Annotated in this window: 41 protein-coding genes and 1 pseudogene (2 of these 42 cut by a window edge); 30 read left to right on the plus strand and 12 right to left on the minus strand. The window is 37.0% G+C overall.

What is annotated here, in order from left to right; all coding sequences use genetic code 11:
• From H5079_RS10585 to glmM, 23 genes are all read left to right on the plus strand, one after another.
• Window positions 1-672, plus strand: the 3' portion of a protein-coding gene (locus H5079_RS10585) for a phosphorylcholine transferase LicD (protein ID WP_182684043.1). It extends 75 nt beyond the left edge of the window; only the last 672 of its 747 coding nucleotides appear in the window; its start codon lies beyond the left edge, outside the window; its stop codon occupies window positions 670-672.
• Window positions 669-1937 carry an ATP-grasp domain-containing protein gene (locus tag H5079_RS10590; RefSeq protein ID WP_182684044.1) on the plus strand — a complete coding sequence of 423 codons (1269 nt, stop codon included), beginning with the start codon at window positions 669-671 and terminating at the stop codon, window positions 1935-1937. The genes H5079_RS10585 and H5079_RS10590 overlap by 4 nt, the downstream gene beginning before the upstream one ends.
• Complete coding sequence (locus H5079_RS10595) at window positions 1922-2944, plus strand: glycosyltransferase family A protein (protein WP_182684045.1); 1023 nt, start codon at window positions 1922-1924, stop codon at window positions 2942-2944. Before H5079_RS10590 ends, H5079_RS10595 begins: the two co-directional genes overlap by 16 nt.
• A 26-nt stretch (window positions 2945-2970) precedes the next feature.
• Complete coding sequence (locus H5079_RS10600) at window positions 2971-4173, plus strand: hypothetical protein (RefSeq protein ID WP_182684046.1); 1203 nt, start codon at window positions 2971-2973, stop codon at window positions 4171-4173.
• A 59-nt stretch (window positions 4174-4232) separates the two neighbouring features.
• Window positions 4233-5027 carry a hypothetical protein gene (locus tag H5079_RS10605; protein ID WP_182684047.1) on the plus strand — a complete coding sequence of 265 codons (795 nt, stop codon included), beginning with the start codon at window positions 4233-4235 and terminating at the stop codon, window positions 5025-5027.
• Window positions 5028-5045: 18 nt separating this feature from the next.
• Window positions 5046-5813, plus strand: coding sequence for a glycosyltransferase family 2 protein (locus H5079_RS10610; RefSeq protein ID WP_182684048.1), 768 nt, complete (start codon window positions 5046-5048; stop codon window positions 5811-5813).
• A gap of 65 nt (window positions 5814-5878) precedes the next feature.
• Window positions 5879-6943, plus strand: a complete 1065-nt coding sequence (wecA, locus tag H5079_RS10615) for a UDP-N-acetylglucosamine--undecaprenyl-phosphate N-acetylglucosaminephosphotransferase (protein ID WP_182684049.1) — start codon at window positions 5879-5881, stop codon at window positions 6941-6943.
• A 24-nt stretch (window positions 6944-6967) separates the two neighbouring features.
• A complete protein-coding gene (locus H5079_RS10620) occupies window positions 6968-8134 on the plus strand; it encodes a nucleotide sugar dehydrogenase (protein ID WP_182684050.1) in 1167 nt (388 codons plus the stop codon).
• A gap of 838 nt (window positions 8135-8972) precedes the next feature.
• Window positions 8973-10088, plus strand: a complete 1116-nt coding sequence (locus H5079_RS10625; protein ID WP_182684051.1) for a polysaccharide export protein — start codon at window positions 8973-8975, stop codon at window positions 10086-10088.
• Window positions 10089-10100: 12 nt separating this feature from the next.
• Window positions 10101-10535: a low molecular weight protein-tyrosine-phosphatase gene (locus H5079_RS10630; RefSeq protein WP_182684052.1), complete on the plus strand. Its 435-nt coding sequence runs from the start codon at window positions 10101-10103 to the stop codon at window positions 10533-10535.
• 15 nt (window positions 10536-10550) lie between these two features.
• On the plus strand, window positions 10551-12791 hold the full coding sequence (locus H5079_RS10635; RefSeq protein WP_182684053.1) for a polysaccharide biosynthesis tyrosine autokinase: 2241 nt from the start codon (window positions 10551-10553) through the stop codon (window positions 12789-12791).
• A gap of 391 nt (window positions 12792-13182) precedes the next feature.
• Window positions 13183-14463, plus strand: a complete 1281-nt coding sequence (gene tviB, locus H5079_RS10640) for a Vi polysaccharide biosynthesis UDP-N-acetylglucosamine C-6 dehydrogenase TviB (protein ID WP_182684054.1) — start codon at window positions 13183-13185, stop codon at window positions 14461-14463.
• 100 nt (window positions 14464-14563) lie between these two features.
• A complete protein-coding gene (locus H5079_RS10645) occupies window positions 14564-15598 on the plus strand; it encodes an NAD-dependent epimerase/dehydratase family protein (protein WP_182684055.1) in 1035 nt (344 codons plus the stop codon).
• Window positions 15589-16737, plus strand: coding sequence for a hypothetical protein (locus tag H5079_RS10650; protein WP_182684056.1), 1149 nt, complete (start codon window positions 15589-15591; stop codon window positions 16735-16737). The genes H5079_RS10645 and H5079_RS10650 overlap by 10 nt, the downstream gene beginning before the upstream one ends.
• Window positions 16730-18076 (plus strand): phenylacetate--CoA ligase family protein, encoded by a 1347-nt coding sequence (locus tag H5079_RS10655; RefSeq protein WP_182684057.1) that lies wholly within the window; start codon window positions 16730-16732, stop codon window positions 18074-18076. The genes H5079_RS10650 and H5079_RS10655 overlap by 8 nt, the downstream gene beginning before the upstream one ends.
• A 6-nt stretch (window positions 18077-18082) precedes the next feature.
• A complete protein-coding gene (locus H5079_RS10660; protein ID WP_182684058.1) occupies window positions 18083-19255 on the plus strand; it encodes a hypothetical protein in 1173 nt (390 codons plus the stop codon).
• On the plus strand, window positions 19252-20376 hold the full coding sequence (locus tag H5079_RS10665) for a glycosyltransferase family 4 protein (RefSeq protein ID WP_182684059.1): 1125 nt from the start codon (window positions 19252-19254) through the stop codon (window positions 20374-20376). Before H5079_RS10660 ends, H5079_RS10665 begins: the two co-directional genes overlap by 4 nt.
• A complete protein-coding gene (locus H5079_RS10670; protein WP_182684060.1) occupies window positions 20376-20993 on the plus strand; it encodes a sugar transferase in 618 nt (205 codons plus the stop codon). The genes H5079_RS10665 and H5079_RS10670 overlap by 1 nt, the downstream gene beginning before the upstream one ends.
• Window positions 20986-21519, plus strand: coding sequence for a GNAT family N-acetyltransferase (locus tag H5079_RS10675; RefSeq protein WP_182684061.1), 534 nt, complete (start codon window positions 20986-20988; stop codon window positions 21517-21519). The genes H5079_RS10670 and H5079_RS10675 overlap by 8 nt, the downstream gene beginning before the upstream one ends.
• An 8-nt stretch (window positions 21520-21527) precedes the next feature.
• Entirely contained in the window at window positions 21528-22529 is a 1002-nt protein-coding gene (locus H5079_RS10680; RefSeq protein ID WP_182684062.1) for an ATP-grasp domain-containing protein, read from the plus strand.
• A 24-nt stretch (window positions 22530-22553) separates the two neighbouring features.
• On the plus strand, window positions 22554-23738 hold the full coding sequence (locus tag H5079_RS10685; protein ID WP_182684063.1) for a DegT/DnrJ/EryC1/StrS aminotransferase family protein: 1185 nt from the start codon (window positions 22554-22556) through the stop codon (window positions 23736-23738).
• A gap of 494 nt (window positions 23739-24232) precedes the next feature.
• The gene (locus H5079_RS10690; RefSeq protein ID WP_182684064.1) at window positions 24233-26194 is read left to right on the plus strand and encodes a nucleoside-diphosphate sugar epimerase/dehydratase; all 1962 of its coding nucleotides are present in this window, start codon (window positions 24233-24235) and stop codon (window positions 26192-26194) included.
• Between the two features lie 127 nt (window positions 26195-26321).
• Window positions 26322-27677, plus strand: a complete 1356-nt coding sequence (gene glmM / locus H5079_RS10695; protein ID WP_182684065.1) for a phosphoglucosamine mutase — start codon at window positions 26322-26324, stop codon at window positions 27675-27677.
• 89 nt (window positions 27678-27766) lie between these two features.
• Here glmM and H5079_RS10700 read toward each other — a convergent pair whose 3' ends face one another.
• The 6 genes from H5079_RS10700 to H5079_RS10725 all read right to left on the minus strand — a co-directional run bounded on the left by H5079_RS10700 (window position 27767) and on the right by H5079_RS10725 (window position 36974).
• Window positions 27767-28801: a hypothetical protein gene (locus H5079_RS10700; RefSeq protein WP_182684066.1), complete on the minus strand. Its 1035-nt coding sequence runs from the start codon at window positions 28799-28801 to the stop codon at window positions 27767-27769.
• A gap of 446 nt (window positions 28802-29247) precedes the next feature.
• Entirely contained in the window at window positions 29248-30402 is a 1155-nt protein-coding gene (locus tag H5079_RS10705; RefSeq protein ID WP_182684067.1) for a site-specific integrase, read from the minus strand.
• A gap of 433 nt (window positions 30403-30835) precedes the next feature.
• Complete coding sequence (locus tag H5079_RS10710) at window positions 30836-32122, minus strand: hypothetical protein (RefSeq protein WP_182684068.1); 1287 nt, start codon at window positions 32120-32122, stop codon at window positions 30836-30838.
• Window positions 32119-34917, minus strand: coding sequence for a site-specific integrase (locus H5079_RS10715; protein WP_182684069.1), 2799 nt, complete (start codon window positions 34915-34917; stop codon window positions 32119-32121). The genes H5079_RS10710 and H5079_RS10715 overlap by 4 nt, the downstream gene beginning before the upstream one ends.
• Window positions 34910-36487 (minus strand): hypothetical protein, encoded by a 1578-nt coding sequence (locus tag H5079_RS10720; RefSeq protein WP_182684070.1) that lies wholly within the window; start codon window positions 36485-36487, stop codon window positions 34910-34912. The genes H5079_RS10715 and H5079_RS10720 overlap by 8 nt, the downstream gene beginning before the upstream one ends.
• A gap of 13 nt (window positions 36488-36500) precedes the next feature.
• Window positions 36501-36974 (minus strand): hypothetical protein, encoded by a 474-nt coding sequence (locus H5079_RS10725; protein ID WP_182684071.1) that lies wholly within the window; start codon window positions 36972-36974, stop codon window positions 36501-36503.
• 1230 nt (window positions 36975-38204) lie between these two features.
• On the opposite strand from H5079_RS10725, the gene H5079_RS10730 reads away from it, so the two are divergent.
• Window positions 38205-38861 carry a hypothetical protein gene (locus H5079_RS10730; protein ID WP_182684072.1) on the plus strand — a complete coding sequence of 219 codons (657 nt, stop codon included), beginning with the start codon at window positions 38205-38207 and terminating at the stop codon, window positions 38859-38861.
• Between the two features lie 363 nt (window positions 38862-39224).
• On the opposite strand, the gene H5079_RS10735 is transcribed toward H5079_RS10730, so the two are convergent.
• Window positions 39225-40157, minus strand: coding sequence for a LysR family transcriptional regulator (locus H5079_RS10735; protein WP_011327138.1), 933 nt, complete (start codon window positions 40155-40157; stop codon window positions 39225-39227).
• A 130-nt stretch (window positions 40158-40287) separates the two neighbouring features.
• On the opposite strand from H5079_RS10735, the gene H5079_RS10740 reads away from it, so the two are divergent.
• The 3 genes from H5079_RS10740 to H5079_RS10750 are packed head-to-tail and all read left to right on the plus strand — an operon-like array spanning window position 40288 to window position 45289.
• Entirely contained in the window at window positions 40288-42987 is a 2700-nt protein-coding gene (locus H5079_RS10740) for a TonB-dependent receptor domain-containing protein (protein WP_259398061.1), read from the plus strand.
• A 59-nt stretch (window positions 42988-43046) separates the two neighbouring features.
• On the plus strand, window positions 43047-43895 hold the full coding sequence (locus H5079_RS10745; RefSeq protein WP_011327140.1) for an N-formylglutamate amidohydrolase: 849 nt from the start codon (window positions 43047-43049) through the stop codon (window positions 43893-43895).
• 2 nt (window positions 43896-43897) lie between these two features.
• On the plus strand, window positions 43898-45289 hold the full coding sequence (locus H5079_RS10750) for a YfcC family protein (protein WP_182684074.1): 1392 nt from the start codon (window positions 43898-43900) through the stop codon (window positions 45287-45289).
• Window positions 45290-45476: 187 nt separating this feature from the next.
• Here the strand turns inward: H5079_RS10750 and H5079_RS10755 are convergent, their stop codons facing one another.
• Window positions 45477-45692, minus strand: a complete 216-nt coding sequence (locus H5079_RS10755; protein ID WP_182684075.1) for a hypothetical protein — start codon at window positions 45690-45692, stop codon at window positions 45477-45479.
• A 514-nt stretch (window positions 45693-46206) separates the two neighbouring features.
• Here H5079_RS10755 and H5079_RS10760 point away from each other — a divergent pair.
• Window positions 46207-49782, plus strand: a complete 3576-nt coding sequence (locus tag H5079_RS10760) for a putative Ig domain-containing protein (RefSeq protein WP_182684076.1) — start codon at window positions 46207-46209, stop codon at window positions 49780-49782.
• Between the two features lie 341 nt (window positions 49783-50123).
• Window positions 50124-50888: pseudogene (locus tag H5079_RS10765) on the plus strand (IS5 family transposase).
• A 455-nt stretch (window positions 50889-51343) separates the two neighbouring features.
• Here H5079_RS10765 and tnpB read toward each other — a convergent pair.
• Both tnpB and tnpA read right to left on the minus strand, forming a co-directional pair.
• The gene (gene tnpB / locus H5079_RS10770) at window positions 51344-51610 is read right to left on the minus strand and encodes an IS66 family insertion sequence element accessory protein TnpB (RefSeq protein WP_179808183.1); all 267 of its coding nucleotides are present in this window, start codon (window positions 51608-51610) and stop codon (window positions 51344-51346) included.
• A 44-nt stretch (window positions 51611-51654) separates the two neighbouring features.
• Entirely contained in the window at window positions 51655-52002 is a 348-nt protein-coding gene (gene tnpA, locus H5079_RS10775; protein WP_182684077.1) for an IS66 family insertion sequence element accessory protein TnpA, read from the minus strand.
• A gap of 226 nt (window positions 52003-52228) precedes the next feature.
• On the opposite strand from tnpA, the gene H5079_RS10780 reads away from it, so the two are divergent.
• Window positions 52229-54439 (plus strand): TonB-dependent siderophore receptor, encoded by a 2211-nt coding sequence (locus H5079_RS10780; protein WP_182684078.1) that lies wholly within the window; start codon window positions 52229-52231, stop codon window positions 54437-54439.
• A gap of 1085 nt (window positions 54440-55524) precedes the next feature.
• Here the strand turns inward: H5079_RS10780 and H5079_RS10785 are convergent.
• Both H5079_RS10785 and H5079_RS10790 read right to left on the minus strand, forming a co-directional pair.
• A complete protein-coding gene (locus H5079_RS10785; RefSeq protein ID WP_182684079.1) occupies window positions 55525-57285 on the minus strand; it encodes a hypothetical protein in 1761 nt (586 codons plus the stop codon).
• A gap of 16 nt (window positions 57286-57301) precedes the next feature.
• A protein-coding gene (locus H5079_RS10790; protein WP_182684080.1) for a DNA repair protein crosses the window boundary here: on the minus strand, window positions 57302-57671 show its 3' portion. 557 nt of this gene lie beyond the right edge of the window; only the last 370 of its 927 coding nucleotides appear in the window; its start codon lies off the right edge, out of view; the stop codon is at window positions 57302-57304.

A 57671-nucleotide genomic window follows, 5' to 3' on the forward strand; every position in this document is an offset into this window, starting at 1 on the left:
GATGAAAACAATATTCCGTACACCTTAACATACGGTACTTTACTTGGTGCAGTGAGGCATGCTGGTTTTATCCCTTGGGATGATGATTTCGATATAGGAATACCTGCTACATATCAAAAAAAAGCGATTAAAGTATTAAAAAATAGTTGTCAGTATCATTTTCTTTCATTAGATAAAGATAACTATTATGACTGGGTGTTGAGGGTTTCTGATAAGTCGACAAAAATAGTTTCAAAAGAAACAGAGTGGGATGTATACAATCATACAATGCAACGTGACGATATTGGTTTATGTCTAGATATTTACCCTTTTTATTGCCTTCCTGACAATATAATTAAGCGTAAACTCCATGTTTTTTTTAGTAAACTAACTAGTAAGTTGTTCAGGAAGTCATTTGCCAATAAATCTAATATTGTAAAAAAAATAGCATTTACTTTATTAAGCCTTCGCGCTAACTCAAATACAGGTAAGTACTACACAGATGCTGGAGATATTTTTTATTCTCGCTCTTTATTTAGTCGAACTCAAATGATTGCTTTTGAAGAGCATCAATTCAAAGCGCCTGCAGAGGCGGAAAAGTTTTTAGAGAGTCGTTATGGTGATTGGAAGACTCTGCCTTCAACTGAAGAAATCAATAAAGCAATCCATTATGAGGACACATACTGGCGATGAATAAAGTTTTAGTTGTACCTAGTGGTACAGAAGTAGCACAAGAGATTGTGCGCTCTCTATCAGTTGTCAAAAATGTTGAGCTTTTTGGTGCTAATGGAATAGAGTGCTTTTCTGAAATTCCTAAAGCAAATAATACGATTGGTATCCCCTTTGTTGAAGAGGGTAACTTTATTGATGAGTTGCAAAAGGTTATCAACGATAAAGGGATAACACATATTTTCCCGGCACATGATTCAGCATCGCTAAAGCTAACTCAATTTAGCGATAAATTAGGGGTTAAAGTAATATCCTCTAGCTACGATACTAATAAAATTTGTCGTTCAAAAAGTTTAATGTACGAGGCACTTAAGCACTCCGTGCGTGTTCCTACTGTTTTTACTTTGCCTAGCGAAATTTGCAGCTACCCTGTTTTTGTTAAGCCAAATATAGGCCAAGGGAGTGTCGGCGCCAAAGTAATTCACAATGAGCAGCAGTTAGATGATGTCACTTCAGACGATATTATTTGCGAGTATTTACCAGGTGCAGAATATACAGTTGATTGCGTGAGTGATGCCAATAATAAATTATTGTACGCAAGGGCACGTCAGCGTAATGCAATGAGAAATGGTATCGCAACTGAAACAGAGTTAGTATCAAATAATACAAAGTTCTACAATTTTGCAAAAAAAATAAATAGTACTATTAAGCTTCAAGGCGCATGGTTTTTCCAAGTGAAGGAAGATATAAATGGTCAACTGTGCTTGTTAGAAGTCGCGACGCGAATTGCAGGCTCCATGATCACTAGCCGTATTAACGGAATAAATTTTGCGGAACTTTCTTTGTTAATAGCAGATAATATAGCTGTTCAAGCATTACCAAATGATCTAGATATTAAACTGTATAGAAATTTATCATTTCAATTTGAGTCAAATTTAGATTTCAACACAGTCTATGTCGACTTTGACGACTGCTTAATATTTAAAGACAAAGTGAATGACAAATTAGTCCAGTTTATTTATCAATGTCATAATAAAAATATAAAAGTAATTTTAATTACTCGTCATGCCAAAAATATTTTTAACACATTAAAAACGATGAGATTAACTCAGTTATTCGATGAGGTAATACACATTACAGATGGTACTCCAAAATCTAAGTACATCACTGAGCCTAACTCTATTTTTATAGATGACTCATTCAAAGAACGCGAAGATGTAAAGCGCCAATGTAATATCCCCTGTTTTTCTGTTGATATGGTGCAAGGTTTAGTATGTTTAAAAAGCTAACTCCACTTTCAACTGAAGAAGAAATAAAGTCTTTATGGAAACATACAGATAGAATTTATACGAGCATTGTATGTACTTGCTATAACCAAGAGCTTTACATTAAAGATGCATTAAATTCTTTTTTAGCACAAAAGACAGAATATGCTTTTGAAATTGTTATACACGACGACGCATCCACTGATGCTACATGTGCAATTTTACGAGAGTATGAAAATAATTATCCCAATCTTATAAAAGTGATTTACCAAACTGAAAACCAATACTCAAAAGGAAATGTTAAAGTTGAGTCTATTGCTATAGAGCAAAGTAAAGGCGAGTATATCGCCTTGTGCGAAGGAGATGACTTTTGGGTTGATGAATATAAGCTAGAAAAGCAACTTAATTTACTTTTACAGCATCCTACAATTAAGTTGTGCTTTACCGCTGCTTTTGGCTTATTTAGCGATAAAAAGGTTAAACGTATTGCTCAGTATAGCGATGCAACTGAATTAATTTCTGTACATAAAGTTATTCGTGGTGGTGGAGATTTTATTCCAACAGCATCAATAATGGTTGCTAAAAGTGTTATGACAAACCTTCCTAAGTGGTTTTGCAGTGCTCCAGTGGGGGATATATTTATACAAATCGCAGGTGCTCAGCAATATGGCGTTTTATTTATTCCAGATTGCACTACAGTATATAGGATCGAATCAATTGGATCTTGGTCTTCATCTCAAAAACTAATTTGCGAAAACAAAGTTAAAAACAGTATCAGCAAACAGGTTGATTGCTTTAAGTTACTTGCTGATAAAAGCCCGTTTAAAAAAGATTTTCAGCATGCCATTCTTAACCTCTATATTTCAAACGCATTAAAAGCCATATCCCAAAAAAGATATCATCTTGCAAAGCACTTTATTAAATTATCAAACACAGTTCATGTCTATAATAAGAGAAAAATTATATTGCTTAGCATGTACTATTTACTGCCTGTGTTTAGGTTCATGCAAAATAATATATTAAAGAAGTGATTAATGCTTTTTAGAGGTTGGTGATTTTGGGTAAGAATATAAGAATAGTATTTTTTTTATTATTAGTATCTTTATCAATGTATACCGTACGAATTGCAGGGCCGATCAGTGTTGCTGATTGTGGTGGTTTACTATTTGTTATTTATTCTTTGTTAAAGTTTAAAAAAGTAGTGTTAAGTGATTTCAATATGACCTTTTTTTTATGGGTATTTGTATCATTTATATCTTCAATGAGTTTAATGTTTGAAGATTACTTTACTCTTACCGGTTTTTTTGGAACTTCAGTAAGAATACTAGTCTCAGTACTTCTAATTTTATGTATACCGTTGTGGTTAAAAACTAAATCTCAAAAGCTTAGTGTTACACTTAGTCTTTTAGCTGTCGTGATTTTTCATAGTTTAATTCAGCTGGCCTTTTTCGTTTTATACTACCTAAATAAAGCACCTTTTTTGAATTTAATTCCTCATGGCGATCAATCTAACCGTCAACATTGGCTTAATGTTTACGACTATACTTTTTACACTCGATTTGGCGGAATATTTGAGGAACCCTCTTGGTATTCATGGTTTATGGTGGCGTGTTTAGGCTTAATAATATCTTTTGAGATACAAAATAAAGTAACACTAATTAATAAAAAGAAATGGTTAATTATTTTATCTGCACTATTTTTAACTTATTCAATAGCGGGAATAACATCTGTTTGCATATTAATTGGCTATAAAGCACTGCATAAAAGCTCGGCAGCTAAGCTTAAAGTACTTCTAATTAGCTCTATTACTATCCCTAGCGTAATATTAATGAATCCAGATTCTGCTTTACTTTCTAGGGTAACGGGAATATTGACTGGGAATGATGGCTCTTCAAATACTCGAATTTTTGATTCGTTTAATAAATTGATTTTAGTCATATCGAACAATACCAGTGGAACTGGTGTTGGGAATAGCTTGGAAGGAGTTATTTATTATGATTTTGCTAATACTTTTAGCATACCATCTACTCAAAATGGTTTCGTCGAGGCTTTTGTTTCTACGGGGCTGATCGGTGGTGCAATATTTATGATTCCCTTTATATATTTTACTATGGTTAAAAAATATAGACTTTCCTTTATAACAATGGCACTTGTTTTTTTTACTACAAATGCTTTATTCATAATAGTAATGTGGTTTTTCATAAGCTTGTCTTACTATTTATTTAAAAACCCAGAAAAACAAATAGTAACAATCAATTGATACATCATTTGATTTAGCTTACCTACTTTATCTAAATAATACGTACGACATCGAGTAAAATGAAAAAAGAATTAATTATTTCAACTGTTTTTAGTGGTCTCACTAAAACAAAATTCCTTGCTGAAAACTGCTATTTAACAACAGGTATCCGCTCTACTATAGTTTGCCAGCTATTCGAAGTTGATATAAAAAACTATCAGAATGAATATACACCAGCATATGACATTATTTACTCTTTGGATAAAGGGCTAGCAAGGAGTCGTATGCTTGGAATACTCTCTTCAAGTGCTGATTTAGTATGGATAACTGACGATGACATAGAAGTTATACCACAGGGAGCTATAGCAGCTTTTAAAGAAATAGAACTCAGTAATGACGATTTCATAACGACTAAATATGCAGTTTCAGAAAATACAGAACGCAAAAAGTATTCTACTTCAGAGTTTATTCATAGCCGCGTCAGTATTATGAAAGTAAGCTCAATTGAAATTATTATTAATCGAAATAAAATACTTAATAAAGGGATTGCATTCGATACACGGTTTGGCTTAGGAGCTATTTATAAATCAGGTGAAGAAAATATATTTCTCGCAGATATTTTACGTAAAGGTGGCAAAGGCCGGTTTTTACCAATTATTACATCAATTCACCGAGATTTAACCTCCGGTGGTGACTTTACTAGTAATACAGCTAATTTCGCTAAAGGAGCAATCTTCCGTAGAGTTTTTAGCTTTAGTGGGATCCCTCTTTTAATTGCATTTTATATAAAAAGACTATTGAAAAAGGAGGTTGAATTAGCCAGATTTTTTACAAGCTTAACATCCTCATTCAAAGGTTTTTTTAAACTAAAATAATTACTTATGGTAATAAAAATGAATACAAACACTCCAAAGGTTTCAATAATTACCGCATCATATAATTCATCTTTGTATATAGAAAGTGTTTACGAATCAATAAAAGCACAAAACTATCTGTCTTGGGAGTGGTTAATAACAGATGATTGTTCTACCGATTCGTCTTTAGATATGTTGAATGAAATAGCAGAGAATGATGATCGGGTACATGTTTTTAAAAACACAGTAAATAGTGGAGCAGCAGTGAGCCGAAATGTGTCACTCTCACATGTTAGTGGTGATTATATAGCTTTTATCGATAGTGATGACTTATGGTTACCTAACAAGCTAAAGCAACAAATTACTTTTATGGAAAGCGCTGAAAATATAAACTTTTCTTTTACTGCCTATGAACTCATTAATGGTTCTGGAGATAAGCTTAATAAAACGGTGGACTCAACTAAATCAGGCTCATTTTCGTATTTAGATCAGCTACAAAAAAAAGCTACATTAGGGTGTTCTACAGTTATGCTTAGACGTAATGCTTTCAGTGATATTTCCATGCCATTAATACGAACAGGACAAGATTACGCTTTGTGGCTCAAGTTATTAAAAACAGGAAATAATGCATTTTTGGTACCGGAAATCTTGGCGCAATATCGAATTTTACCAAATTCAATTTCTAGAAATAAATTCAAAAAAGCTGTACGGCAATGGTCAATATATCGAGAAATAGAGAGTTTAAGTTTACCACGAGCAATAAAGTGCTTTTGTTTTTATGCTTGGAGGGCTGTATTTCGAAAATAAACTTATAAACTGCTTTAAATTTACTTTTAACAATTAATTTTACATTCTTCCCAAATCAGGTTTTTATGTTTTTAGATCTTCTTTTCACCTTTTTTATCGCTGCGGCAATATTATTTTTTATGCGTAAAGTTGCACGTAAAATTGGACTTGTGGATAAACCATCAGGCCGAAAAATGCATACAGGAAATATCCCCTTAATTGGTGGTGTAGCAATATGCATTACTATTGTGCATTATATTTACTCTCACCCTGGTTTGATCAACCATGGTGATTTATTTATGTTATGTATTAGTTGCTTAACATTAATTGGTGTTTTGGATGATCGATTTGATTTAAGTGTTAAGTTTAGAATGGCTGTGCAAACGGCTGTATCTCTTGTGATGATTTACTTTGCTGGAGCCAAAATGCTAACTTTAGGTGATATGTTTGGCTTTGGTGAAATAGAGCTTGGTATAGCGAGTGTATCTGTAACCGTTTTGGCAGTAATAGGCTGTATCAACGCATTTAATATGGTTGATGGTATAGATGGTTTACTCGGAGGGTTATCAATTGTTACTTTTGGTAGCTTAGCGATTTTACTATCCTTAACTGGAGATCAAAAATTAAGTTACTTATGTATATTACTCGTCGTAACTATAATTCCCTATATATTAATGAACTTAGGTTTAGTAGGGCGAAAGCGGAAAGTATTTATGGGTGACGCCGGTAGTATGATGATTGGCTTTACTGTTATTTGGCTATTAATTGGCGCAAGCCAAAACTCAGGAACTCCAATGATCCGTCCAGTAACAGCATTATGGTTGATTGCTGTGCCACTAATGGACATGGTAGCAATTATGCTGCGTCGAATTAAGCAAAAGAAATCGCCGTTCAAACCCGACCGGGAGCACTTACATCATATATGCCAACGAATAGGTTGTTCGTCATTGCAGACGCTAATGCTTATTTGTTCTGTTTCAGCAATATTGGCGGGGATAGGGATGCTTGGAGAAGTGTTTGAAGTACCAGAGTATTATATGTTTTATGGATTCGTACTTCTATTTTCTATTTATTTAAGTGTGCTTGTTAATTATTGCAAAATAATTAATTTTATTAGGCGCAAAAGAAACCTTCCCAAATTATCAATCTAGTTTTAAGTTAGCTAAGTGAATTATATGAAAATTGCAGTAGTGGGTACCGGATATGTAGGGCTTTCTAACGCTATGTTATTAGCACAACATAATGAAGTTGTTGCGCTCGACATTGATGAACAAAAGATAGCTCTTTTAAATAATAAAAAATCTCCAATTGTTGATACTGAAATTAGTGAGTTTTTAATACGTAGCGATTTAAACTTTAATGCAACCACAGATAAAATCACGGCTTATAAAAATGCTGATTATGTAATTATTGCTACTCCTACCGATTACGATGTAGAAAATAATTACTTTAATACCAGCTCGGTTGAAGCCGTTATTAAAGATGCTACAGCGCATAACCCAAGTGCAGTTTTAGTCATTAAATCGACAGTACCTGTTGGCTTTACGCAAAATATTAAAACAGAATTAGGTGTAGATAACTTAATATTCTCACCAGAGTTTTTACGCGAAGGTAAAGCTTTACACGATAACTTGCACCCCTCACGAATAGTGGTCGGAGAGCAAAGTGAATGTGCGGAAGTATTTGCCAATTTACTTAAACAAGGCGCTGTTAAGCAAAACATAGAAGTGTTATTTACAGATTCGACTGAAGCTGAAGCAATAAAGCTCTTTTCAAATACTTATCTCGCAATGCGAGTTGCTTACTTTAACGAGCTCGATAGTTACGCTGAATCACATGGCTTAAACAGTAAGCAGATTATACAAGGGGTTAGCTTAGATCCTCGAATAGGTAACCATTATAACAACCCGTCATTCGGTTATGGCGGCTATTGTTTACCGAAAGATACAAAACAACTTCGTGCTAATTATGCGGATGTGCCCAACAATATTATTGGTGCAATAGTTGATGCAAACACCACACGTAAAGATTTTATTGCTGACTCAATTATTAAGCGTAAGCCAAAGGTTGTTGGTATATATCGCTTAGTGATGAAGGCTGGATCTGATAATTTTAGAGCCTCTGCTATCCAAGGTATTATGAAGCGAATCAAGGCTAAAGGTATTGAAGTTGTAGTTTACGAACCAGTACTCAATGAAAAAGAGTTTTATCATTCTCGCGTAATTAAAGATTTAAACGAATTTAAGCAAATATCAGATATAGTTGTATCAAATCGTATGGTTGAAGATCTTAGCGATATTGAAGGTAAAGTATATACACGTGACTTATTTGGTAGTGACTAAGGTTTAAATCACAAGATAATAGCTTAGCCTTTATAGAGTTAGTGCTTGAGTAATAAAATCACTTTTTGGGCTTGCAATTGGTTGGTAAATACCACAGTTCTGACAAAGTAGAAGTTATTCAGCTAAAAAATCTACTGAACTTGAATTTTTAATCTGTATGTACTCCTTAAGCCCTTGGTATTTCGTATATCAACAGATAAACTTACTATTAATTCTTTGTTTACAAATGAATCGCATCGGGTATAATTCTGCGCTCATTTAGTTTGATGTTGTATGTACTGCAATTGATTAAATGTGCAGATAGCTACGGAAAGCCAGTATTTATTATTAGTAAACCTCGAAATAAATCGCGAGTATCCCGTAATAAATAAAAATACACTTCTCCAAAGCCAGTCACAAAAATCAATTCTCAGTGCTGTAACGCAAGGTAAAAGCGACGAGCCAAAACAAAAAAATACAATAACCTTTATGTAATTGTAGTTTTAATCTCGCTTATAAATATCAAAATTTAAGCTGCATCAGTACGTAGGAACTGCAACCTAGGGGCGGAAGCGTGCCCGAAGGGCTAGACAAGCAAATAGTTTTGCTTTCAAGCTTGAGCGAGAGGAGCTCTGCGACGAACTGGAACGTGTCTGAAGAGCTATATAAGTAAAGTTTTTTCTCTAAGCTAGGGCAAGCGTTACTGATATGGCAGAAGGTAGTAAGTTCAAGGCTATATAACCTTGAGTCTAGAACCTATCTTTTTCTTTATATCCATGCTTTAATTACTGCGCAAAATAAGTACCCATCGAGTGTGATGGACAATTATAATATTTAAAAAACACTGGGATTCTGCACAATGGCGTTACGCTGTAAATCACTCATTACCTCTTTCGCATTTTTAGCAATGACAGGCTGTACAATAATACCTGGCAGCCATTACGAAGGCATTGAATCAAACGAGAAAACACAAGATTTAGAGCAAGAGCTCGAAAAAGTTAATATTCAACTAATTGATTCGGCGCTAATTACCCAACAAAAAGAAGCACGCACAGCAGCAAAACCAATCTCTAGTTTAGTGGGGGTTAACACCCGCGATTATCAATATAAATTAGGTGTGGGCGATGTAGTAACAGTAGGTGTTTGGGACCATCCCGAACTTACTATACCGGCAGGCACACAACGTACAGCTGAGTTCGACGGCTTTAAAGTGCAAGAAGACGGCACGGTAACTTACGCTTATGCATCTAATATACCAGCAGCAGGGCATACAATCAGCGAACTGCGTAAAGATTTAGTAACTCGTTTAGCCCGTGTGATAGAAAACCCTCAAGTAGACGTGAAAATAGTAAGTTTTAAAAGTCAAAAAGCGTATGTAACGGGTGAAGTAAAACAGCCTGGTGTATACCCAGTTACCGATACTCCGCTTACCTTAATTGATGCTATTAACCAAGCGGGTGGCTTAACCGAAGCAGCTGATTGGCGCACGGTTACTTTTACACGTGGCGATAAAACAGAAGTAATAAAGCTAGAAGACTTTTACGCTAATGGCGATATTTCTCAAAATCGGTTACTTCAACATGGCGATATAGTGCATGTTAACCGTAACGATAAACAAAAAGTATTTGTATTAGGTGATGTTAATAAAGCAGGTTCAGTAAAGCTTAATCGTTATGGCTTAAACTTGGCCGAAGCATTGAGTGACTCAGGGGGCTTGAACGAAAGCACTGCTGACGCAAACGGTATATTTGTTCTGCGTAAAAGTAATGTAGAGCAAACTGGAGTAATTGCAGATGTATACCAATTGCATGCTAAAAACATAGCTGCATTGGTGTTGGCTGAGCAGTTTGAATTACAACCGCACGATATTGTATATGTAACATCAGCACCCCTGGCACGTTGGAACCGCGTAATAAGCTTATTATTGCCATCAATTGCTACCGTGGACAGTGTTGACGATATAACTGCTAACTAAGGATTTATTAAGATGTTTGATTCTGTATTAGTGGTGTGCGCAGGCAATATTTGTCGCAGTCCAACGGGGGAGTACTTATTAAAAGCTAAGCTTGAAGGCAAAAATATAACAGTGTCGTCAGCTGGCTTAACTGCACTCGAAGGCAAAGGAGCTGATGCTACTGCGAAAAAAATAGCCCAAGCACACGGTATTAATATGGACCCACACCAAGGGCGCCAACTTACTTCGCAACTAATTGCACAGAACAGCGTTATTTTAGTCATGGAGCAGCGTCATTTAAATGATTTACATAGTCAATACCCAGAGGCACGTGGTAAAACATTTTTATTAGGTAAATGGATAGATAACACTGAAATCCCTGATCCGTACCGTCAAAGCCAAGAGGCATTTGAGCACGTATATACATTAATCGACAGCGCTTGTAGCGCTTGGCAAAAGTATTTATAAGGAATGGCTAATTTAATGAATACCCAGCCTAATAGCAGCACACCCAAGCAGACAAATAGTTCAGCTTCACAGTCACAAGAAATAGATTTAATGGCATTGTTAGGTGCTTTAATCGACCGTAAATATTTTATAATTGCATTAACAGCACTATTTATGTTTGTGGGTGTTGTTTATGCGGTTTTAAGTCAGCCGGTTTACCAAGCAACAGCGATGCTCCAAGTTGAAAGCAGTGGTAGTTCAGTGCCTGGTTTAGACGATATGGGCGGTATGTTTGAAAGCACCTCTGCAGCGGTAACCGAAATAGAACTCCTTAAATCGCGCAGCATTATAGGCGAAGCAGTCGACGCTTTAAATTTAGATATAACAGTAGAGCCTAAATTATTCCCATATATTGGTAACCGTGCATTTCGTACATTTACGCCTATGCAAGAAAATGATTTAGCTGAGCCAAGTTTTGGTGCAAGTTCATATGCATGGGGTGGCGAAAGCATTAATGTATTTAGGTTCGATGTACCGCGCAACGCAATTAACCAAACATATACTTTAATAGCGCAAGCAAATAATAGCGTTGCATTATTAAATGGCGATGACGAGCAAATATTAGCGGGTAAAGTCGGTGAAGAGCTAACTAATGGTAAGTTTAGCTTAACAATACGCAGCTTAAATGCTCGTCCAGGCACAGAGTTTTTATTGAGTCGTAAAGATCGTCTTAACACAATTTTAGACCTACAAACGGCAATTGGTGCAAGCGAGAAAGGAAAAGATTCAGGAATAATTGATTTAAGCTTACAAAGCACTAAACCAAATTATGCCGAAACTGTGCTTAACAAAGTCGCAGCAATATATGTACGCCGTAATGTAGAGCGTAGTAGCGCTGAGGCACAAAAGTCGCTTGAGTTTTTAGAGGTGCAGCTCCCTGAAATTAAAAAGCAATTAGAGCATGCAGAGCAGCGCTTTAACGACTATCAAATAAAACGCCAAACTATAAATATAACGCTAGAAACCCAAGGCATATTAGAGCAAGTGGTACTGCTAGAAACAAAGCTACAAGAGCTTGAACTTAAACGTTTAGAAGTGGGTCGTAAATTTAAAAAAGACCATCCAACATACCAAGGTATTATTGAGCAAATTGCAGCGGTTAATAAACAAAAGCAACAGTTTATTGGTGAAGTAGGTGGCTTACCCGAAACGCAACAAGAGCTACTACGCTTAAAGCGTGATGTAGAAGTAAGTAACCAAATTTATACATTGCTACTAGGTAAAGCCCAAGAACTAGACATCGTTCGTGCAGGCACAGTAGGTAATGTACGTATAATCGATTACGCTGAGGTTAATACCAGTAAACCAGTAAAACCTAAAAAAGCGCTAATAGTAGTAATGGCAACCATGTTAGGTGGGATGCTAAGCGTCGCTATTGTATTAGTACAAAAAGCAATGCACAAAGGCATAGAAGATCCTGCTGAAATAGAAGCACTCGGTATACCTGTTTATGCGAGCGTGCCACATTCAGAACACCAAGAAAAGCTAACCGGCTTTGCAACAAGAGCACGCAAAGGTAAAATACCTAAAGCCAAAACCATATTAGCACTCGACAACCCTGCCGATTTATCAATAGAGGCACTGCGTAGCTTACGTACCAGTCTGCACTTTGCGATGATGGAAGCTAAAAATAATATTATTGCTATATCGGGTCCAAGTCCAGGCGTAGGTAAATCATTTATATCGGTTAACTTAGCGAGTATATTGGCGCAAAGCGGTAAAAAAGTACTTATAATTGATGCTGATATGCGCAAAGGCTACTTACAAACACAATTTAATATAACTGCCGAAAATGGCCTAAGTGATTATTTGTCGGGGCGTTTAAATTTAAGTGAAGTGACTCACGACACTAAAGTAACAGGCCTTGATGTTATTACTCGTGGACAAATACCGCCTAATCCGTCTGAATTATTAATGCACGCAAACTTTAGTAAATTAGTGGCAGAAGTTAGTGCTGCCTATGACATGGTGATCATAGATACCCCACCTATCTTAGCAGTAACCGACGCAGCTATCGTAAGCGCCCATACAGGCACTACGTTACTCGTAGCACGATATGGACAAAACCATTTACGCGAAATAGAGCTAACCCGTAACCGTTTTGAGCAAAATGGTATAGACGTAAAAGGCCTCGTATTTAATGGCGTAGTTAAAAAAGCCAGCAATGCTTATGGATATTATGGTTACTATAATTATGAATATAAAAGTGATGCATAAATAGAGTGTTTTTTAGGTGGCCTATTGGGCACTTTTAAATAAAAGTACAAAAACAAGCAATTACAATGAGATAGTTAAAATTGACTGTCTCAAAATGGAAAAAAGTGTCTCAGTGGGTTGTAATATCACTGAGATACTAAATTGCTAAATTGCAATTTAGTGGTGAGCTATTTTGTACTGATTTAGTTAATTCAGAGCATTTTCATCATCGAAAATGAATGATATCCCACTCGAAATAAATTATAAAAACGTGTTTTTTATCCAAGAAAATCCATCTTGATACTCGATTTTTATTGCACGTTTTAACTTGAAACTAATTTTAAAATTTAACTTTTACAAAGCTCGAAGTCCAAAGCTCGAAGCTCTATAACCAAACAAAGAGAGTACAACTATGCACGATTCATTAACGGACCTAAAAATTGGCATTATAGGTTTAGGCTATGTAGGCCTTCCATTAGCAGTTGAGTTTGGTAAAAAATTTCCAGTAACAGGCTTTGATATTAATCAAGGTCGAATTGCACAATTACAAGGCGGCCACGACTCTACACTTGAAGTAAGTGATGAAGAACTTAAAGACTCTCCACAGCTCAACTTCTCTTATACAGTGTCAGATCTTGAAAGCTGTAATGTATACATTGTTACCGTACCAACGCCAATTGATGAACACAAACAGCCAGATTTAACACCACTTATTAAAGCCAGCGAAATGCTAGGTAAAGTGGTTAAAAAAGGCGACATCATAATTTATGAGTCAACGGTATATCCAGGTGCAACAGAAGAAGCGTGTTTACCAGTGGTAGAGCGTGTATCTGGACTTGTATTTAATAAAGACTTTTTTGCCGGCTACTCACCAGAGCGTATAAATCCAGGCGATAAAGAGCACCGCGTAACGAACATATTAAAAGTAACGTCAGGCTCGAATCCAGAAATAGCTGAAAAAGTTGACCAGCTTTATAAATCAGTAATTACGGCCGGCACACATAAAGCAAGTTCTATTAGAGTGGCTGAAGCTGCAAAAGTAATTGAGAACACGCAGCGCGATGTAAACATTGCTTTAATTAATGAGCTATCGATTATTTTTAATAAGCTAGGCATCGACACGCTCGAAGTATTAGAAGCGGCCGGCACTAAATGGAACTTCTTACCATTTCGCCCAGGATTAGTTGGCGGGCATTGTATTGGTGTTGATCCGTACTACTTAACGCATAAAGCTCAAAGTGTAGGTTACCACCCAGAAATGATTTTAGCCGGCCGTCGTTTAAATGATGGTATGGGTAAACATGTAGTATCAGAACTGGTTAAAAATATGCTTAAAAAGCGTATCCATGTAGATGGCGCAAATGTATTAATAATGGGTTTAACCTTTAAAGAAAACTGCCCCGATTTACGTAATACAAAAGTGGTCGATATAGTAAGTGAACTTAAGGAATACAATATAAATGTAGATATTGTAGATCCATGGTGCTCAAACGATGAAGCACAACATGAATACGGTTTAAGCTTAACTACTGAGCATAAACAAAATAACTACGATGCAATTATTCTTGCTGTAGGGCATAACGAATTTAAAGAAATGGGCGCAGAGCAAATTCGTGCATTAGGCAAAGCAGAACACGTACTTTACGACTTAAAGTACGTGCTACCAAAACAGAGTGTAGATATGCGTTTGTAATCATTGTAAGCGTGGGTTCAAGCCTGCGCTTTTAAGATAAGCATTACAAACTAATAATGCTTTGAATTTTGCGAATATCTAAGCTCAAACAAGGAATATCATGACTCGTTACGAACAAATTAAAGTAGAACTACTTTCCTCTCCTAAAACCTGGTTAGTGACAGGTGTTGCAGGCTTTATTGGCTCAAACCTTTTAGAACATTTATTAAAATTAAATCAAAAAGTAGTAGGGCTTGATAATTTTGCAACGGGTCATCAGCATAACCTTGATGAAGTTCAAGGCTTAGTTACTGTAGAGCAGTGGCAAGGCTTTAATTTTATTGAAGGTGATATTCGTAATTATCAAGATTGCGAAACTGCGTTAGCTAATAACGGTGAAGGCGTCGATTATGTGTTGCATCAAGCGGCTCTTGGCTCAGTACCACGCTCAATAGCAGATCCAGTAACAACCAATGCTGCCAATATCACTGGCTTTTTGAATATGCTACAAGCGGCAAAAGACGCTAACGTCAAAAGCTTCACTTATGCTGCAAGTAGCTCTACCTATGGTGATCACCCAGCATTGCCTAAAGTGGAAGAAAACATTGGTAATCCACTTTCTCCTTATGCAGTAACTAAATATGTAAATGAGTTATATGCAGGTGTCTATGCAAAAACCTATGGTTTTAAAACTATTGGTTTACGTTACTTTAATGTATTTGGTCAACGTCAAGATCCGAACGGAGCGTATGCAGCGGTAATTCCTAAATGGACAGCTGATATGATCAAAGGCGAAGATGTATTTATTAATGGTGATGGTGAAACAAGCCGCGACTTTTGTTTTATTGAAAACACAGTACAAATGAACATACTTGCCGCAACTGCAGAAGATGAAGCTAAAGATAACGTATATAACGTAGCCGTAGGTGACCGGACAACACTTAACGACTTATACAAAACCATACAGTTTGCTCTCAATGAGTGCGATGTAAATGCGACCCAAGATCCAATATATCGTGACTTTAGAGCTGGTGATGTACGCCATTCGCAAGCTGACGTAAGTAAAGCCGTTAATAACCTAGGTTACGAACCAGAATACAAAATATTGCAAGGTATTAGTAAAGCAATGCCTTGGTATAAAAGGAAATGTCTTTAGCCCTAATGATTAAAAAAATAGCGTTTCTTTCAAATGTAACATACCAAGTAACATTAATATTAGCACAAGTTATTTTAATTTGTTTTCTATACTTAGAATCTGAAGTAGCTAAATTAGATGAGTTTTTCCATGTTTTAGCTTTACTTTTGCCTTGTTATACATTTTTATTGTTAGGGCTTAGGCAATTAAGGTTATCTAATGTTTTAAATAAAGAGGTGCTTCATTTTGTACGCTTTATTGCGCTTGCTATTTTTGTTTTAATTTCATCTTTGATAGTAAATGAATGGACTAGGGTATTTTATATAGTAATATTTTGGAAAGTTAATGATTTAATCATAGATGCTGTTAGCCTAGAGCTGCAACTGACAAAAAAATATAAAATGTTACTATTTTTATCTTTTTTAAGAGTTACATATTTTACGATATTCATTTGGTTTTTCAATGGTACCTCAACTTCACTTAGCTTTTTTCTTGTTCCTTTACTTCTTTTATATCTATTATATTGCATAAAAGTAACTAACTTACATTTATACAATAGGTCTATGATAAAACCAATGATTTATCTAGGAGCTGTTGCAAGTATTTCTAGTTTAGTTGTTGCTTATCCGCGTGTAGTTATAGGAGAATCAGAAAACATTCAAGCAGGTGTATTATCACTAGTAAGTTTTGTTTCTTACTTTTATATTATTGGTCAAGTTATAATTTCAGCCGTTCTACCTATAATCTTACCGCAAGTATCATCAGGGAAGGTGCCGTTTGAAAAATCCTTAAAAAAGCAATTGTTTTTTGTTTTTACTTTATCCATTCTATTTGTATTATCTGTGATTAGCTTAGTAGGCTTTTTAGTTTTAATAGGATGGGATTTTTTATCTAATCAGCAACTTTTATTGTCTGTTTTGTTATTAATAAATTTACCATTTATATTTTTGGTGAATTTTGTTGAAGCGTTTTCAAGTGTCTGCGGAGTTGAAAAAGCAGTTGTAATATCAACCTTGCTTACAGCTCTAATCTCGGTTGCTTTGACAAATCAAATAGCAACATTATGGAATGGTATAGGCTACTGCCTTGTTATTTTTATATGTTTCTTATTTAGATTTTTATTTTCCTACTACTTTATAAATAGGTCGACTTATGTTTAATTTCATTGTTAAGTATACCCCAGTCCTTTTTCAGAATATCTTAATCTCACTTTATAATACTAAGCAGTATAGATTAAGACATGGGGGAGTTTATCAAAATTATATAAGATATTATGAAGGTTGTTCTAAATATAATGAAAAGGAAGCAATCAAAGAAGCTAATAGAAGAGAAAAAGAGTTTTTAGATTATGCAACTACATATTCAGATTGGTTTAAAGATTATCATGACTATAAATGTTTACAAGACTTCCCAGTACTGGAAAAAAGCGATCTAATAAAACACCTAGATAAAATAGCTACAGTTAATGCCAAAGATGGAGTCGCGAGCTATACAGGAGGCACAACAGGGGCCTCGATGAAGGTGTTAAAATTAAGAGAAGATATTCAGGAAAGACATGCATTACTTGATTTTTTTCGTGCAAGCCATGGTTATAAATTAGGTGAAAAGTGTGCTTGGTTCAGTGGTAAGGATATTGTTACTCAAAAAAATATAAATAAAGGTATATGTTACCGCGATGACTATATAAACAAAATACGTTTCTTTTCTACTTTTCATATTACCGATGATAACTTCAATGTTTATTGGGATGCTTTAAGTAAATTTGCACCTGAATATATTGTTGGTTTTCCATCTAGTGTATATGAAATCTGTGCTCTGGCTGCATCAAAGGGATTGAGTTTAAAACGACCTGTTAGGGTGTTCTTTCCCACAGCCGAAACTCTATTACCAATTCATCGGGATGTAATAGGAGCTGTATTAGGATGTAAAGTTGTTGATCAGTACGCCTCTTCTGAAGGTGCACCGTTTATACTTGAATGTACTGATGGTGGGTTACATATTCATACTTCAACAGGTATTTTTGAGGTGGTTGATGAGAATATGAAACCAGCTCAAGAAGGTGAAGTATTAGTTACTTCATTTACGACTAAAGGTACCCCATTAATACGCTATCGAATAGGAGATAGGGTTAAGCTACTTCCTAAGGGGAGTCATTGTTCTTGTGGGTCACCTTTTCCATTGGTTGAAAAAATTGAGGGTAGAACAACTGATTTTATTATTTCGCCTACACACGGTAAAGTTAACTTGGGTAATATAAGTAATTGTACTAAAGGTGTTAATGGAATTATTAAATTTCAAATTGTTCAGCATGAGATGGAATCAATAGTTATTTATGTTGTTGCAACGGAAAGCTTTACTAAATCAGATGAAAAGACTTTTTTACAAGCTTTAACCCAGCGTCTTGGCGCTAATATGAAAATTTCATTTGAGTTCGCAACTGAAATACCAAAAGAGAAAAGTGGTAAGTTTCGAATTGTGAAAAACTTGATTGATGTATAGGTAAATATGATTTATTTTTGTAGTGCTACTTACTTCATTTTAGTATCGTGTCTTTACCAATATGTGTACGGTAGTAAAGAAAAAATAATATTTTTACTGGCCTCAATTGTTACTTTCTTTATTTCAATAGCAGGTGTGTTTTATACTCTTCCTTTTGCAGGAGATGATGCAGAAAGGTTTGAGAGGCTGGCTTGGGAAATTTCTAAAGGTGATTTAGGACAAATATTTGGTTCATTTGACTTTACACGTTCATACGTTATTAGTAGTTTTACAGGATTGATCTATTACTTTACTGGCAGAGAGCCCAGTATTCCAATATTCATAAATTCATTTGTAGGATTATTAATTATAGTTAATTCAATCAGGTTGTTTGATTTACTTTGGAGCAGAGATTGTTGTAACCGCCGATTATATTTTATTTTAGTATGTTTCTCACCAATTTTAACAATTAATTCATCAATTATTTTAAGGGAAAATTTTGTCGCAATATTTTTAATTCTGGCGACAATTCGCTTGGTCAAATATTGTAATAATAATCAGCTTAAGGATGTAATACTATTTTTGATGTTCACATTATTCGCATCTTTTTTTCATGCTGGTGCACTAATGTATGCATTAGGCTTACCTTTATACATTATTATATTCACAAAGAGTATGAGCGTATTTAACAAAGTTATATTATCAATATTAATCTTTGGTTCATTGTATTTTCTTTTGACTAGTTTTGGGTATGGTAAATTTGATCTTAATCAAGAAGGTGAGATGGGTGTTAATGCTTTAGCTGAGCGCTTAGAGAATCCAAATGTTGGTAATACTTCTTACCTATTAAACTTACAACCGAAAGGTTTAGTTGATATGATTTGGCAGGCTCCAATTAGAGGTTTTTACTTTCTTACCAAACCTTTTCCATGGGATGTAAAAAGTTTTGGTCACTTTCTTGTTTTTTTAGACGCTCTATTATGGAGCATGATATTATTTGTACTATATCAAAGGCGGAAAATTATAATGAAAAATGAAGCTGCAATTGCAATATTACTCTGTTGTTTTGTGTGTGTGTTGATTTTTTCTTATGGTACATCGAACTTTGGCACAGCAGTAAGGCATAGAACGAAATTCTTAGTTGAAATGCTTGCGGTAACAGCTCCATTTTTTATAAGTTTTACAAAGAGAGTGAAATGAAGTTTTTAATAGTAGCGGGATCTCCAAAATCATTGATAGGATTTAGAAAGGATTTTATAAAAGCATTAATTAGTAAAGGGTTGACTATACATGTGGCAGCCCCATCTTTATTAACAGAAAAAAATATTACTAAAGAACTTTCTAGTCTCGGTGTTATTCCACATAACATAATAATGCAACGTACGGGTATAAACCCTTGGAATGACTTTAAGTCTTTACTTTCTATATGGTGTTTAAATCGCAAAGTAAAGCCTGATTATATTATGGGTTATACTATAAAACCTGTTATTTATGGAAGCTTAGCTGCATGGTTTGCAGGTGTACCAAAAAGAAATGCATTAATAACAGGTTTAGGGTATGCATTCCAAAGTGGGGACTCAAATAAACGTAATTTAGTTAAAAAAGTTGCTTATTGGTTATATAAAATTTCCTTAAGTAAATGTGAAACTATCTTTTTTCAAAACCCAGATGATGAAAGATTATTTCGAACACTTGGTATACTCACTGAAAACTCTCATACAGTCGTTGTTAACGGATCTGGTATTAATTTAGAACTATACCCTTTCACTACTATCATTTTGCATAAACATCCTAAATTTCTTTTTATTGGCAGGCTTTTGGGTGATAAGGGTGTTAGAGATTATGCTGAAGCAGCACGGTTGGTAAAGCTAAAGTATCCTAAAGTGGTATTTAATTTAATTGGGCGAATAGATATAAATCCTGATGCAATTTCTCAAAACGAACTTAATAAATGGGTTTCAGAAGGAAGTGTAAATTATTATGGAGAATTACATGATGTAAAACCTCAAATTACGGAGTCTTCAGTTTTTGTATTACCTTCTTATAGAGAAGGTACACCAAGAGCTGTTCTTGAGGCTATGTCTATGGGACGAGCAATAATCACAACAGATGCACCAGGTTGCCGCGAGACAGTTGTTGATGGTGAAAATGGGTTTTTAGTTCCCATAAGTAGTCCAGAAGCACTGGCTTGCGCAATGATACGCTTTATTGAAAAACCGGAGCTGATTATAGAGATGGGCAGGAAGTCACGTGAAATAGCTGAGTTAAAATATGATGTTCATAAAGTAAATAAAAAAATGTTAGAAAGGATGGGATTATAATGTTGAAACGTTCACTTGATTTTTTAATTGCGTTTTTTACTATACTCATATTATTACCAATAATTCTGATAGTCGCATTGATTATTCGTTTAAAGTTAGGCTCACCGGTACTCTTTAGTCAAAGTCGCCCAGGTTTAAATGGTAAAATTTTTAAAATATATAAATTTAGAAGTATGACGAGTGAATGTGATAAGAATGGTGTTTTATTACCTGATGTAGAACGTTTAACAAGATTTGGTAAGTTATTGCGTTCAACTAGTTTAGATGAGTTACCAGGTCTATGGAATGTGCTTAATGGAGATATGAGTTTGGTTGGCCCGCGTCCTTTATTACCTGAATATATACCATTTTATACGAAAGAAGAAATGCAAAGGCATGATGTTAAACCCGGAATAACAGGTCTTGCTCAAATATCTGGTCGAAATGCGATTACTTGGGAGCAAAAGTTCGCTTTAGATTTGGAATATATAAATAAAAAATCATTATTTTTTGACATGAAAATATTGTTATTGACAGTAAAAAAAGTTTTCAAACGAGATGATATTTTGGTTTCAGCACCGCAAGGAGCTTTTCACCTTTATAGAAAAAAGCAACAGGAGCAAGGTTTTAATGAATGATTTTAGAGTAGAGCTAATGTCTCTTAAGCAAGCTGATTCTAGGGTAAAGTTTTTACGAGAAAAAAAAACAATAAAAAATATATTTATGGAACAGCCTGTAAGCCTCGAAAAAACAAAAGAATGGTGTAGTAAAATCGAAAATGATAATAGTAGGAAAGATTTTGTTTTTCTACGTAATGATGTTGTTTTGGGATTTGGAGGGCTAGTTAATATTTCAAGAGTAGATGGTAGAGCTGAATTTTACATATTTATTACTGTTGATGAACAAGGAAAAGGGTACGGAACTGCTTTTACTAAGTGGTTATTAGCTTTTGCCCAAGTTGAAATGAATTTAAGAAAAATATCACTCTACGTTACTGCTGGCAATGACACCGCAGTTGCTTTATATGAGAAAGTTGGGTTTATAAATGAGGGGGTATTAAAAAAACACTCATGGTTTAGAGGGCTTTATGTTGATCGGCTTATTTTTTCCAAGTTTTTAAATGATAAACTCGAATTTGATAATTTATATAAACACATTTCTTAGGTTATAGCATGAATATATTATTTACCTGTGTTGGTCGTAGAAAGTACCTAATTGATTATTTTAAAGCAGAACAAGGCTTTGTTTCAAAACTAGTTGGCGTTGATATGTCAAATACAGCACCAGCGTTGGCTAGTTGCGACAGTTGGCACCTTGTACCAAATGTTTACGATGAGCACTATATCGATCGTATATTGGAAATTTGCCAAAATGAAAGTATTAATGTTCTTATATCCTTAAATGATATGGAGCTACCTATTTTAGCTAAAAGCCGAGATAGGTTTAGTGACTTAGGTGTGCGCCTTGTATTAGCTAATGATGCAGCTATTGATATTTGTTCTGATAAATATAAAACTTATTTATTTTGTAAAGAAAATAATATACCTGTTCCAGCCAGCTTTATTGAATTAAACGAAGCTTTGCAATTCATTAAAAATAAAAGCATTAATTACCCACTTATTGTCAAGCCTAGATGGGGCTCAGCGTCATTTGGATTGCATGTTGTTGAAAGTGAAATTGAATTAAAAGAAGCATATTTAGATTGTAAAGAGTCGCTTTCGAGTTCATATCTTTCTCAATTTAAAGAGTCGGAAGACGATGTGTTAATTCAAGAGTTCATAAAGGGAAAAGAGTATGGCTTGGACATACTTAACGATATGGATGGAAAGTATCGTGGAGTAGTTTGTAAAGAAAAATTATCTATGAGAGCGGGCGAAACTGATAAAGCAATAACAGTTGATGCTAGTCGGTTTAATGCTTTTTCTCGAATTATAGGTGATACCTTAAAGCATGTAGGTAACATGGATTGTGACTTTTTAGAAAGAGATGGCCAGTTGTACCTTCTTGAATTAAATCCTCGTTTTGGCGGTGGTTACCCCTTTTCACATGAAGCTGGTGCTAATTTAGTTAAAGCATTATTGCTTTCTCTTTCAGGGCGTGGTGATGAAATTGATATTACTTACGATACAAACAAAGTATTCGCTAAATGCGACACAATTGTAGCTGCACGTTAGTTTAATAAGAGTGAATCATTAATAATGTTAAATACCCCATTCTCTCCTTGGCCAAGTTTTACGCAAGATGAAGCTGATGCCGTAAGCCGTGTTGTTTTATCAAATAAAGTTAATTATTGGACCGGTAATGAAGGCCGTGAGTTCGAAAAAGAATTCGCTACTTGGGCTGATAGTGAATATGCCGTAGCTTTAGGCAACGGTACACTAGCACTCGACATAGCCTTAAAGGCGTTGGCTGTTGGTGATGGCGATGGCGATGAAGTTATAACCACGCCACGTACATTTTTAGCGTCGGCATCAAGTATTGTTACCGCTGGTGCTATACCTGTTTTTGCCGATGTTGATTTAAATAGCCAAGCAATTACAGCAGCTAGTATTAAAGCAGTACTTACACCTAAAACTAAAGCCGTGATAGTTGTACATTTAGCGGGTATGCCTGCAGAAATGGACGAAATAATGGCGCTAAGTAAAGAGTATGACTTTTATGTCATTGAAGATTGCGCACAAGCGCATGGTGCTAAATATAAAGGTCGTTCTGTAGGTAGTATTGGCCATGTGGGCGCTTGGAGTTTCTGCCAAGATAAAATAATGACCACCGGTGGCGAAGGCGGCATGGTGACAACTAACTCTAAAGAGTTATGGTCTACTATGTGGAGCTATAAAGACCACGGTAAAAGCTTTGATGCAATATATAACCGTGAACATCCACCAGGATTTAGGTGGCTTCACGAAAGTTTTGGCACCAATTGGCGCATGACCGAAATGCAAGCCGTACTTGGCCGTATTCAACTAATGCGTATGAGTGATTGGACTGAGAAGCGCCAAGCATATGGTGCTGAATTAGATAAAGCTGCAGGTGAATTTGACTGTATTCGCTTAGTTGAAGTGCCAAGTTATATTGAGCACGCAGAGTATAAACATTATATGTTTGTTAAGCCTGAGCAACTAGCTGAAGGCTGGGGTCGCGATCGTATAGTGAATGAAATAGTTGAGCGTGGTGTGCCGTGTTTTCAGGGGAGTTGCTCAGAGGTATATTTAGAAAAAGCATTTGATAACACCCCATGGCGCCCAGAAAAACGTTTACCAAATGCAGTAGAGCTGGGCGAAACGTCGATCATGTTTTTGGTGCACCCGACACTTACTGAAGCTGAAATAGCTAAAACAACACAAGTGATGCAAGAAGTATTTGCATTGGCGTCTAAATCTTAAAGGTGCGATTAAGACTCAGTTTATAATTGTGAGTTAATGATGAAAAATATAAGCTGTAGTCGCTGTTTAGAGTTTATGCATTAATATTTGCTAAAGAGATGCGGTTTGGATCAATGTGGGTTGCTGAATTCATTGCTTGGTAATGATTTTTATAGCACGTAAGTGCAGCTCACCAATCGTAATATCTATTGGGCCTAAATATTGGATGCTTTTAACGCATTAATTTAAATGCACTATTTCTTGAAGAGTGTCTCACGTGAGACACTCTTGAGACAGTTTTAAGGCATTATTTATTGCACCAATAGTCACATTACTTATATATTTTAACTGTCTCAATTAAGCGTTTAAGCTCTAATTAATCTCTAAGCGTGTAACAAATAAATCATCATTTAAGACTAATTACATTAATGAGTTTTTTGTTATAGTTATATTATTGTTAACTTCAAACCTCATCATGGGTTATGCCCTTTAATTGAACCGCAAAGGAACGTGTTATGGATAGCTTTATCCGCTCAATTATTAATGCCCCGCGTGCTAAAAAGCGTGTTATTACTTTATGTATCGATTCACTTTTTATAGCAGCCGCCTTTTGGTTGGCGTTAATAGTAAGGCTTGATAGCTTAGAGCCATTAAGTGTTACTAGTAATTGGTTATTATTAATACTTTTAATACCCATTAGTTTATATGCGTTTATTAGCTTGGGCTTGTATCGCGCTGTTTTGCGGTATATGAACTCACAAGCAGTATGGGCCATTATACTCGGTACGCTTATCACTACGGTAAGCTTGGTGTTACTAGCATTTTTTGTTGGTATAGATATACCACGTACAATGCCATTTATTTTTGCTTGGCTATGTTTATTAACCGTAGGTGGTTCACGTATTATAGTGCGCGCACTGATAGGAAGAATGACCACCAGTAACAAAGATGCGGTTATTATTTATGGTGCAGGCTCGTCTGGGCGTCAATTAGCAACGGCTTTAAATGCAGGCCCTGAGTATTTTGTCAGTGCGTTTATTGATGACGACGTGACAAAACATGGATCTATAATACAAGGAATACCGGTACGTGCGTTTAATGACATACATGAATTAATAAAAAAACGTAAAGCAACCAAAGTGCTGCTTGCTATGCCTAGTGAAACACGTGCAAGGCGCAAAGAAGTACTCGCACAACTTGAGCCATTAACTATAAAAGTACTTTCAATCCCGGGCATGGCCGATATTGTTGAAGGTAAAGCAAAACTCTCTGAATTTAGAGATGTTGAAATTGAAGATTTACTAGGGCGCGACCCAGTAACTCCTAAAGATGATTTAATGACTGCCAATATAACAGAGAAAGTAGTCATGGTTACTGGTGCGGGTGGCTCAATCGGTTCAGAACTGTGTAGACAAATAGTGAAACTCAAACCGACTAAGTTAGTGTTGTTTGAGCGCAGCGAAATTGCCCTTTATTCAATTGAAAAAGAATTAGGTGAATATATAACTAATAATACGCTTAATATTGAACTCATCCCTATCATGGGCTCAGTACAACGTGTAAATCGCCTTGAAACGGTAATGAGAACCTTTGGTGTGCAAACCATCTACCATGCCGCTGCTTATAAGCATGTGCCATTGGTTGAGCACAATGTAGTAGAAGGTGTACGTAATAATGTATTTGGTACCTACTACGCCGCAAAGGCCGCTGTTGAGGCTAACGTAGATACCTTTGTATTGATTTCTACTGATAAAGCAGTACGCCCGACAAATGTAATGGGCGCGACTAAACGTATGGCCGAGCTAGTGTTGCAAGGCTTAGCACAAGAGCAAGGAGCTAAACACCAAACACGTTTTTGTATGGTACGCTTCGGTAATGTGCTTGGCTCAAGTGGATCAGTAGTACCATTATTTCGCCGCCAAATAAAAGAAGGTGGCCCAATAACATTAACTCACCCCGATATTACTCGCTATTTTATGACCATCCCTGAAGCGGCACAGCTTGTAATACAAGCAGGCGCTATGGGCAAGGGCGGTGATGTATTCGTACTTGATATGGGCGACTCGGTAAAAATAAGTGATTTGGCAACCAAAATGGTTAGGCTATCGGGCCTCGAAATTAAAACCGACGATACCCCGCATGGTGATATTGAAATTAAATGTACTGGTTTACGCCCAGGTGAAAAACTGTATGAAGAGCTATTAATAGGCGATAACGTAGAGCAAACACCGCATGAGCGTATAATGACCGCACATGAAGTAATGCTGCCGCTCACTGAGCTTAATGTATTTATTGATGCGCTTGATATTGCCTGCCATAACTTTGAGCATGAAAAAATTCGTCAGCTATTACTCGATGCACCAACTGGCTTTAACCCCACTGATGGTATTTGTGATTTAGTATGGAATGCCAGACTTGAAAATGAATCTAAAGATAATACTAAAAGCGTAAATAATGTAGTTAACCTTCAAAACTAGGGTTAAAGCTAGCAACGAATTTCTTATTTGATTCTAATTTTTAAAAGTATAAAAAGCGTGAGTTACACTCGCGCTTTTTGCTTTTTAAAGCTCTTCTTAAGATTTTTTAATTTATAAGGGAATAATTATGTCTCGTAAGTATTTTGGGACCGATGGAGTAAGAGGTAAGGTAGGTACTTTTCCTATTACTCCTGATTTTGCCATGAAGTTAGGGTGGGCTGCAGGCACTGTTTTAGCTTCAAGTGGCACCAAAGAAATTTTAATAGGTAAAGATACACGTAATAGTGGTTATATGTTTGAGTCAGCAATGGAAGCAGGCCTTTCTGCTGCGGGTGTTAATGTTGCTTTTGTTGGCCCAATGCCTACCCCAGCAGTTGCTTATTTAGCATCAACCTTTAGAGCGGATGCAGGCGTTGTAATTAGTGCGTCACATAACCCGTATTATGATAACGGGATTAAGTTTTTTAATAATTCTGGTACGAAGTTAAACGATGAACAAGAACTTGAAATTGAAGCTTTGCTTGAGCAAGCTTTAAATAACAACGCTATGCAGTGTGTAAGCTCAGAACGCTTGGGTAAAGCAAGACGCATAAACGATGCTGCTGGACGATACATTGAGTTTTGCAAAGGCATATTTGCTAAAGATTTAACACTTGAAGGTTTAAAAATTGTTGTCGATAGTGCAAATGGGGCTGCGTATCATATAGCACCTAATGTTTATGCAGAGCTGGGTGCTGATGTTATTAGCATTAACGATAAACCAAACGGTTTAAACATAAATGAGCAATGTGGTGCTATGCATCTAGATAGCCTTCAAGCCGCTGTACTTGAACATAAAGCAGACTTAGGTATTGCGCTTGATGGTGATGCTGACAGATTAATGCTTGTTGATGATAGTGGCGCTGTGATTGACGGTGACCAAATACTTTATATTTTAGCTAAAGCAGCAAAGCTGCAGGGCAAAATGCAGGGTGGTGTTGTTGGTACACTAATGTCTAACCTCGGGTTAGAGCTAGCGCTTAAGGAAATGGATATACCATTCAAGCGCGCTAAAGTAGGTGATCGCTATGTTGTTGAACAGCTTAAAAATACGGGTTGGAAACTTGGTGGTGAAGGTTCAGGCCATATTCTACACTTAGATTATGCAACCACAGGTGATGGTATTGTTGCTTCTTTACTGGTATTAACTGCGCTAATTCAGCAAAAGCAATCATTGAAAGACTACGCAGCAGGTATGCAAAAATTACCTCAAGTACTTTTAAATGTGCGTTTAACACAAAATAATGCCGATGAAATATTAAATACCGATGCTGTGAAGCAAGCTGTAATTGAAGCGGAAATGGTGTTGGCAGATACAGGACGTGTTTTACTGCGTAGATCAGGCACTGAGCCATTGATCCGCGTAATGGTTGAGTCGACTGACTCTGTGGTATCACAAGTGCAAGCCGATCATATTGCTGGTGCGATTAAAGCATTATTATAAGAGGATTTTCATTCTCTAAAAGCGAACAATATTATTGCTAATTGAAAACTGCCTCACAACGTATGTGGGGCAGTAGCACATGTAACTACTCAATAATTAGAGTAATAGCTACGACTAGCTTCTTCGATAGAGTTGATGATAACAGTTTTAATAAATTCTGTTTTTGAGCTATTGAGATTGATACTTTCGATATAACAAACTCGCTCAGGGATGGTAAGCTTTATTATGATGTTCATCGTAATGGTATCCCAAATTGTAGACGTGCTAAAAGAGTTGTTGCCTAACAAACAGAACTTTCTTTTTATTTCCCATAACGAATCAGATATAGCTTCTTCAATTAGGTATGAAAACTCTTGAGCTCCAAGCGTGTCTATAACTAGTTCTAAATAATCTTCATATATAGAGCTGGAAGAATCTATGTGACTTGTGGTTCTGTCATCTAGCAGTGTCGTAAGCTTTGATGTTATTAATGAATATAACTCGTTCTGAATATGAGTGGACTTGAATATACTTGCATACGCGCTTTCATTGATATCTAAAGCCTTTTCCAAAAAGCCAAATCTAGGTAAGTTTTCTTTTTTTATACCCATTGAGTAATTAAACAAGTCACAATAAAGTGTTGCTGTATGAATATCGAAAGTTGGACAAATTTCTCTGTAGCCAGCAAGACTGAGTACTTTTGTAAAACTACCTGTCTGCATAAGATGCAGATATCCGCTGTTTGCATCACTACTTTTTGACTGGTGATTGTTATGGTCAAAATTACATTTAAGCCAATAAAAGCCCTTACTATTTTCATTACAAAAATTAAAGCCAGCAGATGATGGTTCTATTTCATTAAACAGGGGAGCTAAGCTGTTAAATATTATAGTTTTAAGCATCTCTAACGGGATATCACATCCTCGGCTTTTAAACTTTTCTTTTGCTTTAGGTATTAGAAAGTGACCATGAACAAGTTGTTTATTGGCTAATGCTTTTATTGATCCAATTTCTTTTTCAAAAAATATATAAGAGAAAAGGCGATCGATAGTAGATAGTTTTTTAAAAGGTAACCCAGGTGCTAAACTTATTTGCTCTCTGAATAAGAGCACGGACGCATCAAGATTTTGGCGACTAAATAACATTTTTAAATTCCTAGTTGTAGATGAGTAAGGCATTTAATTTTCATCTAGAAATTTAATTATTTAATTATTATTTAAATAGCGCTAGCTTCATAAATCAATGCTTCGGGTCGCCTTTCCCGGGCCATAGCACCCGTAGTTCTTACTTTAAATAAGCCTTACGTGATTATTTTAAAACGAAAATATATTTTACTCAAGAGAATATTAGAACAAAAAATAGTTTTGAGTATTTATTATTGGATAAATTATAGGCTGCTCCTAACATGGCAGAATATCCTCAGCCGCACAGTGCATCAACAGTTGATAGTGCCATAACTTTTTAATAAATATTGGTATCTAAAAGCAGCACGATATAAGTTTTTAAAAGCGCGATTTTATGTCGCGCTTTATTTGGGACTAAACTTGTTATTAAAAGCAATATAGCTGTATTTACTGCGCACCTAGTTAGCTCAAACAATCCCACGTTCAATCATCATTTCATTAAACGCAAAGCCATCCTGTCTAGAAGCATTAGCAACATAAGGTGCGTACACTTCAAATAATAAGCGTGTATCGCTATGCCCCAGCATGTGCGAAATGTACAGCGGATTTTCATGCGCAGCGATATGCAGTACGGCTGCGGTGTGGCGGGTTTCGTAAGGACGGCGGTGTACAAGCCCTGCTTTATTAAGTGTGGGGTACCACAGTTGAGTACTTACAAAGTGGGTATTAAGCGGTTTGCCTTTGTGAGTAAACACAAATTCACTGGTTGTTTGTTTTTGTAAGCGTTTAAATAGCGAAAAAAGTGTATTACACATTTTTAAGTCGCGGCGCGACTTAGGTGTTTTTACATCCCCGAGTTCACCATTTACCCAATTGTGACGAATACGAATAAGGCGGTGATTAAAATCCACATCCTCCCAGCGCAGGCCATGTATTTCACAACTTCGCATACCGGTCCAAAAACGCACCATAAAATAATCGCGCCATTGTGTAGGGGTACATTCTAAAAAGCGTTGTACTTCATCTGCGGTTAGTGGCAGTGAATTAGCACGTTCTTCTTTTAGAGTTTTATAGCGGCGTAATGGGTAAGTAAAGTCATGCTCTTCTGCGGCTAAACTTAGTATGGCAACAAACGGCCAAAGAATGCCATTAATGCGTTTATTAGAAAGTTTACGGGCCCCTTTGGTATCGCACACCATTAAGCTTTCGCGAAAATAGTCGACATTAGCCAACTTGATCTCATTAACTAATATATTGCCAAACTCAGGAATAAGGTAACGGTCGAGCGTATTACGTACCACGCTTTGATAGCTGCTTTTCCATTTGGCTTTTTGACGATCGAACCATTCATTCGCGTAATCGTTAAAAAATGGATAAAGGCGATCGGGATCTTTAGCGCGTTGCAAGGCTTCAAACTTAGCGACTTTTTTACTTTCAGGAAAATAATCACGGTACTGAAATGTATCTAAGTCAATTTCAGCATTAATTTTTTTAAGCGTAGCATTGGCTTTTTTTATATTAACAGGGGTCGCCATGAGCTTAGTGCCTTCACGAAAGCGCTGCCCATAAATGTGTAAGTCAAATTGAATACGCCCATTGGGGCGAATGCGAATGTGAGCCATAATGGCCTCCATCAGTTAATGGATCTATAAATAGATCTATCCCTCACCGATGGAATTCGTTAGAATTGGATCATCGGCTGGGACGCGTTAAACACAGAGCAGCCGGTACGGGGTAGAGAGGTTGCCGCCTCTTTACCCCAACTGCTTATAAGATACCAACCCGCAATAATACGTAATCAATCTGAAGTATTAAACCTGACGCTAACAGCGTTAAAAATTTCTGATTTAGAACCACTAAATAACGAAATTCTTGCCTTGTTACCCCCCCCGGTTTTCTTGCTTCAAAATAGCTTACTTAATTAAGCGAATTGGTATTGTTCCCAATTGTGTTAATACCACTATGCTGTTACGCTTTAGGCATTAAATTCACAATTGTTCTAAATTTCACTATTAAATATAGCTAGTGCTGTATGTTTGTCCAGTATTTTTGCTTTTAATACTCATCCTCCTCCCCCTCACCCATATCAGAACCAAATAGATCTCCCTGTATTTCTTGCTTTTTATGTTGCGTTTTATGTTGGTTTTTATCCAAGCTTTCAAGCATAGCTAACACTTTAGGTAGCTGGCTCTTGTCTTTTTCAATCGGGATACTAAGATAAGGCAATTTATCTTCTAGTGAATAATATACTCCTAGCTTAATTTCACCATTTGAATATTCAATAACCTCTAATCGCGTACTTTTAGCGCCGATTAAATCTTTGATTTTTATATTTAGTAAATCTTTCGGTGAAAAGCGAAAGATTGAGTTAACATTATCTTTTTTGTTATCAATCTTTGATACAGTAAAAGGGTGGACAAATTTATAAGGTTCTGTGAATACAGCGATCGCAGCTTTTTTATCACTTAAATACAATAATGCATCATTCGCTTTTTTAATGACCCCATATTCTTTAAAACAATGTCTAAGTTCTGCTTTAAATTCATAAAAATCTAGTTCAACGAACCTCAAAGTTTCTGTTTTTTCAGGGGTTTTTGTGTAAAACTCGTTAAGCCCTGTCAAAGTGGAGGTTACCGAGCTCTCATCTGTTTTAAAGGTGAGCAACTCCCCTTGTTGGACCATCTCAATTTTATCACCGTTTATAGTTTTGCAAAAATCAAACAACTTATAAGTAATTTCTTGGGTCATAACTATAGAAACAGGTAACTTTATGTCTTTTGGTAAATATTTTTTTTCTACTTTACCATCACGTTGCACACGAATATGTTGTTTATCACTATCTAGCTCAATAAACTGATAGGGCATATGCCCAGTCGATTCAAAAATAGCACGTTCAATAACTGTTTTGGAGACGGTTGTGGTTGGGAGCTGTTTGTTATCTTTAAGGTAAGTTAAATGCTCCTTAGATGCATCGCTGCATTTACATCGGCGTAATGTTGCCTCATTGTCTTTGAGATCAGTTTGAATCAACTCTATAAAAGAAGAGTCTGCTGACGAAGCTTGAAAATTTAATTCAATGTCTTGCTCTGATGTAAAATAGTGAGGAAGCTGCTTGGCGTAACTACCATCAATAGAAAACTGTTTATCTTTTAAGTTAGTAGAGCCTTTATCAAGTATGAACACACAATGCGCAAACAGCGGTTTTTGCCCGGTGACTAACGTTAAAGAGCGCTCTTTTTTGTTTATTAATACGGTTGCTAGGCTGTCAGAATAACTAGTATCAATATGTATAGTTGTGTTTTTAAGTAGTTGTTTTTTCTCTTTAGGAATAATAATTTTCATTGTTTGGCCTCATGATATTGAAATGATTGGATAAAACTTTGTACAAATTTGAGCACATTAGATGGAAGCGTTTTTTTGGGGATTAAATAAATAGTCAATTGCGTTTTTCCTCTAAGGTGTTTAGCTATTTGAATAACTTCGTTTTTTTGAACAAACAATGTTTTAAGCAACATTACTTGTCGTTCACTGTTGATTTTTCGATTAACTGAAAGAGTAAATTTAATATTTAGCCACCCCCAGTCAGCCTGTCTAAACACAGAGCTAAACGCGCGTGCATTCTTGCTGTTGCAGGCAAGCGTGATTTGTAATGACTGCTTATCATCAGAAAGTACAACGGGAGGTAAGTTGTTTAGCGCTGTGTGCTGCTTTTTACTGATCGGTTGGATATGATGCTTATTGCCATTACCCCAAATAAAACTTAGTGCATATAGGTCAAGCGTTTTACTCTTTAACATAGCTTTAAATATGAAACCGAGTAACGAGTGTTCGCTGTTATGAATTGACTTTTGCCAATCTAAATTGTGGTCAACTGTCAAAGGCGTATGTTTTGATTGAATAGCTTTACCAAATACGGCCTCTCTAAGTTTACAATCGCGCAGCATGATTGGCTGACTACGTTTTTGCCCCAGATTTTTGTTGGCGTACTCAGGGCTGAGCTTAAGTAATATGCGAGAAAGATCATTAGAGTCAGGTTTTAAGTCAAGCAAATAGCGCAGCTCGCTGTGTGTGTATTCACGTCCTGTATACGGTGAATGAGTACGGCTAATGATAGGCAGTAGCCAATCTATGTCATGCAAGTATGACCAGCGTGTAGTGCCATAATAAATATGACCAATTTGTTTCCCCATTTCATCCAAAAATGCAGCATCATTAACTTCGTCAACCTCTCGCCCTTCAAACCAATAATTAAAGCGAGTAGCCACCGACGTACTCGATAGCACCTCTTGCTCAAGGGTTGTTTTTCCTCGTTGTTCATCGGATGTATCATTTAAGCAATGCAGAGTTTGCAGCATAAATAGATGCACGCCACTGTGGCGAAGGTGGTGAAAATTTAGATGTGTACCAAACAAAAATCGTAAAGCACGTGACACAGGTAATAAATAATAAAGCTGCCGTGAATGATACATTTCACCTTTAAATCCCAACAAAGGCTGCTCACGATCTATGTTCCTTTTTTTTATCTTAAATAAAGATTTAAATAACGGGTGATACTGCTTAGGAAGTGTAGTGTATACCTTGCGTGTAGTATTGCTTTTAGTGTTGCCTTCAGGGGTGTTTGTTACGATAATCGTTATAAGGCCAGTACTTGGTTTAAAGCGAATATCTTTACGACGTAATCTAAGGACTTCACCACGGCGCAGCATAGCGTAAAAACCGAGCAAAGCAGCAACGATACAAAACAAACTGCGAAATGGGTGGTTTGATTCACTTTCTATCAGTGTTTTTATCAATAAATCACATTCATCAACGCCCAAGCGAGCAGGGCTCACTGATGGTGGTATTAGCGGGCTACTAAATAGGGATAAATCGAGCGTATCTGTTTGTTCTTGGTGCTTTAAAAATCGTAAAAAATTATAAAATGTTACCTTTACTATATCGGAGTCTATTGAATCATAAACAGCCTCAGCCCACTTATTAACGGCTTCTTCGTTAATTGCATCAGCATAAGATAAAGGGAAGAGTTCAAGCTTACTTTTTAGTGAGGTGTAATTTTTAATTGAATCTAAGGCAAGATTTGCTTTTTTAACCCCACCGAACACGATTAACTGTTTAGTATAATTAAACAGCAATCGCGGTAAAATATTAGCTGCATCCCATGAAGGGGGCTCTACAGCATTCGGATTTTCTGAATGCTTGAGTAGTATTTCATGAGGCCAATGAATTTTAGTTCTTGATTTTTTTAGTGAGTCAAACCACTTGGTATCCCAGTCAATAGCATAAATATCTTCCGCTTTTATTGTGGATGGGTTAATGTCACAAGGTATACCGACATGGCGCTCAGGATAGGCTAGATCTTTTATAAAAATAGGCGGTAGTTTAAAGCGTGTGTACCAGCTTATTTGAAAACGTCTTGGCCACTCACCTTGTTTAACCCCAGACAATCCTCTCTCTTCTAACCACTGAGCTAAGTGATTATATAACCTCGTTACTGTTATCTTTTCAGGGTATTGTGCATAATAATCACGCAATAGTCGGTAGCATATTATTGGAAGATGGTAATGCGTTACTTGTGGCTTATCAGTACCACATTCAAAATGAGTTATAGCAAGACGTGGATTGGATACTTCATCCGTGATTGAATTAGTGTTATTTAAGATTGCACAAATATGCACTAACGATAAAGGCGCGATTTCAAACCCTATCATTAGTGCAGTAAAGCACGGTGTTAATGGCGGCCTTGTAGTAAAAAAAAGTACTTTACGTTGTTGATAGCGGGTAAAAATTTGCTGTGCATGCGCAGTACCTTTTGTAAGGTCATCAAAGTACTCGTGATCTGCATCTATTATCTTTTCTTCTATTTTTTCAGGCAGTTGCCACTGACATTCATTTCCTAAATAGAAAAGAACGCCATCAAGTGCCTTTCGATAGACTCGTTGATTCCCTGTCGGAATGGTATCGATCTTTTTATTGATTATGCTTAGCTCACTATGATCTAAACTAGGCGTTTGTGTACTCACCACAGGCAGATTATTTAATATCCATAAGATAGCCTCTTGTGCTGTACTGTGTGGCCAAGTATGCACTAAGTAGTCATTTATTTTATTGGCCTGCTTTTCTATAAACTGCTTAGACATGAATTAACGCCTCCAAACCAATGCGCTGCGATAGCACATTTAAATAGTCCTTCATCAAAGCAAAACGTCTTGGCGATAATATGTCACTTCCGAGGCGCTCCCCCAGATTTTCATGGCCCATGAGACGATCAATATCGTTATCAAACAGCTTGTCTGAAAACATATGACTATTAGCGCAATGACAATAAAAGTGACGCAAATGATAAGGCACCACACCAGGCCATAGTGTATGCATGAATAAGCGAAGCTCACGACATGTGAGAGCTATCGGTATATTTTTTTCATTACATGTATACCAGAGCTCATCTAATTCAGTATGAATGTTAAGTTGCGAACGAATAACTGTTTGAAGTGATAAGTAGTGCTTAATTTCCTGCTGCAAGTAATCACAGAGTATCAGTTGTCTAAGAACACCTTTGTCTTTAATAAAGGTAATATCAGATCCTGAATAATAATCTGATAAAATACTGATACTATGTGTAGGTCTTGCGCCGGTAAGAACAATAAACAGTAATGCAATACGATAGGTTGCTTTATTATAGTAATCGCGCAACGCTGCATGATTGGCTGACGACGATTTTTGGCTTGAGCATTTTACATAAATACTCTCTTTGGCATCTTCAACCTCTTTTTGAAGTGACTGAAAAAACAGACTCACATTTTTATCATCCAACGAACGGCGGCTTCCTAACATAATTGCAGGAGTACATACTTTGCTTTCTCCATTCTGCGAGGTGTCAAGTTCAAACTGTTTTATAATACCCGGTATTGATAAATATTTGGCTTTTTCATGGCTGTCTTTGATTAGACTTACTGAATAGCTTTTTAGATAAACCACAAAATATGAATTAATTTTGGCGTTTCTTGCTGCAGCTATAAGCCGTGATAGATAGCGGTTATGCGCATCAAATATTTTTCTGCGGACGCGATCACTACTTTGTTGCTGATAATACCTAGCGCTCCTATGATGAGTTTGTTGATCTGCAATAAGTTGTACTCTTACAATTGCACCCAACGTATTATCTGCCTGAGCGCATTTTATAAAGTAATTTTGCAGGCTGTCTTTACGTACACGGGGTTGGCTCTGTAATTTATGAGGTGTTTTCCAAGCCTTAGACATTAACTCGAACAAGATTGTTTTAGCTTTTTGAGTTAAAAAAGGAAGATCGTAGGTTTTTTCGCTAATAAACGTTTGAAAAAACTGATTTAGGTAAGTAGGTATAGGCTGCCACAGATACGTAGTTTTATTTTTATCTTTGCATGCACGGGCATATTCTGTCCACGATACAGTGCTGTCATAGTAGTTACGAAATGCATATTGACGACAGGGGCTAGCGCCTGAAATTCTTATAAAATCAGGAATATCATCTGGTTTATCAATAATACGCCAGTCCTCTGTTAGCCACATAAATAGTGCAACAACGGTTATTGCAGGACGTGTTTTAACGTCTACTTTCGCTAATTTAGCCAACAAAATAGCGAGCGTTGTTGCATATGGCAGCGCATCTGGATAACAGCCACCAGCATTTTTTAAACGGTTACTTCTTGCAATATGTTTCGATATGCTCATGTTTAGCCTCCCACTACCGAAAAATAGAAGGTGAGGTATTAGCTAAGTTTGCCAATATCGTTTTTTTAGGGGCGTGTATACCGTGCTCTTTAAAACAACTAAGCCGGCGCTGAATATTAGTACTGAAACCGTTTTTTAAATAAAGCGTGACAGCATAGTTATATAGCAAGGTAACGCTTAGCACGTGCTCAATAGCATCTGTTGGGTAAACGTATAGTTTTAAGGAGAGCTTTTTACTCAAAGGGTGGGCCTTAAAGCGCTCTAGTATTCCGCTAGGTGCAAGTGTCAGGTAGCAATCATCATCAGTACTAAGCGCCACTGGAAGTGGGTTTAAATCTAATAACGTTTGTATTACCTCAATGGGTAACTCGCCAATGCATTGGTTTACTTTTAGCTGCGTCACATCATTTTTTGTAAGCGTAACAAGTAGCGGATGGATCTTTAATTTCGCATTGTCAAAAGGGATTGATTTTTGTTTATAGCGCATAGTCTTTATCTCATTTCCTTAAAGTCATCGCACTTGAAAATATTCAAAATAGTGCTGGTAGAGCTATCGAGTATATTGCTCGTTTTTGCGCTGTCTATTTTTAGTGCAAATAAATTACTAGCAAATAGAGTGAAAGCTCATGAAAATGTATTGTCTTTGGCTCTTTTTTGATGTTAATAATATTTAAAATCAATGGCTTGATTTTTCTCTGTAGTGGGTGAACTCTATTTTAAGAAGTCTATTTAATCTATAAGCAGTATGAAAATTCAGCATTTATGAAAGTAAACAGCGAATAAAGAGTTGATAAAGAAGCGTAAACTGGGGTAATCCCCCCGAAAAATAAATATACCCTCAGCGTAAATGTGTGACGCCGCATAGATATCAAAGGGGAGTAAAATACAAGTAAGTGACATTACGCTAATCTTTAATGTGCTTAGCTTCTGATTATTTTATTGGTAATGAGGGGGGAATTGGATATAACAGCTTCGATAACGCGTGATTTGAAATACCTTAATGGTGGTGCTTGGTTTTAACTACGAGAAATACTGATTTGAAGCATAATTTAAATCAGTAATCATAGAGAAACAGTGATCTGAAATACTATTTGGATCTAAAGTAGAGCCTTTCTTCCTTAAAATAGCCACTATTAGCACGAATATGGATAATTTTGGCGCCAAAAACTTCCAAGTAATGTGTAGCTTTTTCCTTGCGGTATAAAATGCTTTTATTTGATAAAGCACTTTTCTGACAAGACTCAGTAATAGTTAAATTGCTAGCTTGTTGCTACTTTATAATATTGCACCATCGCTCAAGGCTACGTGTTTTTCTCATAGCTACCTTCTAGTTGATATTCAGAAGTACCTTAATCGTTTTGACGCGTTATTAGCGGATGTACTTTGCTACACACTTACTGTTAATTGAAACACCAATGAAAGTATAGTAATATTCTTGGGAGTTGATGACACTTGTGTAGTGTAAGTCTTGAAACAATAGCAATGCACAGCCTATGTTCTGACCCATATTGATGGGATGGTAAGTCATAGATATTTAGATATTTAGATCTTGTTAAGTAAAACGCTTAAGTTAGATACAGAACAGTCTCGCTTGTTACCTAAACTTTAACAAGGTATTTAAATGTCAACTTTAAAAAGTAGCAATAGAATTGCTTTTTAAACCCTTAACTACCCCTTAGATAAAAAAGAAAACCGTTCAATTAATGTAGCCAACAGCATGCTTTATCAGATAAAGAAGTTAGGGATTACAATTAAAGACGAGAAATTCTTATTATCATTTACTAAGTCGCTTAATGAAGTAGAAAGAGACCCTTCAGCTCCTCACCTTTGTTTTGACCACGATCCACGACGTACTGCGCAATTTTTACAACGATTAAAGATCAATTTATCAGAGAGCGGGCAAAACTTCAGCCTATCAAAATTAGGCTACTTGTTAGCGCTAACACTAGGATTTGATAAGTATGATGGCCTGCTCAAGCAGCTAGATGCGTATCAATGTTTTATTAAAAAGCCGTGGTATATATACGGAAAAAAAATTACCAAACCTTTAATAAGGCATAATGGCAAAGATACTTATATATTTTTGCCCCTAATGTCCATTTCACCTTCATCTAGGTACATGACACAGGATATGTCAGTAAGCATAATTTTGGCTAGCGATCTAAAAACGATAGGATGTCCAATCATTTTTTCATATAGAAAAGAGTCCCATGGCTGTGAATTTCGAAGTTTCGGGACGACTCAAGAGGACGCTATGGCATGGCTGATCGTCCATGCTATACATCAACTTCAAGATGTTAGACTATGGAATGTTGAATTAAACTATCATCGAGCGACTGCGCGCTACGAGGCTGAAAAAGAAAAGTTTGAATAACGTGTGATTCAAAACGTTGATTTCTTAATTAAAATGTCCTCTTTAGTGGTGCAGAATATATTTATTAAGTACCAATATTAATGATAGAAAAGATCGGTCTTCAATGCGTCGGTCTTTTTATTTTCTATCTGTTTTTACTTTTTACCGCGTTATTCTATTAAGCGGTTACTCACCGTCAATACATCTTCATCTCAGAATTTTGTGAGGAAAAGTGTCTCATCTATCAAACGTCAATTAAGTTGACGCGGAATCGCCAAGTTAATTGATGCTAGATAGTGTGTTTAAAATGCTAACGTGCACTAATAAGCTCTTGTTTTATAATCATATTGTCAAATGTTTAGTATGTTGACACAGCATTATTGCTTACTTTTCGCTTAACCCACAGCTATCCATGAACTGACTAAAATGCACTTTGCAGTGATTATAAAATGTCTGAGTCAGCCTATTCATAGGGGCTGATGTAGAAGTAATAAAACCATAAACAATTTCTATTTCAGGCTTAAAAGGGATAAGTTTTAAGTCATCATTTTGAAACTGTTGAGCTATCAGCTTGTTTACAATCGAAATACCCACCCCATGTTTAGCCAATGTACAAGCCGTGGGTACAGTATGTGTTTCCACTCTTACTTTTAAGCGAACATTGCTTTGTAAAAATGCATGCTCAATTCTCCTACGCGAATGTCGTCCTTGTCCAAGTAATACTAGGCTTTCATCTCGTAAATCTTCAGGCTGAAGTTCTCGAGCACTAGCAAAAGGATGGCTACTCGATACCGCGCACACCAGATTACTACTAATTATAGGTTCACAAAGTAAATTATCATGATTTTCAGGAAGCTGTATAAAACCACAATCGAATGCTTTATTTGCAACTAACTCACAAGCCCTAGCAGGACTGTGACTATCTAAGTTAATTTTTACATTTGGGTGATCTTTTAAAAATGATGCAACGGCTTCGGCCAAAGGTCCCGCAACAAAACTGCTAGGAGCAACAATATTGAGATGGCCTACATGCGACTGATGGATATTTTTTGCTAGTTGTTCCACTCGGTACACACTTGCTAACGACGTTTCTACTTGCTTATGTAAGGCAACTGCTTCATCAGTAGGAAATAAACGTGCTTTCTCTCGATAAAATAAAGAAAAACCAACTTTACTTTCAAGCTGTGCAATAAGTCGACTAATACCTGGTTGAGTTAACCCTAATAATTTGGCAGCTCCTGTTGCAGAGCCTGTTTTTATTACCGCGTCAAATGCTTCCAAGCTGTTCAAAGTAATTTTTTGTTGGTTCTGTTGCATATCATTCATAACGAATTGTTATAGCCTAATGATTAAAAGGTATAATATTGCATACACTTTAGTAGATAGTAAAGTCTAGGTTAATAAAATGATAACCTAAACTTTTGGAGCTCAACCTATGGAACGTTTAATGTTTAAGCAATCCGTAATATCACTCGCCATTGCTACAGCATGCCTAACTGCGAGTCATACTGTATCAGCTGAAGACGTAACGGCAGAAAAAAGTGTCGAAAGAATCGCAGTAACTGGTTCGCGTATTAAACGCCAATCTGCGACAGCAAGTCCAATACAAAATATTGATTTAGAGACATTAAATGCTAATGGTTCGCTCTCATTAGGTGATGCATTGCAAGAACTTCCTTCAGTTGGCTCCAGCTTAAATGGTAATGGCTCAGCAGGCTCTAGTCACGGTTCATCTAGTTTAAATTTACGTAATTTAGGTGCTAACCGCTCCTTAGTGCTTGTTAACGGTCATCGCTGGGTGAATGGTGCGGGTTCACGCGGCTTTCGTGACTTCGTTGATATGAATACGATTCCTCAAGCCATTATTAAACGCGTAGAAGTACTTCAAGATGGTGCTACAGCAATTTATGGTGCAGACGCTATTGCCGGTGTAGTGAACCTGTATACCTATGATGACTATGAAGGGCTTGAAGTAAAAACTACCTATGGTGAAACAACTAAAAGCGATAGAGAAACGTTCAATATTGATATTTTATCTGGTGTCAATATTAACGATGCCAACTTAATGTTCGCTGCAAGCCATGTTGATCAAAAGCCTATTTATACACAAGATAGAAATATAACCGCAGTTCCATTAAATGGATTAACGTCAGCGACACCAGAAGGGCTTTTTTTCGAAGATAATTTAGCGACCGTAAACGGCCTTACTCCTTCCTCAGGAGGGATAACACGCGATCCTGGCAAGGACGGTAATAATATTGATAACTGGCGTAAAGTGAATAGCGATGATACCTATAATCGTTATTACAATAACTATGTAACAGGTCCTAGCGAGCGTTCTTCATTATATACACAATTGGTTATGCCAATAGGCTCAGTAAACTTTAAAGCTGAAGCGCTTTATAATTCACGTGAATCAGATCAACAGTTTTCACCCGCACTATCTCCGATCCGAGGAAGTCGCGGTTTTGTTATTGCTGATGACGCAAGGGTAAATCCTTTTGGGGTTGAGTTCTCTGGTAGCGACTTCAAACATAACGCTTTCTTTATGAATAATGGCTATCGAGTCAACGAGCAAAAAGTTGAAACAACACGATTTGCTATTAGATTAGACGGTGAACTGTCTAATGACTGGTCATGGGATAGCTTTGCATCATGGGCAAGCAATAAAGGCGAATTTACCTCTAATAACCAAATGAATTTAGATAAGCTAGCATTAGGCTTACGTGCATGTGATACGACAGGCATTGATGCCGATGTGACAGACTTAGTTTCAGGTTGTGTGCCAGTAAACATTTTTGCTCCACTGACCGACGACATGGTTAACTATATAAACTTTACTGGCCATGATAAAAATGAAGCTAGCCAACTAGACTTTACCGCAAATATTACCGGCTCTTTGTATGAACTACCCGCAGGCTATATTGGTGCAGCTTTTGGTATTGAATACCGTAAAGAAAAGGGCGAAGACACACCCGACAGTGTCATCAACTCAGATCCACATATTAACACTTATAGAACAACCACATCTTCACCTCGTGAAGGGACTACCGGTGAATACGACTTAAAAGAAGCTTATGCAGAGTTTAGCATTCCTCTTCTTGATGATAAGCCTCTCGCTGAATATTTAGAGCTGAGTTTAGCGGTACGTTACTCAGATTACAGTACGTTTGGTTCGACTACCAATAGCAAAGTTGGCTTACTTTATACACCCTTTGAGCAACTTACTTTACGAGCAAACTGGGCTGAAGGCTTCAGAGCGCCTTCAATTTTAGAACTTTTTGAAGGTGAACGCTTAACTTATAAAGCAGTTAATGATCCTTGCTCTACTGATAATAATTTAGCAGGTTGCAGCGGTGTGCCAACCGATTATTCGCAGCCATTTAGCAACGTACAAGTAACAACAGGCGGTAACCGTCAGTTAGTACCTGAAACTTCAAAGAACAAAACCGTAGGCTTGATTTACGAATCTAACCTTATTGAAAACCTAAGCTTTACTTTAGATTGGTATGAGATCGAAATAAATAACACTATAAGTGAGTTTGGTGCGCAAAATAACCTTGATTTATGTGCTTATCAAAACAAAAATTGCGACACCATTACGCGAGATAGTAGCGGTGAAATCATAGATATTTTAGATGGCCCGGTTAATCTTAATGCGACACGTGTTTCAGGCATTGATTTTGTCTCATATTACACGTTGCAAACAGACTTTGGTGACTGGTCGTTCAATGCAAATGTATCAAAATTAAACACTTTAACTGAATATTCGACCCTATCTGATGGCTCAATAGAGCAGGAAGATTTAGTAGGCACTGCAGCATCACGTGAATCTTACCCTGAATGGCGCGGTACTTTCTCAAGTACGTGGAAATATAATGGATGGACAGCTAATTATAACCTTCGTCATATCGACTCTACGACTGAGCAATTTCTAGGAGAGCCTCGCGGTATGGGCTCTGTGACCTATCACAATATCTCTGGTGGTTATCAGTTTGCAAACAACCTTAGTGTTAAATTAGGGGTTAATAACCTTGGCGATAAGCAGCCACCTGCTTCGTTAACTAATTTAAATATTAACTTTGATCAAAATACCTATAATCCAGTTGGACGTTATATGTATTTGCAACTCACTTACTCACTTTAATGAAAGTCGTTAAGCCTGCTTTTGGGCAGGCTATGTTTATATAACTAGGAGATAAATTTATGAAGTCGGCTTTCAGTTTGTTAACCCCAATTGAGTCAGAAGAAATACCCTTAGTGTTCGATTCACCACACAGCGGAATTCATTGTCCCGATGATTTTAATGCACAGGTACCCTTAGAGTTTATAAAGTCGGGGTGGGATGCCTTTATAGATGATATTTGGCAACCCATTACTGAAAAGGGAGGTTACTTATTGCATGCAAATTTCTCACGTATGTATATAGATCCAAATCGTGCGCCAGATGATATTGATCCCGCATTATTAGATGAGTCATGGGATCGATGTAAACCAACTAAATACAGCGACCGTGGCATGGGCTTAATTCGTCGTTACGCCTTACCCGGAAAAGCCATGTATGATAGAAAGTTAACGCGAGAAGAAGTAACCCATCGTATTGATCATTACTATTCGCCATACCATACCCAACTGCAGACTTTATTAGATGATTTATACACTCGACACCAAGGTGTATGGCATGTTGATTGTCACTCTATGAAGTCAGTAGGGAATGGCATGAACATCGATGCAGGTATAGCACGTCCTGATATAATTTTAGGTGATAAAGATGGCCAATCAGCAGACCCTGAATTTGTAAATGTGATTGCTCAAGCATTCACTCATAAAGGTTATAAAGTGGTAAAAAATACACCCTATAAAGGCGGGTATTTGGTGAGTAATTACGGTAATGTCGCTGCAAATCGCCACTCTGTACAAATCGAAGTAAATCGTGCTTTATATATGAATGAGAAAAAATTCGAAAAAAATGAAAATTATGAGCAATTTAAGCGTGATACCTCCTTTGTGGCTCAACAATTAGCTGCTTATGTGTCTGCTCAAGTAGGTAAATAATAATGAGCGAAAATAATTATAGTAATGAAAAGAAGGGCTTGAACCCTATTATCATACTGTTAGGTATCTTGTTTTTAGCTACGCTACTTACTTATATTGTTGACTCTGGAGTATATGAAAGAGACGGCAATATGGTAGTTGCCAACAGTTATAATATTATTGACAAAGATAAGTCGTTATCAAACCTATTTAATTATCAAGATGCGGATTTAGTAAAAGCCGAACCGGTGAGTATTATTGGTACATTTATGGCGATCCCTTCAGGCCTTGAACAAGGCTCAGGGTTAATATTTATGGTACTTATCATTGGTGGTATGTTTGGTATTCTTACAAAGGCGGGTACGATAGATGCAGGGCTTGAAAGGTTACTGAGCTTAGTACAGGGTAATATTTATGTGCTCGTTATTCTGCTCATGATCGTATTCTCCGCAGGCAGTACGTTTTTAGGTTTAGCATCTGAATATTTACTTATAATCCCACTCATGGTTGGCATGGCCAACCGATTAGGGTTACCTAATATTATAGGCTTCGCTATTGTATGTGTGGCAGTAAAGGCAGGGTATTTGTCATCGGTGACAAACCCATTGCCTTTAACTATTGCTCAACCTCTACTCGGGCTACAGATTTTCAGTGGTGCAGGAGTAAGGTTTTTATTTTATCTAGCATTTTTAGCTGTCGGTATTGGCTTTGTGCTTTTTATGATCAAGCGTCAAGGCTTTAAAAATGAGCAAGTCCATTTCCATAGCGAAAAACTATCAACACGCCATGTCATCATATTACTTACTCTTACCAGTGGTATTGCTTTATTAGTTTATGCATCAACACAATGGTATTGGAAACACCACGCATTAAGCGCCTATTATATTGCACTTAGTATGGTGCTTGCTGCTATTTCAGGTCTCAGTGCAAACCAAGCTGCGCAAGCGTTTGTAGACGGAATGAAAAAAGTGTTGCTTGCTAGCATACTCATTGGCGTAGCAACTGCAGTTGCTGTGGTGCTAAAGCAAGGCATGGTTTTAGATTCAATTGTACATTTTTTAATGTCATTTATAGGTGAAGGTAATGCTTACTTCGCTGCGACAGGCATGTTTGTATCACAATTAATGCTAGATTTTCTAATTCCTTCAACGTCGGGGCAAGCAGCCGTAAGCATGCCTATTTTAGGGCCAATTGGTAATTTAGCAGGCGTATCTGAGCAAACAACGATAGTCGCATTTTTGTTTGGTAATGGTATAACCAATATTCTTACCCCTACATCAGGCACTTTATTAGCCTACCTAGCCACCGCACGAGTTGGATGGGGCGAATGGGCTAAATTCATTTTTCCACTTTGGCTAATTTATATCGTGCTTGCTATTGTATTATTGCAAGTGTCGGTGTTCATCAACTTTTAAAATAACACGCGCTAAACATTCAACTATTTTTTGATAATGGTTGAATGTTTAGTTCAATGAACGTGTGATTTATTAGTTGGTAAGCTGTTTAAATCCATGTTGTAATAGCCTAAAAATCAAATCTACAATTTTATCTAAATCTTCCTCAACAAAAGATTCGTAACTCACCTTTACTAACATATAAATACTACACAATAACGTACTTAGTTTTGTGACAGCTAATACACAGCATTGTTATTTTTGTAATTACAGAAGCTGACTTAGGTAATAAGTCACCAGTGTCAAACGAAAGATTTGCTATTGTTGAAGCATTCGATGTCATGAATCCAACTGTACCAATGCCGTTTTCAGCAGAGCCGACTGCTACAATAGTATTAACAGTGAGTTGAGCTTTAGAATTCATAATAGTCATCCTCAACATGCCTTTATAGTATTTCAAAAACAAAACACTAACAGACACGTAAAAAAGTGACCGACAAATTCCCTTGGTAATTAAGATACGACAAAGTCGCCTGGTGTTAACAAGATTCTCTTAACAGGACTCAATCAAATCTGACAGTTGCATATTCTCTCCAGCTTTGATCACCCAATTGCATTAACTTTGATCGCTTATTCTCATTAAGCTTTGATCACTAAAATCACTTAGTAGCTTCAGGCGTCAACCGCATTATCATGATAATATGGTTGCTGAATTTTTTTGCCACGATTAAAAAGCGAATAATTAAGTGTAAGAGATACCCACACGATAAGATGCGAAAGCTGGGAAGCCCAAGCCAGCCTCAAAAACTAAATATTCTGTCGACGCTTGCTGTAAAAAGTATACTGATATATCCTAATCATGCTCCAAGATGTCAAATAAAAGTTAACTACATGTTTTTATTTAGGGGGTGTTTCATTATTGATAAAAGGGAATATTTATGGAATGTACTAAAATTACTTTCGTGTCAACTTGCTTAGCTTATAGTCTTCTAGTCACTTCGGCCAACGCACAGACCAATCAACAAGCTTATAGTGAAGAGTTTTATTCATCTTCACCAACTATTCAAAAACAACAATTCAGTAAACAAAACCAAGTTCAGGCAGAGGCACAGGAAGGTATAATTACCTTTTCAGAGTTTGCTGCAAACACCTACATAACAGACCAATATGCTGAAAAAGGAATTATTTTCTCTGGAGATACACCATTTATCACTTCAGATAGTGCTAACCCAACTACTCCGGTGTTATCGGGCTATCCAAGATTTAATGGTGCCATTGAGGGGCATTTTGTCGACCCGGCGGATCCAAGTAGAACCTTAACAGTAAATACGTTTGCCCTTGATGCAGGTTATTTTGATGACCTCAGCTCAACGGCTATTTCTTGGTATAACGAAAATGGCGAGCTTCTAGGTAAGCGTTTTGATTCCATCTATGGTATTGAGCGTTTTGAAATTAGTGGTGAGAACATTGCTAGCTTCCGTATTGCAATAGAAACAGAAGAGCGCGCCGGTTTTGCTATTGACAATGTCTGGTTCAACCAAGCGCAATCTCTTTTTAATTTTGAGTTTGAAACCGATAAAGTTTATCAAAAACGTGGCGCCAAGGTTTCAAATACCTTTACTGTTTATTTTCGTGATCTAGTTGCTAAAAGTGGTGGTGCATTAGAGGATATTTGTTCTCAGCACAGCTTTATCGTTCAAGATAGTAACCAGCAGTTACCAGGGGAATGTTCAGTTGACGCTGCTAAGAAGGCTTTTAAAGTAGACTTCACCCTGAATAATGCACCTTATGTACTTAAAGATGCCAGCATGTCTATTTGTTTAGCTGAGCAGTGTGAAGTTATAAAGGATTTAAACAATTTGAGTGTTTATGGTACTTCATTTAATGTTGACCAACATGGTTATGCCTTTAAAAATGGTGGTTGGAGTGATGCCATGTTAGCTGACGGAGGCATTGCTTGCTGGGTGTTAGGAAACTGTTCATTCGAGCAACTTGCAGTGCATGGTACCTTACTTAATGTTGCTGATGGTATCACGCCTATTTTACCTGAACATCGTAGAGATGAAGCCTATGAAATTGTCGGTAAATATGACGGCATTGATAAAAGTGTTCGAGAAAATCGCAGTTTCGGCGGAGTATGTTATGGATTAGCCACTTCAGCGGCGAGTAACTTTAATAACAGCGCACAAGCATCAGCTTGGGGTAGCTCAATTGTTGAGGGTAGCTCTGCGCAAACAATTACCGCACTCTATAATGACCATTGGCAATACCGTGAAACGCAAACACCAAAACCGTTACCTAAAGACGTGAGTCAATATGTTGCAACGAACAATAATGATATTGTGCAAAGTATGGCGCAAATTGCTTATTACTTTGTTACCCAAGGCGCATACTCGGGGAGCGGAGCAAATAGTGGCGCCGGTAGTGCCAGTTTCTCACGTTTTAGCAATGTTGAGCAGCTAAGTAGCTATTATGCTAAACACTTCACTAATGATAAAGCATCCCCACTGGTGTTCTATTTCACTGTAAAAGGTGGTCATGCCATCGTGGCAACCCAACTAATTAAATATAACAACACTACCGTACTTGTAACGCATGATAATAACTTTCCAAGCAGTTATAGCCAATTAGAATTTACTGGCGATGCGTTAAGCACTATCCCGCATTTTGTCGTTGACTTCAAAAAAACAGGCACAGTGCAAAACCAATACGGTGATTTTGTGGCGTACAACCCGTATGCTAACAGTGGTTCAATGACCAGATTTGCTAGTATTACTAATGATGAGTTACAGCTTCATAGCACTGCACAAGAAGCACAAAATGCATTTTATTTGAATGCTAGTAAGGAAGGTGTTACTGAGCAAAACGTGAAAGGAAATAGTAATAAAGCGGCTATTACTATGAACTCTTTAGTTCATACGCAAGTCGTCGTGCAGGGGGCTCGTATTGTTTCGGTGAAAAACAAGCAAACTGACGAACCAGCTCGTTTAATGCCTTTATCTGAGCAAATGGCGCAAGATGTAAGCTATGTCAGTAGCTCACTTATGTCTGAAAAGCTTTACTTGTCTCGCGCAAGTGAGTTTGAAGTAGAAATTGAACGTTATAAGCAATTCCCCAATGCTAGAGTCTTTGTAAAACGCACAACAGAAAGTGGCACGCTAGAAGTCATAAACTACGAAGAAATAACTAGCGATGAGCGTTTTGTTATTAAAGTTAATAGTGATGTGCGCGTAGTTATCGACAATACCATTGTTGAGCCCACATATAGTGGTGAAACCGCTGTGGCCGTTCAGGCTATTAGCTATTTGCAAGCCAGCTCAAACGGTAGCGATGTTCAACTTACATGGACATTACCTAACTTGCCAAATATTGCTGAAGTGATCACTGTAAGAAGCACAGATGATTTCCCTGTAAGTCCAAATGATGGCCTGAAGATTTGTGGTGAAGTTGCTAACGAATGTAATGATACTTCGGCATCTAGAGATACGATTTACTACTATAGTGTTTTTGTCATAACAGACGATGATCAAATCAGCACTGCTGAAAGTGTGGTAATTAATACACACCAAGCAAGCCTTATTGGATTTATTTCTGCTAACAGCCATGCAGTAGCTAATGTAGATTTATCACTATTCACGGCTGAAGGTATACAGGTTGATTTAATTAACACCACTTTAAGCGATCTTGCCGGGCGATTTGCCTTTAACGGTTTGCCTTTAGGTTTATATCGTTTAGACGTTTCAGGCGAAAATGTTGAAGCTCAATCTTTTGATATTACAATCGATAGTAAGCAAGTAATGTTTGATGTCGTCGCTGACATAGTACCAAGCATTTTAATCAACACTGAAAACGTTGTCTTTAATGGTGAAAACTTAAGAGTTTCTTGGGATGTTGCAGGACTAGACCAAAATGATGAGCTAAATGTCAAACTAGTTCATGCTACTGGTCAATTAAATCTTGCAACTGAATTGGCTGCTCAAGCTGGTCAGATAATTTGGCCTGTCGATATTGCCGAGCAAACGGTAACAGTAGTGGTTGAGTTAACTAATGACGAAACTGTTAATGCGAGTGCACAAGTTGTTGTTATTCAAAAGAACAGAGCGCCCGTAGTCAACATAGCAATTCCAGATCAGGAAGCACAATCGGGTCTTGCGTATAGCTTTACCTTTGATGCGCAAACTTTTACTGATGCTGATGAAGGCGATGAGCTGACTTATTCTGCAACATTAGAAGATGGTACAGAGTTGCCAAGCTGGTTGAGTTTTGAAGCAGACACTAGAACTTTTTCAGGTACGCCTGGTGATGCACATATTGGTACGGTAACTATTGCCGTATCTGTTACCGATGGTGAAATTTCACAGCCTGTAACAGAACAATTTAGCATTAATGTAGTGGCTGCACCTGTTGTTGAAAAACCCGTTGAAGACTCTAGTGATAATGATAGTGGTAGCTTAGGCTGGTTCAGTTTAATTTTAATTGTATTCGCTTTTACCCGCAGATTAGTTAACCGATGATCTAAATACGGTTATCACTGTTATATAACGATTTCTGTCACGTTCTGAAATAGGTGACAGTTTTAATGAAAGGCTTGGGGCGAAAGTTCCAAGCCTTTTTTATGCACTTGATTAGGTGTTTTGTAAACGTTTAACTGACGAAATAAAGGGGCAAATCGCTGGGAGAAAATAAAACAACGCATCAATAAATTATACGGTAAAACCTTAAAGCAAAAACTCCATTTTGAGCACAAAATTTCACGACAGATAACTAGGGCGTGTTGATCTTTTCGGTATGAAAAACAAACAGTATGAAGATAAGGTATAATTGAATTCGCCAGAAAACTTTACACCGAACCTACATGCCAAGATTAATGTTAACAGACGGGACATGGAATGTCTTATCAAAAGTAATGTACTTAAGTGGTCGAATTTATAATAAGCCCGACCATAGAAAAACGCTCGAAGGCATACTGTATAAGATGCGCACAGGTATTCCATGGCGAGATTTACCTTCTGATTTTGGCAGTTGGAGTGCTATCTACAGACGATTTAATTTATGGTCCAAAAAAGGGATTTTGAATTGACTGTTTCGCGTATTATCTCGTGATGCAGACATGGATTGGGTCTTCATTGATGGCAGTATTGTTAGGGCTCATCAACATAGTTGTGGTGAAAGAACCGCTGACAATGAATCAATTGGAAAGAGCCGAGGTGGAAACGCTACGAAAATTCATCTTGCAGTCGATAGCGGAGGGTTGCCTGTTTATTATGAATTATCCTGTGGAAATACGCATGATATCGTCCATGCAGAGTCACTCGTAGCTAATTGCCCAACAAGTAATATTGTCATCGCACATAAAGGCTACGACAGTGAAAAACTGAGAGCGTTTGTTCGTGATAATAACGCTACACCCGCTATTCCACGTAAGGGCAACAGTTTAGTAGGCAATGAAGATATTGACTGGTGCATGTACAAATATCGGCACTTGGTTGAGAATACATTTGGCCGTATTAAGCAATAATATAGAGGGATAGCCACACGGTATGAAAAGCTTGAACGAAATTATCATTCAATGCTCGCTTTAGCATTTACTATGATGTGGCTACCAATGTGGGCTGATTAATATATGTACTACAAAGATCAACAGACCCTAAAAATACGAATACAGATGTTTACTTTTGTGGCCCGAGTAGTCCGTGGCAAAGGGGAACAAATGAAAATACAAATCGCCTATTAAGGTAGTACTTCCGCAAAAAGACAAGTCTACATGGCTTTGACCAAAGTTATTTAGATAAAGTCGCTAATAAACTAAATAATCGACCAAGAAGGATATTAAACTATTTAACTCCTAATGATATGATTAAAAACCATGTTGCACTGAGCACTTGATATCACCACCACCTCTTTTAATATTTTGATGCGCTCAGACTGGCTTTGAATAAGCTGTTCTTGCTCTGCTAACTGAGCACGAAGCAATTCAATTTCAGTCAGATTTTCAGAAGAGGAAGTCACAATGCAAATAGTCTTTAAGACCTTGTTTTAACTGTGCTTATTGTATCAAAGTAGGTGGTTTTTTTGCTAAAAAACCAACTCAAATTGCAATTTTTTATGGGGTTTCATCAGGTTAATATCATAGCCATCGAGTAACCAATTAAGTTGTTGCCCCGTTAAGTTCACCAGCTCATCAGGACGCTTGGGCCACTTAAATTTATCCTCAGCTAACGCTTTGTAATACAGTACAAAGCCATTATTTTCCCAGAATACGCATTTGATTTTGTTACGCTGTTTATTGGTGAACGCATACAGCTCACCACTAAACGGGTTGTGGCCAAATTCTTGCTTCAATCAAAGTGCTTAAGCCGCGATGAGACTTGCGAATATCAATCGGCTCACAATATAAATACACGCGCGGTAAATGGGCAGCAGGTCGCATTGTTGGTTGCATCAGCGCAGGTACTCCGGTACTCCAACAATTGCGCCGCAACCGCAGCGTTCATTGCATCGATGCCACCCAGTACAATGCCGTTAGGTAAGGTGATACAAAGCGATGATGCGCTCTCAGACGTTGTTGCCAACTGAGCCACAGCAAATTCTGTTACCAGCAATGCAAAAATGATCCACTTCCAATAACTAAATTGATTTTTGTCGAGCTCGTGAGCACGGCAATAGTGTGCTTGCGAGTCGCCGGTTTGTTGCCATGCATCGATATGATGCTGCCAATGTTGAGTATGTGACATATTGAAACTTCGATAAGTAATGACTGACGTCATTATCAAGGCTCAGATTAAATTTGGAATAACGCGGAGTAATGAGCGCTTACTAATGTTTAATTATAGTCATCAATATAATAGCCGTTTATCTACCAGAGCACTTTATTCAGTATTTTCGGTTGACTCAGGGTTAAATGCTAAAGATAATGCGAATTGTTATCATTACTTTAATTTTTAAGGGAAATATAGACAAATGAGCTTTAACGAAAAACACTACCTGCAGAACACTACATCGAAATACGCATCAACTCCCTGTTTTAATAAATACCAAAATCGATACACTTTAGCTTTAGCTGTCACAGCCGCTCTTTATGGACAAGCGCTTGCAGCGCAAGAAACTAAAGATATACATAAAGACAACCAAGGTATGGAAATTATCGAGGTGAAAAACTCACCTTTTTCAAGTCAAAACCCTACTAGAATACCACTGTCAGCCAAAGAGCTACCACAGTCTGTTACGAGTATTTCGCGCGAACTGATGGATTTAAGCGGCATTACTGACATAAACGATATAATGCTAAATGTACCAGGCGTGAATGTCACAAAATATGACAGTCAACGTCCACTTTACTTTGCTCGAGGCTTTCAAATTACCGACTTCCAAGTAGATGGCATTCCAACTTATAGTGGCTCAACCAATCAAGAATACGACACCTCACTCTATCAACAAGTCGAAGTGATCCGTGGTGCCAATGGCCTATTAAATGGTGTTGGTTCACCTTCGGCCACGGTTAATATGATACGAAAACGCCCAAAGCAAGAGTTCGACGCGTCTATATCTGCAGGCATTGGCTCATGGGATCGACGCCGTGGTGTTGCTGATATTTCTTTACCCCTAACCGCAGATGGCAGCGTTAGAAGTCGCCTAGTCGTTGCTTATCAAGATTCTGATAGTTATCTTGAGCGTTATCAAGAAGACAAGTTAGCTATGATGGGCATTATTGAAGCCGACATAACCCAAAACACAACAGTATCGCTGGGTTATCAAAACCAAGATAATAATCCTGTTGGCAGTACATGGGGTACCATCCCAATTTTTGCCAGTGATGGTAACGAAGCAAACTTACCCGTTACTACCAGCTATGCGCCTAAGTGGACAAAATGGCAGCGAGAATCATCGACTGTATTTGCTGATATAAACCACCACTTCAATGACTATTGGCAACTACGTGCTGCACTAAACCACACCGAGGGTGAGGTTGAAAGTTTACGTGTTTATGCTTCTGGTCTTCCTGATCGAGACACTGGCGAAGGGGTATTCTTGCGAGGTGCAGTAGGCTCCACTGAGGACACTCGTGACAGCCTAGATTTATACCTGACAGGCAGTTATAACCTATTTGAGCGCGAACATGAACTTATGTTCGGTCTCAACATTAGTCAACATGAATCAACAAGTTTAGGTTACTCTTCGCTATCTGACTGGTCTTATAATATACCAAATGCATGGGATTATAATGGTGAGGCTCCGAAACCCAGCTATGAAACCACAGGGGCATACAGAACAAGCAAAACTGATCAATATGGTTTTTATGCAGCAACACGCTTTCGGGTAACCGACACTTTATCTTTTGTCGGTGGCGCACGGGTTACCTCTTGGGAAACAGGCACCGACAATTATGATACAGACTCTGCATATACCAATACGACTGGTGACTATAAAGTAAGTAACGAAATTACGCCTTATGTAGGTATTGTTTATGATCTGACACCAGCAACCAGCCTTTATACAAGCTACACAGATATTTTTACACCACAAAACTACAAGGATAAAAATAATAACTTGCTTGCACCAGTACTCGGTAGCAACTTAGAAGTAGGTATTAAGAGTGAATTTTATGATGGTCAACTTATGGCAACCTTTGCCATATTTAATACCAAACAAGATAATTACGGTGTACGAGATCTAACCCAACCAGATTATTCATTGCCAGACGGAAGTTCTGCTTATAAAGGTGTTGATGGCACTGAAAGTAAAGGGGTTGAAATTAGTTTAAGTGGCCGTATCAGCAATGAATGGCTGATAAATGCTGGATACACCTATGTTGACACTACTCGAAATGAAAACGACCGCATTTGGACTAACTTGCCAGAACACTCAGTTCAACTCTCAACGCATTATCAATTCACGGGTACACTAGAAAATTTAAATATTGGTGGTGGCGTTAATTGGCAAAGTGAAATCACTGGGTATGGTGTAAATCACCCGCTAGAAAGTGAAGGAGTAACTTACCAACAGGGTGCTTACATGTTGGTTAATTTATACGCTAACTGGCGCTTTAATAGCTCATGGAATGCAACACTAAGTGCAACAAATATAACTGACGAAAAATATTGGGCTAATATTGATTTTGCCAACTACGGTGAGCCTCAAAATATCGACTTTACAATTAAATGGACGTATTAACTCAATAAACCATAATAAATACCACGCGATTTTATAATCGCGTGGTATCAAATAACTAGGGGCTGTTGATCTTTGTAATACATATATCAATCAGCTCATATTGGTAGCCACATTATAGTAAATGCTAAAGCGAGAGGTGGGTGATGATGATTTTACCGACCTAATGCCGTGGAATGTGCAGCTAGACTTCGATTATAACGGAGCGCACTGCTTAAATGCGCGCTACATACCTATCGACTTCACCCCCATTTTGGGCGTTTTTTAGCGCGTCGAGCGCTGAGTATTCACTTTTACATCAATATTTTACTGGTTGAATAACAATAAAATCGCAGGCTTGAGAGCGCCAAACCGACTCACTGGTTGTTATTTTAACGCGTAAATCAGCCTTAAATTAGGTAAAGAATTGCCTTACCATATAATAAAAAAGTGTATTTTTTCACTTTTTCATCTCAGCTTTTTAGCTGCTAACACCCTATAAAATTTCCATATTGAGACACAGTGAATCCTTTTTTATGGGCATTAATTGATACGTTGGTATATTAAAAAGTGAATTTTTACACTTTTTTATCTCAGACTTTTGCTGTGCTAGCGTGTCGTAAATGGCCATATTGAGACACTTTTCACTTGCATTTTTCACGATTAAAACTGTCTCAAATGTTAAAAATTAGACGTTTTTCTGTCTCATTTAAAAAGCTAAATCGCGCGCAAGGCCTTGCTGTATAAGGGTTTGAGGGTAGAGTGGTGTTTTCTTCTAATAGTAGGAACTATTGGATGAGGTTTTTATTTAAATTTCAATGGTTTACGTGGTTTTAGCCGTGTTTAATGATTGTTTAAAGTAAAGTGGTTTATAGTTAAACCTCTGATTTAAATTGGTTTAATTTTAAATGAAGGCCAAATTCAGGCCTCTATTTAAAAAACAACCTATAAAGAGTTTATATAGTTAGTAAATATGAACAGGACAGCTCGTCCTAAGTCCATGTTGTTAGGTAATAGAGCTCAGTGTGCTTCTTTGCATTGGCCGTTATCAATAGAAAAAATGAGTAACCGGTAGCACAGGGCTGAAGCGCAGCACTTTGCTCTTTATGTTAAACAGCTAATGAGCCCTGCTTCAATAAATCCATAAAATCATTAGTGGATTTAATTTTAAGATCTATTTTCATGAAGTCAGCCATATCATAAACAGAGCTATTAACATTACTCTTGTTATCAATTGCCTTTTCCATATTCTCAGTGATGCTTCGAAATTTTAATCTATCTTGTGCTAACTTTTCTATTGATGCAGTTTCGAAAGCATCCGTGTTTTCTTTAATTTGCTGGATACGCATATCAAATACCTCGCTAACGCGCTTAGTACGTATCTCATCTTTTACAGAGAACAGATCTAACTTGTCTAAGCCCCAGACAACAATTGTTGAGGCAACGCCACTTAATAATGCCAAAGCAATATCTTTAATAAAGTTATTAGGCATTGCTGACATAATCGTAGATTCAAAGTGGAAAACAACAAAGGTAACTACCGTTGATGCAAATAACTTTAAAATAGCATCAGCTTTTTGTGCAGCTGACATTTCTTTAGAGGGTGCATTTAGAATTTTAATTGCTCCTACTAATGCAGCAAACCCTTCAGAAATAATTTTCATTAGTGATTTGAATAGCCCAGTAACTAATCCTAAAATACCCTCAATAAGTACTTTAAAAAAGTTATTGAAGAAGTCTTTAGCGCCTTGTATTAATGTAGGGAGCACCTTAGCTTTCACATATTGGGTGATTCTGTTAAGTCTAAATTTTAGTCCCTCGAGTATTGAGTTTTCTCCCACACCTTTATCAAAGCCAAATTTAATCGCATCATTTAATTCATAAAAAAGGGGTTTAATAAACAAAATAACAGCATGACCGATAGCTTGATATCCTGTTTGTTCGCCTGCTTGTAACCCTGACTTTTCCAGTACTGCGGTTTTATTGTTTTTTACAGTATTCAATGCTGCTTCTTGGGATTTTTTGAAGTTAGCTTCCGTTGCTTTTTTCTCTAATTTAATGCCCTTTTCTAAACTTCCTTTTGGAAATTTATCATTAATACCATCTAAGTCTTTTTGTTCTGAGGTGGTTATTTCCCCAGTCGATTTTTTCTTCTCTAATACTGTTTTTTTGTATTTTATCTGTGAAAAAGTACCAGCGCCTTTTGAGGTATTTTGAGATGTACTTATTGAAGCAAGGTTTGCATCATGATTGACAATATCTTTCATATCATTTTTAGTTAAAAATACATTATTACCAAACTTTTCATGATAAGCGTGCGCAGATTCGAGGTGATCTGTATTTACGTCCTTGTGCGGAGATACCTCTTTAGCATTACGTTGTAACTTTCGGCCATCTATTTCGCTCGTTATCGAACCATCAGCATTCGTATTATTTTCTTTATGTTTTTTTAGTTTATGAGCTTGAACATTTCCTCTTTTATTTGCTTCAGTTTGGCGTAAAGCTTCTAGCTGGTGCTTACTCGATAGTGTGGGTATATCTGCTGTAGTCGTGTCTTCATACTTAAACTCCTTGATATCTTTCCACACCCTTGAAGCAGTCAAACCTGTTTTATTAAGCTTTAGGTCTTTATGGGTAATAATACTATCTAATAAACTTATCCCCAGTGGGCTAACTAATTCATCTATAACATTATCTTTATTTTCAAACTCTTCATAAATACTATTTAGTACTTCCAATGATGATTGTTGATCATGTAACTCCATATCAATCAATGTTTTACTTACCTGTAAAGGGGAAGAGCCTTCTAACCTTCCCATCACTGACTCTGTAGTCAGTGATGGTTGACTATATTTGTTTGACTGCGCCATTTAAGACTACTCCATTTTATGCTGCTAAGACTTGAATTGACTCAGTCTTTTTGAATAATTTCTCAGCTGCACTTTTGTCATTTTTAACCACTTCACCTGTATCGCTGATATACCCTAAAATAGCCATTTCCTTTAAAACAATAGAAAGATTAAACAGGGCTTGAAACTCTTCAATATGAACGATAGGAATAAGCCTAAAATCTAACTTAAGTGTAAATAAATGGTCGGAATTAGATTGCTGTTTAAAGCGCTGTGTCTGAATGCCATATTCAAAACGATCAAGCAACTTGCTATAGTTTTTAATTAATACATTAAAGTACTCAACAACAGTATCAATTGATGTAGCGACCACTTTTAGCTGCTTCTTGTGTGCTGTCATTTTGATG

It is taken from the genome of Pseudoalteromonas sp. SG44-5, assembly GCF_014164175.1.
GTDB lineage: Bacteria > Pseudomonadota > Gammaproteobacteria > Enterobacterales > Alteromonadaceae > Pseudoalteromonas > Pseudoalteromonas nigrifaciens.

Excerpts from the sequence above, each read along its gene's own strand:
- H5079_RS10785 (WP_182684079.1), bottom strand. The coding sequence starts at position 57,285 with ATGGCGCAGTCAAACAAATATAGTCAACCATCACTGACTACAGAGTCA.
- H5079_RS10685 (WP_182684063.1), top strand. The coding sequence starts at position 22,554 with ATGTTAAATACCCCATTCTCTCCTTGGCCAAGTTTTACGCAAGATGAA.
- H5079_RS10760 (WP_182684076.1), top strand. The coding sequence starts at position 46,207 with ATGGAATGTACTAAAATTACTTTCGTGTCAACTTGCTTAGCTTATAGT.
- H5079_RS10720 (WP_182684070.1), bottom strand. The coding sequence starts at position 36,487 with ATGAGCATATCGAAACATATTGCAAGAAGTAACCGTTTAAAAAATGCT.
- H5079_RS10680 (WP_182684062.1), top strand. The coding sequence starts at position 21,528 with ATGAATATATTATTTACCTGTGTTGGTCGTAGAAAGTACCTAATTGAT.
- H5079_RS10730 (WP_182684072.1), top strand. The coding sequence starts at position 38,205 with ATGCTTTATCAGATAAAGAAGTTAGGGATTACAATTAAAGACGAGAAA.
- H5079_RS10670 (WP_182684060.1), top strand. The coding sequence starts at position 20,376 with ATGTTGAAACGTTCACTTGATTTTTTAATTGCGTTTTTTACTATACTC.
- H5079_RS10620 (WP_182684050.1), top strand. The coding sequence starts at position 6,968 with ATGAAAATTGCAGTAGTGGGTACCGGATATGTAGGGCTTTCTAACGCT.
- wecA (WP_182684049.1), top strand. The coding sequence starts at position 5,879 with ATGTTTTTAGATCTTCTTTTCACCTTTTTTATCGCTGCGGCAATATTA.
- H5079_RS10710 (WP_182684068.1), bottom strand. The coding sequence starts at position 32,122 with ATGAAAATTATTATTCCTAAAGAGAAAAAACAACTACTTAAAAACACA.
- H5079_RS10660 (WP_182684058.1), top strand. The coding sequence starts at position 18,083 with ATGATTTATTTTTGTAGTGCTACTTACTTCATTTTAGTATCGTGTCTT.
- H5079_RS10740 (WP_259398061.1), top strand. The coding sequence starts at position 40,288 with ATGTTTAAGCAATCCGTAATATCACTCGCCATTGCTACAGCATGCCTA.
- H5079_RS10665 (WP_182684059.1), top strand. The coding sequence starts at position 19,252 with ATGAAGTTTTTAATAGTAGCGGGATCTCCAAAATCATTGATAGGATTT.
- H5079_RS10715 (WP_182684069.1), bottom strand. The coding sequence starts at position 34,917 with ATGTCTAAGCAGTTTATAGAAAAGCAGGCCAATAAAATAAATGACTAC.
- H5079_RS10675 (WP_182684061.1), top strand. The coding sequence starts at position 20,986 with ATGAATGATTTTAGAGTAGAGCTAATGTCTCTTAAGCAAGCTGATTCT.
- H5079_RS10635 (WP_182684053.1), top strand. The coding sequence starts at position 10,551 with ATGAATACCCAGCCTAATAGCAGCACACCCAAGCAGACAAATAGTTCA.
- tnpA (WP_182684077.1), bottom strand. The coding sequence starts at position 52,002 with ATGTCACATACTCAACATTGGCAGCATCATATCGATGCATGGCAACAA.
- H5079_RS10725 (WP_182684071.1), bottom strand. The coding sequence starts at position 36,974 with ATGCGCTATAAACAAAAATCAATCCCTTTTGACAATGCGAAATTAAAG.
- H5079_RS10735 (WP_011327138.1), bottom strand. The coding sequence starts at position 40,157 with ATGCAACAGAACCAACAAAAAATTACTTTGAACAGCTTGGAAGCATTT.
- H5079_RS10650 (WP_182684056.1), top strand. The coding sequence starts at position 15,589 with ATGTCTTTAGCCCTAATGATTAAAAAAATAGCGTTTCTTTCAAATGTA.
- H5079_RS10590 (WP_182684044.1), top strand. The coding sequence starts at position 669 with ATGAATAAAGTTTTAGTTGTACCTAGTGGTACAGAAGTAGCACAAGAG.
- H5079_RS10700 (WP_182684066.1), bottom strand. The coding sequence starts at position 28,801 with ATGTTATTTAGTCGCCAAAATCTTGATGCGTCCGTGCTCTTATTCAGA.
- H5079_RS10645 (WP_182684055.1), top strand. The coding sequence starts at position 14,564 with ATGACTCGTTACGAACAAATTAAAGTAGAACTACTTTCCTCTCCTAAA.
- H5079_RS10655 (WP_182684057.1), top strand. The coding sequence starts at position 16,730 with ATGTTTAATTTCATTGTTAAGTATACCCCAGTCCTTTTTCAGAATATC.
- glmM (WP_182684065.1), top strand. The coding sequence starts at position 26,322 with ATGTCTCGTAAGTATTTTGGGACCGATGGAGTAAGAGGTAAGGTAGGT.
- H5079_RS10595 (WP_182684045.1), top strand. The coding sequence starts at position 1,922 with ATGTTTAAAAAGCTAACTCCACTTTCAACTGAAGAAGAAATAAAGTCT.
- H5079_RS10605 (WP_182684047.1), top strand. The coding sequence starts at position 4,233 with ATGAAAAAAGAATTAATTATTTCAACTGTTTTTAGTGGTCTCACTAAA.
- H5079_RS10745 (WP_011327140.1), top strand. The coding sequence starts at position 43,047 with ATGAAGTCGGCTTTCAGTTTGTTAACCCCAATTGAGTCAGAAGAAATA.
- H5079_RS10625 (WP_182684051.1), top strand. The coding sequence starts at position 8,973 with ATGGCGTTACGCTGTAAATCACTCATTACCTCTTTCGCATTTTTAGCA.
- H5079_RS10690 (WP_182684064.1), top strand. The coding sequence starts at position 24,233 with ATGGATAGCTTTATCCGCTCAATTATTAATGCCCCGCGTGCTAAAAAG.
- H5079_RS10705 (WP_182684067.1), bottom strand. The coding sequence starts at position 30,402 with ATGGCTCACATTCGCATTCGCCCCAATGGGCGTATTCAATTTGACTTA.
- H5079_RS10755 (WP_182684075.1), bottom strand. The coding sequence starts at position 45,692 with ATGAATTCTAAAGCTCAACTCACTGTTAATACTATTGTAGCAGTCGGC.
- H5079_RS10780 (WP_182684078.1), top strand. The coding sequence starts at position 52,229 with ATGAGCTTTAACGAAAAACACTACCTGCAGAACACTACATCGAAATAC.
- H5079_RS10750 (WP_182684074.1), top strand. The coding sequence starts at position 43,898 with ATGAGCGAAAATAATTATAGTAATGAAAAGAAGGGCTTGAACCCTATT.
- H5079_RS10610 (WP_182684048.1), top strand. The coding sequence starts at position 5,046 with ATGAATACAAACACTCCAAAGGTTTCAATAATTACCGCATCATATAAT.
- H5079_RS10630 (WP_182684052.1), top strand. The coding sequence starts at position 10,101 with ATGTTTGATTCTGTATTAGTGGTGTGCGCAGGCAATATTTGTCGCAGT.
- tviB (WP_182684054.1), top strand. The coding sequence starts at position 13,183 with ATGCACGATTCATTAACGGACCTAAAAATTGGCATTATAGGTTTAGGC.